The following is a 57,671-nucleotide window of genomic DNA, read 5'->3' on the forward strand; positions in this document are numbered from 1 at the left end:
ATCTTCTAATATTTTCAGCGTTAAAAATAATGGTGATACAGATATTTCATTGCAAAAACTGGCCCTACCGATATAAGCGATAAAAACTTAATTTTCAAAAAACTTATGAAAATAACAAATATATTTTAGTTTATGAAAATTATGAAATAAAATCTTTTTTTGAATTATAATAAATATATTCTTATATCGAAAGGGGAAAAATGATGATAAATTTTTTGCGCAATAATAAAATCGCTACGATTCTTTTAACTATCATCAGAGTCTTTTTAGGAATTGAATGGACAATGGCTGGATTTGAAAAGGTAACTGGCGGTGCATCGATGGCCGTTAAGGGTTTAGTTGCTAATGCTATTAAGAACCCAGTTAAAGGACCTACAGGCAAAGTTCTTTATCCATGGTTCAATAGTATGTTGAGTGCTATCCTGCCTCACTATAAAGGTATGAGTCTTATTGTTTCGTGGGGAGAATTATTAGTTGGTTTAGGATTGATTTTTGGTTGTTTAACAACTGCTGCGGTATTCTTTGGTTTGATGATGAACTTTTCATACTTACTAGCAGGTGCAATCTCCGTCAATCCACAATACATTTTCTTGGAATACTTCATTATTATTGGTGGATTTAATGCTGGTAAAATCGGTTTGGATTATTGGGTTATTCCTTGGATCAGAAAAAACATCTTTAAAAATAAATTACCAGCGTAGAATTTATAATTTAACTGAAAAAGAGATTGGGAAAAATCCAATCTCTTTTTTTTCTTTTTTATGAAAATTGTTGTTTTTGGAAATAAGGAGCAAGTAGGCACTATACTTATTTAAAATAAGGCGTAAAATAACTTATTGGTATAGATATTATAAAATGTGTGCAGATTTCAATAAATATTGTGTCTAATTATTCGCAATTGGACATAAAACAGGTTATAAAAACATAAATTTATTTACTATAATATAAATGTTTTAAAAAAAGTAAGCGCATATCTATTATAATAGAGTAAATTGCATCTACATCTACGGGGGTGGAGTTCTTGGATAGCTTTACTGACTTATTTCTATCAAAATCAGAAATTGAAAAAATTCAATTGTTTAATAAGATAAAATTAATCAGAATGACTACTTTAGCCAGTGCTGATTTAATTGGAACTTATCGTGATCGTAATATCAAAGTTAAGGATATTAACTTGCGTAAGGCCGCTTATCAATTGAATAAGAGTTATGGTAGTGTTTATAATACATTTCTTGGTATTCAGGATGATTTTAAGAAGATCCTGAAAAAAGACAAGTATTCAACTGAAGAAATGTTCAATGTGACTCGTGACGCTTATCATGCTTATTTAACGACTAATTCCGATGGCTATTTATTCTTGGACGCTATCGTTAAGGATAAGGAAAGTTCTTTCAAACATTTCTACGAGACATTAGAAAGTAGCAAGGCAACTGTTCTACGCCATCTAAAGCCTATGAGAGGCTATTTGAAACGTTTTGGTGTCAGAATTGCTTACGAACCTATGCGCTTTGTTGGGGACGAAGAATCGATTCGTCTGGCAATCGCTGCCTTGTATTGGAATGCTACGAGAGGATATGTCTGGCCTTTTGAAGACTTTAAGCAATCAGTTGCTTTTAAAGTCGTTGACATTGCCTTAGATAAATATCGCCTCAAACCAACGAATGATATTACAAAGATGTTTTATGCTTACGTAGTTATGGCGCATTTGTATCGGATCATCGATGGCAATCACGTTCAAAATATGGACGCTTTGAATGTCATCAACTATCCTTTCCCAAACATTTTTGAGAGTGCCGGTCCAATGCTTGAAGGCGACTTCAGCAGTAAAAAAGTCCGTGAGTTGAAACGTGCGATTCAAGAAGATGTTAGTTATGAAGAGCAAATGTTCCAATCAGCTGATTTCTATATCCTCTTAATGTGCGTACCAGCAACTTTTGAAGTATCAGAAGATTATTTACAATCTGTCTCTAAACAATTAGTCAGATATAATCCCTTGTTCGCCAACTTTATTGACGACTTCTTGGAATTGATTCCGATTGACGTCGAACAGACTGTTTCCGATATGGCGATGTCCCATTCGGAATTCTTAAGATATAAATATAATTTGACAACTTGTATCATCGGCGTCTTAGCCTTAGACCGTAATTATATCGAAATTTTGAACTTATATTCTGGCTTCGGCGATGCGATGAGTAAATTGAATGATGAAGACCTACAGAGTAAGATTTATTCAACTGTGCAACATCTGATGCTACGTGACAAGTATCAATCCTTGAATGGCAAGTCAAAACAAATTTCTGAAGCTATTTATGCGATTGCCTATCGTTTCTTCTCACTTTACAACAAGAATATTCAAGTTAAAGTTTATTTAGAATTAGAGTCATTCTTCCTAGTTTATTCAGATCTCTCAGTAACTTTACAATCTTTGCCATATGCTAAGATCGTCAGTGATCCTAAGGAAGCTGATATTGTGGTTACCGCCAACAGTACTACCCCACCGGAAGATTCTATGAAAAAAGACGTCTGCATCTATCGTTGGATGTATAACGGAGTTGATGGCCAAATGGGTGGTTTATTGAACTTGATCTATAAGATTTGGACGGAAGAAAAGGTTACTGAAAATCCTAATCTTTAGTTGAAAATAGTTGCAACTATTTTCAGAATATATTATGATACACATTGTGCGATGAGTCGAGAGCCGTCGAATTTGGACGGCACTTATGAGGTAGGATATCAAGCACTACTCACCGGATTGTGAGGGATATCTTTGAGAAACTGATGTGAACAGGGACTCAATTACTCTTTTGAGTACTACCAACTAAAACCATGGTTGCTTTATGCCATGGTTTTTTTATTGAAAAAAATATAGAAGAGGTGAAAAAGATGCGCGCTCAACGACTTTGGCTGCTGATTTTGAACATTACTTTTAATTTGGTAATGGGATTCATTCTGCCAGTAAATACAATTTTTATTCATAAGAACTTGCATGAGTCTTTGGTGACAGCTGGATTTGCTTTGATGGTCTATTCAGCTTTTATGATGATCGGCAATGCTCTTGGAGGGGTGATGTTTGATCGTTTTTCCAAACGTGGAACGTTATATATCGGTTATGCGATTTCAATCGTCTCGCTATTCGGTATGTCGATCCATCATGTTTGGCCAACGTATGCGATCATGTTATTTATTTTAGGATTCGGTATGGGGTTAGTTTATACTGCGGTTAATGCCTATACAGCCTTTATTGCGGAACAGATGTTAAGCAATAGCCGAGTTATTTTCAATAATATGTATTTGGCGGCCAATATTGGTATTGCGATTGGATCAACAGCTGTAGGTTTTATTTTCAAGTGGAGCATCTTTTTGACTTTCTTTATTCCAATGCTGCTTTTCATAATCAGTGCGATTATTTTGTTATTGAAAGCTAATCTATTAGATCATGTTCAAGAGCATGATGACGAGAGTGAAACAGTTCATAACTACGTTACTAGCGATACAGTCGACCCTAAGATCAAGATTGGAGCCAGTCGTTTTACAGTCAATCTGTTCATTATTTGTGCTTCGATCTTCATTGTTTGGTTAGGATATTCTCAATGGGACAGTAACCTATCAGCCTACATGCTGAATCAAGGTTATACGACCCGTGAATATGGTTTGGTCTTTACGATTAATGCCGGTTCATTATTGATCATTCAACCAGTAATGAATCGTGTCGTTTCAAAGTTCTTCAAATTATTAAAATATCAAATTTTTATAGGAACGATTATTATGGGATTATCATTCCTGTTGTTGCCAGAAGCTAATTCATACTTGTCCTATGTCATCAGTATGTTAGTTCTGACAATTGGGGAATCAATGGTCTTCCCAACTATTCCAGCCTTATTAAGCAAGATGTCGACTAATAAGAATCGCGGAACTTTCCAAAGTTTCTACAGTATTTTTGGCTCATTAGGACGGGCAATCGGTCCTTACGCTGGTAGTTTGATCGTTACAGCATTGTCATTTTCAATGTTGTTCGTGGGAATCACAATTTCGATGATTTTAGTTGCTATAGCAATGCTAGGTGTGAAAGAATTAGGGTAGTAAGTGAGGTAATATCATGATAATTATTTTGTTGGTATTGTTGTTGCTAGCCGTTCTAATTCTGAACGCCTTTTTTTTATACGTTCAAAAACGAGGTTCGAAAGCTTTAGGAACTGAGGCACCTAAAGTGAAATTAGATGCAGGACTGGCAGAGGCAACTGAAAAGTTTGTTCAAAAAAATAAGCAAGAATGGCAAATTCACTCCAGCCAGACTAATAATCGGCTTTTTGGCTGGTTCACCGATAATGGGACGAATGTGACAGTCATTATGGTACATGGTTTTGGCGTCGACCATAATTCCTTGAATGTACACGGGCAGCTGTTCGATAAACTTGGTTGCAATGTGTTGCAAATTGACAATCAAGCGGCTGGTAAAAGTGAAGGAAAATATTTAGGCTGGGGCTACTTGGAAAGTTTGGATGTCTTGGACTGGATCAATGAAACTTTGCAAAGAAGGCCACAAGATAAAATAATCTTATTTGGAGCTTCAATGGGAGGCGCAACAGTTATGTTAACTTCACAGTATGAGCTGCCAAAAAATGTTAAACTGATAATTGAAGATTCTGGATACACGAGTGCCAGCGATATTTTAAGTTATCATTGTCAAAAGCGGTATCATATTAAGGGTAAACTGTTGATCAGTGGGATATCGTTAGTTTCTAAATTACGAGCTGGTTTTTGGTATCGCCAGACCGACTGTAGAAAAGCACTGAATCAAAATCAATTGCCATTATTATTTATGCATGGTAAAAACGATTTTACAGTTCCCTTTGAAATGCAGGCGGAGTTATCCACATGTGGAAAATTCCCTCGAGAGATCTATCAAGGCCTTGGCGTTCATATCAGAAGCTATTACATTGATTCAAAAAAATATCAAATGGCTGTGGAAAACTTTTTAAAAAAGTACCTTTAGGAGAGAAGTATGAAAATTAAAATTGCTGATTTTATTGAAAACATTCAGGAAGGAAAATTCAACCAAACTAGTTTAGAAATTAGTAAGGATGACTTGCTTCAAGAAGATCTCTGGTCGGTTGAGAAGGCCAAAGAACAAATTGAAAAGGATCTAGCCGATAATAAACTTTCTCAAGTTATGATCCATGTGGCTGATGCAGAATTTGAAATAAATTACTATTTAGAAACTGGTGTAATCAATCTGCCTTTTGATGATGCTAAAAAAGTAACACATTTCTTCGATGATGACGCTGAAGTTGAAACTAAGATTTATCTTTCGACAGCTTGCGATTATTTGAACGTCTCTAAATTTCATATCGATTTAATTTCAGAAAAAGCTTTGCAAAAAAATGAAATTAAACAGACAATGGATATAATGAAAAATAACTACGAAACTTCTGTAGAGAATTTTTCTAAAAAAGACGAAGAAGAAAAAGAGGAAAAATAATGAATTCAATGCTACTGCTCATTGTCATGGGTGTTGCAGCTGGAGTTCTAGGAGCAATTTTAGGTATTGGTGGCGGGATGATTATCACGCCGGTGCTAACCATTATGATGGGGTTAGATATTAAGTATGCGATCGGTGCCAGTATCATCTCCGTTATTGCAACTAGTTCTGGTTCAACGATTGCCTATTTGAAGGATGATATGCTGAATCTGCGGGTAGCGATGTTTCTGGAGATTGCCACGACTGTTGGGGCGATTATGGGGGCGTTACTAGTAGGTCTATTTTCAAGTAATTTCTTATATGTATTATTTGGATTTTTCTTACTTTATTCTACATATAACATGATTCGGAAATTGTTCGATAAAAAGGGTGAGGCTGTCTATACACAAATCGGTCCGACAGTCCAAAAGTTCAAATTAGCTAGTACTTATTATGATAAGGCTGAAAATAAACAAATTGACTATTCGATGAAAAATATCCCTGGTGGTTTCATTATGATGTGGGCCGCCGGATTAGCTAGCGGTTTGTTAGGTATCGGTAGTGGAGCCTTTAAGGTCATTGCTATGGACACGATCATGAAGATGCCTTTGAAGCCATCGAGTGCTACGAGTAATTTAATGATGGGTGTTACAGCGGCTGCCAGTGCGACAGTTTACTTTTTCAATGGTTCGATTCGACCAGATATTGCTGCACCATTAGCCATTGGTGTTCTAGCTGGTGCAACGATTGGTGCTCGTTTGATGCAGGTATTAAAGCCTAGAGTTATCAGAATGATTTTCATTCCTATCATCTTGTATATGGGAGTGCAAATGGCTCTGAAGGGATTTGGGGTGAATATTTGATGCAATCACATGAAGAGACACGCAAGGTTGAAGTTATTATCGGTCAAATTTTAAGAATTGGTGTTATTACTTCAGCTATCGTGATTTTGATCGGTATTGGTTTATATTTTATGAATGGATCAGGTTACCCAACTGTTGTTAAGGACGGTCAAACGATAATTGAATTTCCACGTAGATTTTCAGCCATCTTTGCTGGAATAGCGGCAGGAAAGTCATATGCCGTTATCATGTTCGGTGTTTTCTTGTTGATTTTGACACCTGTTTTGCGAGTGATTGTTTCCATTTATGCTTTTTATAAAGAGCATGATACGTTATACGTTGTTATAACTACGGTTGTTTTAGTTATTTTAATGTTTGCAATGTTTTTAGGTTATCGAAGTTAGAAATGGCTGAGAAAATAATATAAATAATTTAAAAAAGCTCTGATTCTTTTAGAATCAGGGCTTTTATAGTGAATCAGATAAGGTCCAATCAATTGTACCTTGGTATGTTCCTGCTGGGGATGGCTTTAGAAGCGATAGGAGAATACCATTGTCAGAAGTCCAAGTTTGAGTGACATCAGTGATTTGTTCTTCATCGCTAGTTTTAGTATTTTGAGCGATCTGCACATTTTTATCAAGCGGAAAAATTGTGTTAGACGAATCCTTAAAAATCATATTACCATTGAGTGTCTCTTTGCTTGACGTATTTATCAGTGATGATCCTTGGGCTTCCAAACGCCAAGAATTTCCAGAACCACGGCTATCGGTTACCTTAACAGCCCAGCCCGGTTTTCTAGAGATGATCTTATTGGCTGTCGAAAAATTAACATCATTAAAAGCGACAGTTGGACTGACGTCTAATGAAACACTACTACCGATTTCAATCACTTTACTTAGTGTATTGGAAACATCACCAGAAGTGTCATTAGCGAAGAAGGATAAGGTATTGATCGATGGATTTTTAAACTGAGTGTGATCTAAGTGAATCTTAAATGAACCAGCTGGATCGTTGTTGTCTAATTTGAATGTTGGTAAAGCTACACCATTTAAAGTGGGATGAACTGTTATATTGGAGTTGATCATAGGATTATTATTTGTGTAGTATAGCTGACCATCAACGTCGACATCTTCACCGGGATTGATTTTTATGTAATTAGGAAAATCACTATCTAGTTTCAACACTCGAGCTTTGATCTTGAAACTTGGTGCTGTGGTGTTGGTGATGAGATTATCACCTTCAAAGATTCCCTGAGCTTGAGGAACGGTTAAGATGGTTGGAGCAGTTTTAGCAGTATTACCGTGTAGTTTGATGACCGCAGTTGGGCTTTTGTCGCTTAACGATTCGGGTAGTAAATATTTAACTAATTTTTGATCAGCGAATGCACTGGCTGGAATTTGATAGGTATTTCCAGTTGTCGGATAATAAACGCTACCACTGGTCAATGAGACGTTTTGAGGAATATCCATCTTAGCATTTATTTTGTCCCAGTCTCTAGTCCAACCGATATAATTTAAATTATAAGTATACGTGATTTCATCATTGGGATCGGCGGTACTAGTGCTAACAATTTCTTTGTTTTGAGTATCATTATGAATAGTAGCACTGGCTTCAGCTGCAACAAATGAAGGCAAAGATTCAAAAACAACTAGGTTATTTTCAAAATATTGACCAGTCGAACCAGTAAAGCCCCAATATAAGCGCTTGGAACCATCTTCGTTATCAAGATTAAATTTTTTTGTATCTACATCAACAATTGATTCTCGTTCATCATCAGGGATAGTCGTCGAACCGTTAGGATCTTTATCGTTGAAATAGTAGGCCATTTTACCGATTGAGCTTGAAGAATCAGTCGGAGGCATCCATTTAACAGTTACATGGTGCCAGCGACTGTCAACTATTTTTAAGTTATCGCCAATATAACCAGTGTGTTTCATTGTAAAGTAATGACGAACTTTGCCGTTTGGACCGTAAGCCGTTTGAAGAACGTAATTAAGGGGATCATTAGGATAGCCTGTGGCTATATGTTGACCACGATTGAAAGTGGCATCAAAAGAAACCCCTTCTCCAGAAAGTTGATCATATTGTGTCAAATTATTGACAAAGGTATCAAATTCCAAAGCCCAACTGTTTTTAATAGCAGTGTCGGCAACAGCTTGAGTCTGAACTTGGTTATAATCCCAATCAGCTCCCCAGACCCCTAAAGACTGTCCATTAACAGGTGTCCCGTCAGCCGAAAGTGCAATTGCATTTTCTCCCAGACGATCATTTTGTAAAACGAAAGCCATTCCATCAGCAGGATAGTCACCGGTATTACCGAAGTAAAGCCACATGGAAGCAACTTGTGGGTGATTGAGATCGAAATAATTTTTTGCAGATAAATTACCCCAAACGGCACCAGTTTGATATGTTCCGTTTGTTAAGGAGATAACACTAGTATCGGGATTGTTTGGATTAGTTGAGTTTACAATAGTTGCATTATTAATATCAGACCCTTTAGAAGAGCTTGGTTTGGATGGGAATTTAGCAACTACGAAATTGTCCGGATCCCAAGCTAGTCCTTTGGGTGTAGTTTGTAAAGCATGATCATAATCTGCGTTGTTGGCTTTGACAGTTAGATAGTTTGCCTGTAAAAGAAAGAATATCGGAAAAACAGCACAAGCGAAGATAAGATGTGGTAGTAGTCTTTGCCAATTAATTTTATTCATAAGAATACCTCTCGAATTGGTATAAACTTTTCTATTATTTTTGTGGTAGTTATTTATATTTTCGGACAAATTGTAACATATGGGATTTCTTTTATTTGAAAAAGCTGCTTATTTTTTGCACAAGTTTCTTTATAAAAAATGAGTAAAAAATCTTTCGGAACAATTTATTTAACTGAACTTATCATTAAATAAATTGTTTCGAAAGATGAAGTAGGGTGGAGCGAATATCTAATTTTGTTTGCATTTTTGGATAACAAAAAAGTTCGATATGAATTTTTTTAAATTCACATCGAACTTTTTCAATTAAAAGATTGTTTTATCAGCTTTTCTTTTGTATTGAATCTACTAAGGTCCAATCAATTACACCTTGGTATGTTCCTGCTAGGGATGGCTTTAGAAGCGATAGAAGAATTCCATTGTCAGAAGTCCAAGTTTGAGTGACGTCAGTGATTTGTTCTTCATCGCTAGTTTTAGTATTTTGAGAGATTTGCACATTCTTGTCGAGCGGAAAAATTTGGTCAAATGAATCCTTAAAAAGCATATTACCATTGAGTGTCTGCGTCTTGTTTGTGATATTGATCAAGGGTGACCCTTTGGCTTCCAAACGCCAAGAATTTCCAGAATTACGGTTATCAGTTACTTTAACGATCCAGCCAGGTTTTCTGGAGATGATCTGATTACCTTTTGAGAATTTAATATCATTAAAAGCAACATTTTTGCTGACATCTAAGGAAACGCTACTACCGATTTCAATCACTTTATTTAGGGGATTAGAGATGTTTCTAGAAGTATCGATAGCGAAGAAAGATAAGGTATTGATCGATGGATTTTTAAACTGACTGTGGTCCAAGTGAATCTTAAACGAACCAGCTGGATCCTTGTCGTCTAATTTGAATGCCGGTAAACTCTTACCATTTAAAGTGGGATGAACCGTTATATTAGAATTAACTATAGTATTGTTATTTGTATAATACAATTGACCATCAACGTCGACATCTTCACCAGGATTGATTTTTTTGTGATTAGGGAAATTACTATCAAGCTTCAATAATCGAGATCTGATCTGGAAACCTGGTGCAGTTGTGTTGGTAATTAAATTATCACCTTCAAAGATTCCTTGAGCTTTGGGAACAGTTAAGAGAGTTGGAGCGGTTTTAGCAGTATTACCGTGTAGTTTAATGACCGCAGTTCGACTTTTGTTGTTTAACGATTCGGGTAGTAAATATTTAACTAATTTTGGATCAGTAAATGCACTAGCTGGAATTTGATAGGTCTTTCCAGTTGTTGGGTAATAAACGCTGCCGCTGGTCAATGAGACATTTTGAGGAATGTCCATTTTAGCATTTATTTTAGTCCATTCTTTAGTCCAACCCTTATAATTCAAATTATAAGTATACGTGATTTCGTCATTGACGTCGGCGGTACTAGTACTAATAATGTCCTTGTTTTGGGTATCATTATGAATAGTAGCACTAGCCTCTGCATCAACGAATGAAGGTAGAGATTCAAAGATAACTAGATTATTTTCAAAAAATTTACCAGTCGAACCAGTAAAGCCCCAATATAAGCGCTTAGGTTCGTCCGGTTTTTGAAAATTAAATTTTTTAATATCTACATCAACGGCTAAGTGTCGTTCATTATTAGGAATATTTGCTGAGCCATTGGGATCTTTATCATTGAAATAGTAGGCTATTTTACCGATTGAACTTGAAGGATCAGTTGGAGGAGTCCATTTGACTGTCACATGATGCCAATGGCTATCAACTATTGTTAAATCGTCACCGATATAACCTGTATGACTCATTGTATAGTAATAACGAACTTGACCGTTGGGACCCTGGGCTATACGAGCAGTATAGTTTTGATAATCGCCAGGATAACCTGTGGCTATGTGTTGACCACGATTGAAATACGCGTCAAAGGAAACACCTTCACCCGAGAGCTTATCGTATTGTGTCAGATCATTGACGAAAGTATCAAACTCTAAGGCCCAACTATTTTGAATAGCAGTTTTGGCAATAACTTTACTATCACCTTGGTTATAATCCCAATCGGCTCCCCAGACTCCTAAGGATTGCCCATTAACAGGTGTCCCGTCAGCCGAAAGTGCGATGGCATTTTCCGAGTCATGTTGTAAAACAAAAGCCATTCCATCGGCAGGATGATCACCAGTATTACCGAAGTAAAGCCACATGGAAGCAACTTGTGGGTGACTGAGGTCAAAGTAATTGTCTTTGCTAAAGTTACTCCAAACAGCACCAGTTTGATAAGTTCCGTTCGTTAGGGAAATAATACTCGTATCTAGGTTATTTGGATTAGTTGACTTGACAATAGACGCATTATTAATGTCAGATCCTTTAGAAGAACTTGGCTTGGATGGGAACTTAGCAATTACGAAATTGTCCGGATCCCATGCTAGTCCTTTGGGTGCGGTCGCTAAAGCATGATCATAATCTGCATTATCGGCCTTAACAATCAGACAATTTGTCTGCAAAAGTAAGAATATCAGTAAAATGGCGCCAACAAAAATAAGTGGTAGACGTGGTAGTAGTCTTTGCCAATTAATTTTATTCATAAGAATACCTCTCAAATTGGTATAATCTTCTCTATTGATTTTGTGGTAGTTATTCATATTTGCAGACAAATTGTAACATATAGGAATTTTTTTGTTCAAATAAAATGATTACTTTTTCTAAAAATATCTTTATAAAAATTGAGCAAAAATTTTTTACAACAATTTATTTCATAACGAAATCAATTAAATTGTGTGAAATAAAATAATTTACAATCGCTTTCAAGAAGCTTAGAATAAGGAAATAATAGCTAATAGGAGGGATATTAATGTCTAAAGTAAATATTGATAGTAGTCAACCAATCCCATTAAATGACCATCTGTGTTTTTCTTTATATGCAACCTCAAGATCAATTCAAAAGTTGTACCATGACGGACTCAAAAAGCATGGTTTGACCTATCCTCAGTATCTCGTTTTAGTAGCGTTATATCAGTATGAAGAAGTAACCGTTAAGCGTTTGGGTGAACTATTGTCACTAGATTCTGGAACGTTGACACCTCTATTAAAACGAATGGAGAACGACGGATTAGTCATTCGCCAACGTAGTAAAGCCGATGAAAGAGTGGTCGATATCCATTTGACTGAAGCGGGAAAGAAAAAACGTGAGTCAGTTAATAAATTACCAGAAATTTTAATCCAAAAGAGTAATTTCACTCAAGAAGAGTGGAGCACGATGGAACAATTATCTAAAAAAATGTTTGAAAATATTAATAGTTAACAGACTAGCAAGCTGTATCATATAGTTTGTCGCAAATAAAAGAGCCTCTGATTCTCATTGGAATCAGAGGCTCTTTGTTTGTACTTGAATATTAGATTAATTTATTTTAGTTTTTTAACTTTATTAAAAAGAGAATCAGAGTCTGGAGTCTTATTGTCACCAGTCCGACCAATGTCGTAATCGGAATCTTTCATAGCTTCAACTTTACCCATCAAGTAGCCATTACCAACTTGTGAGAAGAAGTCATGGTTGCTAGTTCCAGTTGAGATACCGTTCATAACGATAGGGTTAACATCTTCGGCATTGCCATCAGGGAATAGAGGCTCCTGACCCAAGTTCATCAGTGCTTTGTTGGCGTTATAACGAAGGAAGACGAGGACTTCGTCGACCCAACCAACATCTTTGTATAACTCACGTGTATATTTCTCTTCATTATCGTAAAGCGTGTAAAGTAAATCATACATCCAATCTTTTAGTTCAGATTGTTTGTCTTCACTCAATTCGTTGAATCCCAATTGAAATTTATAACCAATATAAGTTCCGTGCACAGATTCATCACGAATAATCAACTTGATGATTTCCGCGACATTGGCCAACTTATTATTACCTAGATAATAAAGCGGAGTGTAGAAACCAGAGTAGAACAAGAAGCTTTCTAGGAAGACACTTGCGACCTTCTTTTGAAGAGGTGCGCCATTTTGGTAAATTTCATTGATGAACTTAGCTTTGTTCTGGAGATATTCGTTATGATCGGTCCAGTCAAAAATCTCTTCGATCTCTTCGGCACTGTTTAAGGTACTGAAAATTGAGGAGTAACTTTTGGCATGGACTGATTCCATGAATTCAATGTTATTGAAAACAGCTGTCTCTGCTTGAGTACGAGTATCTTTGAGCATAGCTTGAATACCGTCTTGCGATTGCAAAGTATCAAGTAATGTTAAGCCACCAAAGACATGACCAACTACGGTCTGTTCAGCGTCGTTTAAAGTACGCCAGTCGTCTAAATCATTTGAAAGAGGGATACGAGTATCGAGCCAAAATTGTGAAGTTAACTTTTCCCAAGTTTCCTTGTCGATCTGGTCTTCCAGTTTATTCCAATTCATTGATTTGTAATATGTATCGACCATTATAAAAATTTCCTCCTAGATTGAGCAGCTTTCACACTCGTTACTGCCGATTTCATCGTTATTTTCTGTAAAGGTTCTGACGTAGTAAAGCGACTTGATTCCCTTGTAGTAAGCATAATTACGTAAAATACTGAGGTCACGAGTTGTTTGCTTAGTATCGTCTGCAGCTTTCCATTCGTATAGTCCGGCTGGAATTTCTGAACGCATAAAGAGTGTCAAACTCATACCTTGATCAATGTGTTCTTGAGCGGAGGCATAAGTGTCGATTACCTTACGCATGTCAGTATCATAAGCTGATTTATAATACTTGATTGTATCATTGCTTAGGAATGGAGCAGGGAAATACAATTTACCATTTTTCTTCTCCTGGCGTTCTTCAACCAAACGAGTGACTGGTTGTAAACTAGCACTGGTATTGTTGATATAAGAAATTGAACCAGTAGGCGCAACTGCCATGCGGTAGGCGTTATAAAGTCCGTCTTGCATAACGGCGTTCTTTAATTCTGCCCAGTCTTTTTCTTCAGGAATGAAGATATTACTAAAGAGTGCTTTGACTGAATCGAGTTTAGGAGCAAAGCTCTGTGCTAGATATTTATCGAAATAAGTACCATCAGCATATTTTGATTTTTCAAAGTTGGCAAATGTTTCATGACGTTCTTTAGCAATTTGGTTGCTTTCGACTAAAGTCCAATAATTCAAGAGCATGAAGTAGACATTGATAAATTCAATCGCTTCAGGTGAGCCGTATTCAAGATGATGGCAAGCTAAAAAGGTATGTAATCCCATAGCGCCTAAGCCGATAGAATGACTCATTTTATTACCGTTAGCAACTGGGGGAACGGCAACGATGTTGGAAGCGTCACTGACAAAAGTCAAGGCACGTGTCATTGAACGGATCGACTTACCAAAGTCAGGACTTTGCATCATATTGAGAATATTAGTTGAACCAAGGTTACAACTGACATCTGTTCCTAATTTAACGTACTCTTGGGCATCGTTTAATTCTGAAGGAACTTGAACTTGTTGAATTTCAGTACACAAGTTACTCATAATGATCTTGCCATCGATTGGGTTATCACGGTTGACGGTATCAATGTTAAGTACGTAAGGATAGCCAGATTCTTGTTGTAACTTACTGATTTCGTCTTCTAATTCACGGGCTTCAATCTTATATTTTTTAATACGATCATCTTTGACCAGATTGTCATATTCTTTCGTAATGTCAATATAGGAGAAAGGAACGCCATAGACTTTTTCAACGGAATAAGGGCTGAATAAATACATGTCTTCGTTGTTACGAACTAATTCGTAATATTTATCTGGCACAATAACGCCTAGTGATAGTGTCTTTACACGGACTTTTTCGTCGGCATTTTCTTTTTTAGCAGATAGAAATTCAATAATATCAGGATGGAAAACATTCAAATAGACCGCACCAGCACCTTGTCGTTGACCGAGCTGATTACTGTAACTGAAACTATCTTCGAGTAGTTTCATAACGGGCAAGACCCCAGAAGATGAGTTGTCAACTCCTTTGATAGGTGAGCCAGATTCACGAAGGTTAGATAGAGTGATACCCACTCCACCACCGATACGGGAAAGTTGTAACGCACTGTTGATTGTACGACCAATACTATTCATATCGTCAGTAACTTGTAGTAAGAAACAAGAGACATATTCGCCACGACGTTTTCGACCAGCGTTTAAGAAAGATGGTGTAGCGGGTTGATAACGTTGGGCAATCATTTCAGTGGCTAAACTTTGAGCTAATTCTTGATCACCATTGGCGTATAAAAGTGCATTGAAAAGAATTCTCATCTCATAATTTTCAAGATAGAAGTTACCATCATTAGTCTTTAGAGCATATTGATTGTAGAACTTGTAAGCTGCCATAAATGATTGAAATTCAAAATGTTGATCCAATAGGTCTTGATATAGTTTTTCAATAAAGTCGATTGAATATTCTGAGATAACTTCTTTTTCAATAAAATCATTCTTGATCAAATAATTAAGATGATCTGAGAAGCTGTCAAATTGCATGGTATTGGGTTTGACGTTCTCTTCAAAAAAAGCTTTGACGGCCTCTTTATCCTTATTCAAAGGAATTTTTCCATCCACGGGGATGTTGATTTCATTGTTCAATTTGAAATAATTGAGCTTAGTTGCATCTAAATTATTTAATCCCAATTTCGTTCACTACTTTCTTAAATTTTTCGACATCTTTTTGAGTACCATTAAATTCAAATTGGAAGACAACTGGCACATTTAGACCAGCGGCAATGTCTTTCGCCGTATGATTGTAAAGTGTATTAAAGTTACGATTGCCACCCCCGGCAACCCCAACACAATTTTTGGCATTATCTTCATATTGAAGAAAGTCGATGACAGGGTCCATCATATCGTCGTCATAAGCTGGCACGATTAGAATAAATGGCCGACCCATCTGATAGAATGGATCGGCATCGTTTATTTCATATCCATCGATTCCAAGCTTATTAACAAAACGCTTTGTTTGACCGGTAATTGAATAATAAGCTATCTCTTTCATTTTATCCCACAAGCTCCTTTAGACTGTCTGGACGAAAGCCCACGATAGGGTCCATATTTGAGTTCATTACAACAGGAACGCTTTGGAAACCTTGTTGTTTGAGAGCATCAAGATATTGTGGTTCTTGATTGATATTTCTTTCTTCAAAAGGCACATTGTGTTCTTTTAAAAATCTTTTAGTCATTTTGCATTGCATGCAGTTATTCTTGCTATATACGATTACGTTGTTCATGTTATTACTTCCTCTCACTTGTTCTTCATCAGTATAATCATTTGATTCTCTAAACACAATATATTGTACCTGATATAACGAACGGCACACGATATAGCGTGGTTATGCTATCATTACAAAAACTCGCCAAACACATGTACCCACACATTTTCTATCGTTTCGCAGTTCATTTTCAAATAATTTTTCGATTCGTGGTAAAATTAGCGTAATGACTATTATAGAGTTATGTAGAATTTAAAACAATTACTTTAGTTGGGAGAAAACTATGAATTCTTGGAATTTTGTAGGGATTATTGCATGGATTATTGTTGTTGCACTGCTGATCTTTGTAGTATTTAATATTAGAAATCGACATTTAAAAATTTTAGTAGTCCAAAAAGGTAAAATAACCTGGGCAACTATTTTAACGGACTTAATAGAGTTTTTAGTCGTTATTTTGGCTGTAAGTGGTTTGTTGTATACAAGCTTGTTTACTAAAGTTGACTTAACGAATGAAAAAGAAGTTGCTGTAACTTATAATTACGATCCGCTAATCGTGCAGACGACTAATGATGGTCAAGGATATTACGTAAAAATAGATAAGAAAGAATCTAATAACGCTACCGATGTTTATCAATATTGGGTAAATGATTCGACATATAATGTTTCGAGTCAAAATGCGGCTATTTCAGATGCGACCTTACCATTCACGGTTTCCGGTCTAAAATTAGATTGGCCAATGAATAAGATCAAGAAGATGGATTCTAAATATCAAGATGCCTATGTAATTACGGTTCAGGCTAAGTATAAGAGTAATTTCATTAATGGCTTAGGATTGAGAGCAGGCCGTTATGCAATGGATTATCGTGTTTTAAGAGTCCCAGCGCGGTCATTTATTAATGTGGTTAAGTAATGATTATTAGAAAGTCATGGAGTCGGAGAATTCGTCGTTGAATTTTCTGGCTTTTTTAATCCTAACAACAAAAAAAAGACAGGACCAATGGCCCTGCCTGAAAAATTATTACTATTTAGCTTTTTTGATTTTTTTGATACTAACAACGATCTTATTGTTTAGTTCCATCTTATTAGAATTATCTTTAGGATCGTTTTTAACAATTTCCATCAAAGCTGAATGTTCGTAGATCTTTTCAACTTTGCCTTGGAAAGGGTAATCCATATCTTCATCAACGGAGCAATCGTAAACTGTACCAACTTTTAAGTCTTCTATTTTCATAGCAAATTCTCCTCGGATTAATTACTTAACAGACTAGTATAATAATATAGTAGAAGAAATATTTCAAATATGGGAGTCCAAGAATGGATAAAAAGATCATCGTCATTACTGGCGCAAGTGGAACCGGAAAAACGACAATTAGTAAATATTTACAAGATACCTATCATATACCGAGTGTCATAACTCACACTACTAGATTACCACGTCTAGGAGAAAAAGACGGAGTCGACTACCATTTTGAGACTAAAGAAAGTTTTTTGAAGAATCATTATCTGGAAAAAGTCGAATATAGTGGTAATTGGTATGGTTCCTCAGAAGAGAGTTTGGAAAAAATGTGGCAGCAATATGATGTTGTCAGTATTGTGGTGGATACCAAAGGAGCTATTTCTTATAAAGAAAGGTATGGAAAAAGGGCAATCGTTATTTTTCTAGAAGTTGATCTAGCGACAGTCACTAAACGATTAGAGGTGCGTGGGGATGATATGCACCGTTTGCAGTCCCGAATTTCGAGCGACGAATTCCAACGAGACTTGCAAATTCCAGCCGAATTGAGAGATAAAAGTTATGAAATTACCAATAATGACTTAAAAACAACACAAGAAAGCGTTAACAAAATACTATATAACGAAAAAATCAATTAATTCTAATTTCACAAAAAGGTCCTAATCACTTCTATGTAAGCGATTAGGACCTTATTTTATTGTGAATAATAAAGTGTAACATTCTTATACAATTGTTGTAACAATTCTGCAATATTCAGAGAGTATTATAGTCATCGTTGAGTGATAAGAAATTAATAATTAAGAAAATTTAAACAATAAAAAAAAACAAACCATTACGGGGGATTTCAATTTTGAATACTAACGTTAAAAAGAGTCTTATTTCATTTACAGCTGCTGCAGCATTGGCAGTTACAGGTTTAGGTCTATCAAATGCTTCTACAACAAAAGCTGCTTCACAAATTTTAGATAATGCACCATCAGTTGTACGTACAAATACAACATCAATGCTTTACACAACACCATCTGCACAAGGCAAGTCTGCTGGACGTGCATTGGCTGCTAACTCATCATGGAGAGTTGGCCAAGCTGTTAAAGATGATCAAGGTAACACATGGTACCAAGTTGCTACAAACGAATGGGTTAACGCCAGCGATGTTACAGATGCAAGTACCGTTACACAAGCAGCTGCTTCAGATACATCATCAGCTGAAAACGTTGTTAACACAGCTAAGAAGTATTTAGGTACACCTTATGTATGGGGTGGTAAGACACCTTCAGGATTTGACTGCTCAGGTTTCACATCATACGTATACCAAGAAGCAACTGGTAAGAGCATCGGTGGTTACACAGTAGCTCAAGAAAGTGCTGGTACACAAGAAGCTGTTTCTCAAGCATCAGCCGGAGATCTATTGTTCTGGGGTAGCAAAGGTTCAACTTACCACGTAGGTATCTACTTAGGTAACAACCAATACATCTCTGCACCACAACCAGGCGAATCAGTTAAGATTTCAACAATCTCAGGTTACTTCATGCCTTCATTCGCTGTTAAAGTTCTATAATTCACATTCAAAATTAAAATCATTCGCAAATACAGAGGACTGTCGAAAGACAGTTCTTTTTTTTGGGCTCTTTGTCAAATCGTATTGATGAATAGTTTTTGTATGAAAGGCATCCTCTCGTAGGATGCCTTTTTTATGCACAAATAAGTCTTATTCTCTTAAGAAAATGGTCAAGATTTTTAAAACCATAACTGATATGTTTGAGCTTTTTTATCTTTCCGATGGTCCCTTCAAGGGGACCATTGGAGTAAGACATTGTACAACTATTTCTCACGTAATTTAAATTCTTACGTAACGTTGAAATAGACGTATCCATAGCGGTGTTGTTCTTTTTATACCCGTAAATAGTTTCTTCGAGTAGTGATATGTCGTGTTCATGTATTGCTTTCTGAACACCTTGATAAACATCATAGGTATTTTTAAAAATCGGTAAGCTATCAATGGCTATATCGATAACGTTTTGTGTTGTAGTATATTCATTGATACCAAAGATATACTTTACTTTCTTGTCGTCTACATCTGCCTCAGGCAGATGGTAGAGACGCCAATTGGATTTAAGAACTTTGTATAGGCGTGAGTGTTTATCATTTATCTTTTTCAGATAATTAATTCTAACCTGATCTAAGGCCCTGCTACACAGCTGAACTATATGAAACCTATCAACTATTATTTGAGCATTAGGAAAGATTCTATGAACGACTGACTGATAATTGGCATTCAGATCAATAGAAACGGTCTTTACTGCTTGTCGTTCCGACAAGCTATAGTTATTTATAAAGTGTTCAGTTACTGTTTTAGACAATCGGTCATGAATAAGTTCAATTAGATGATGCGTTTGCGCATCAATAGCTATAAAAGTGAATATACCGTTAACTGAGCGGAATTCATCAAAGCACAGGTTCTCAGGGAGAACGTTACATCTATTTGGTAATTTAATATTGCCATATAAGATTCTACTTACTGTATTTACTGATACTCCGATAATCTTAGCCATAGATGTTAATGTAAAAGATTCTCTTGCCATAGCGAATATCCTATTTTGAACTTGTTTGGTCATAGTGTGATTTTTGATTAATAGATCGCTGTGGGCACCGCAGGTGCTGCCACAGTTCTTACAAATATAACGCTGTTTATTGAGTACTAAATGATATTCAATACCGTTAAAACTGGCCAATCTGGCATTAGTTTTTCTTTTTCCATTTTTAACTAATGAGTTTAAACCACATTGTGGACATCGATACAGTTTATAAGTTAAATCGGCACTTACGACTTTTATATGTTTTATAACGCCACGATTTTTAATCATAGCGTCTTTAACTGAAACATTACTCATGTTATTGTCTTTTATATCAAGTGCACATAGTATAGAATTGTCTTGGGACATTATTGTTTTCTCCATGTTTGATTAGGTTTCGTCGCTTAAATCTTAACATGAGAACAGTGATGTTCTTTTTTTATTTTCTAGAGACAAAAAAAACTGGCATTGATTATTCATCAATACCAGAAAGTATAGAACCTTTTTTTGTGGCTAGATGGAGGGAAGGGGATTGGTTCACTGCCGTCATCCGCTCCAGTTCTGGGGGATATGGAACGTGGTGGGTCGACTTGGAGCCAAGAAAACCGCTTGTCTTCAAGCTCGACCTTTTACTAAATTGGCAAAAACCGCCAATTAAGTAAAATTTCACCACTGATATCCCCCAGAACTTCCGCTCCTGACTAGGTCTACTGCATATTTTATTTTTTAGTGATATATATAGAAATCCTACATTCTTGATTGTGCTTGGTAGGAGTGGAAGCTGAAAACCTAGGTACTTAAAGGCAAAAGATAAAGGACAAGACAAAAAATGTATTGAATTGACTTATGTTTATATCAATTCAATACATTATTTAATTTCAATTGAAATCATCAGTTCTTTTTGCTTTTAGGATTTTAAGTTCTTGACCTTAATCTTTAGCCTTTGAACTTGCCTTAGCTCTTGAACCTGTTCACTTGAGGGATATCCAAATATGTTTTAACATTCTAGGCTGTAGTGAGAGCTCTGAGGGGTCTCAGCCATGAAATTGTTCTTAGTGGGCGAAGCACACTTAGAACAAGGCTCGACTTTGAAACAATTGTGCACTTCAATTGGTTCAAAGCGATGCCCATGGCGTTCCAGACCCCTCAGAGCCGAACGAAAGCCGGCAGTGAACTCACACCACAACTAAAAAAGTCAAAAATTCTTCACATATTGTTATAAATTAATTCGTATTTTAAAGCTATTATTTAACCATAGTCAAAAGCAAAGAGGTGACAGGATGACGAGATAGATCTCTTAATATGATGAGATAACCCTTTTAACAATGATTATTGAAAACAATGAATAGTAATAAACCCTTTAAAACATATATACAATAAAAAATTAATCCCCTTAAAAAATATAACTTAAACTTTGAATATCTCCCCCCTAAAGATACGAAGTTAAATTAAAGATAACTATTCCCCGTAGTTTATCTAAAAAGAAAGAAGTTGATATTTATCCTACTTTTAAATATCATGGCAGCCTGCTTATTAGCAGGCTTTTTTTATCGAGTTTTTGTGTCAACTTTTGTAAAATATTAAACGTACAAAAATTTGCTTCTGAAAGGTCAATAATGGAGAAATTAATTGCTTCAGCTTTAGATACGTCGAAGATTACAGTCGCTAGTCCGTCAGAACAAACGAGACAACTTTGTTTAGAATTGAATATTCCTACAATTCCTCTGGAGCAAGTTAAGAAGTTTGACTTGGCCTTTGATGGTTGTGATAGCTTAGATCATCAATTGAATGTATTGAAGAGTAACGGCGGGATTCACACTACTGAGCGTCTTTATGCTAATTTAGCTCAGAGATATATCATTATGGCCCCAATTAGTCGCTATACTGAAAAATTAAACTCAGATATTCCTTTAACTTTAGAAGTCCTTGAGTTAGCTATTCCTCAGATTTTAAGCAGTGTCAAAAATTTGGGTGGAACAGCAAGTGTGCGTCAATCTCAAGATATGGCTGGAATGGTGCGGACGCAAAATGGCAATGGCTTGATTGATTGTTATTTCTCTGATTGGGAAAAAATCACCTCGATCAATGAACGATTACTGGGTATGACGGGGGTAGTGGGTACGTCGTATTTCAAAGATGTTGTAACTGATGCTCTTTTAGCTGATGGTGAGACAATCAAACATTTAACAAAATAAAAAAATGGAGCTAAATTGTTACTGATTTGATTCAGTAACCGTTTAGTTCCATTTTTAATTTGGATCTTGATCGTGTTGTTGATGCCATTGCCGAATCGCTGCTAAGCGCTGTTTGAAAAACTTTTCTTTTCCTTGGTCAGTAGGTAAGTAGTACTGACTCTGGCTGAGTTCTTCGGGGATGGTTTTCATATTGGTCAATTTATCTTTATAATCATGAGCCAATTGATAATCTTTACCATAGCCGAGATTTTTCATCAATTTGGTTGGCGCATTGCGAATTTGTAAAGGTACGGGTAAGTTACCATACTTTTTGATGTCTTTTTCAGCCCGTAAGGTAGCTTTATAAACGGCATTAGATTTGGGAGCTACGGATAGGTAGATGACAGTTTCAACTAAGTGAACGTTACATTCAGGCATTCCCAAAAATTGGCAAGCTTGGAAGGTATTGATGGCGACATTGAGAGCGTTAGTATCAGCTAAACCGATATCTTCACTGGCAAAACGGACTAATCTTCGGGCAATGTAGAGTGGATCTTCACCGCCATCAAGCATCCGCATCGTCCAATAGATAGCTGAGTCTGTATCGCTGTTACGCATGGATTTATGAAGGGCAGAAATAATATTGTAGTGCTCTTCGCCAGTCTTATCGTATCTGAGTGACTTAGTGTTGAGTAATTGTCTAACGTCGTCTCCTGAAACTTGCACAGTATTTTGTACCGTTTTAGAGTTGATCACGGCCATTTCTAAAGTGTTCAAAGCTATCCGCGCATCACCGTTAGCATAAGCAGCAATCAACTCTAAGGTATCGGAGTCGATATTTACAGTTAGTTTGGGAAAAGCCTTAGGATTCTTTAAAGTGTTTTGTAGAAGTTGCGTGAGATCTTTAGTGGTCAAGGACTTGAGAACAAAGACCTTACATCTGGATAATAAAGCGGCATTGATCTCAAAGGAAGGATTCTCAGTGGTGGCGCCAATTAGCGTGATACTACCTTTTTCAATGAAAGGAAGAAAAGCATCTTGTTGAGCTTTGTTGAACCGATGGATCTCGTCGATAAAGACAATCGTTTTTTGCCCCATTTCTCGATTCATTTCCGCTTCTTTCATGACTTTCTTGATGTCATTGATACCGCTAGTAACGGCACTAAAAGTTATAAAATTGGCTTGAGTTTTGTTGGCAATTATTTCCGCTAAAGTAGTTTTACCAACCCCAGGAGGTCCCCAAAAAATAAGTGAAGGGATTTTATCCTGGTCAATGATATCACGAAGGACCTTTTTATCACCAATCAGATGTTGTTGACCGACAAAATCCTCTAGTGTCGTCGGACGGACCCGATTGGCTAGAGGAGTATTGTCGTCATTATTTTGATTTGAAAAAAGAGATTCTTGTTGCATATTTAACCTTCTTTAACTTTAACAGCTTGTTGAATCTTCTTTTCATTATAACCTAAGAGGATTAAGAACATAATTACGTACAAGCCTAGTGGAATTAACGCGTAATTTAAGTTGATGGCGGAAATAGTAGTGGCAGTCTGCGACTTGTCGGCTACATAACCTGACATTTGTAAGGATTCGGCAGTGACCAAACCTCCGAGTCCCAGACCTAAATTAACTCCAAAGTCATCAGTTGAAGCCAAAATACCTTCAGCTTGAATACCCATTGCGGTACCATAACGGATCGTATCTGCAATCATGATCGAAACTAGACCGATGATGAAGCCACCACCGATACAGTTGATAAAGATTCCTGTGAAGAGAATTGGCAAATTTTTAGTATAAGTGGCTATAGTGATAATTATTTGTCCGACAAAAGCCATGACGATCCCTAGTAGCATCGTATTCTTTTTACCTAATTTAGCAGAAACAAAGTAAATAGCAACGACTCCAATCAAAGCAGTTAGAGTAAAGCTATTTGCTAATGAAACTAGGTTTTCATTATGAATGATGTACTTGAAATAGTAAATCGTGGTTTGATTCTTGATGGCGGTCGTTAACCAATACAAGAAAATAACAATGGAAATAACGATCCAAGGTTTATTTTGACGTAACATTTTGCCAACTTCAGAAAATGGTTGGTGATTGATTTCTTTATTCGTATAACGTTCACGTACGTGGAAGAATGTATTCAAAATTAGAATTAATGAAATTATTCCAAAGAGAATAATTGTTCCTAAGAAACCTTTCTGTTGATCGCCTTTGCCAAAGAAGTTCACTAAAGGAATAGTGAAGACGGCAACGATAATTTGTACTGAACTACCAAAGAATTGACGAATCACACCAAGAAGAGTTGTTTCTTGCTCATTGTTAGTCATAGTTGGCAGAATCGAAGTGATTGGCAGGTTTACAGACGTATAGAAGAAGCCTAGGCCAAGATAGGTTACATAGGCCCAGATTAATTTCCCAGAATGTGGTAGGAAGTTAGGGGTGACAAAAGTTAAGACAGCGAAGATAACGTAAGGAAATGAATACCATAGAAAGAACGGACTACTTTTGCCCCATTTAGAATGGGTATTATCGATCATCATACCAATAATGAAGCTTTCAAAAACATCAGCAGTTCTAGCCACGACGAATAGAATTGCTACTTCACTGGCACTTAATCCGTAAACATCTGTATAAAAGAATAGAAGATAGGTAGTCATCATTTGGAAAACTAAATTATCCGCTGCATCGCTTAGTCCGTAACTGATTCGCTCAGTTAGAGAGGTTTTCCATCTATCCATTAAAAGCCCCTATTTTTGAGCAGTCAAACGACGATAGAGCTCACGGCCGACGATATCGTTAGTCCACATCCAGGCGATATGACCGAGAGCTTCAGAAATATGTTCTTCAGTAGGTTGATCTTTTGGTGAAGGAACGGTCTTCATCATTGGCATGATTCCAATGTGGAAGGCAACCCAAACGGCCAATCCAAAAATTGCTCCAGAACCCTTGCGAATAAATGGTGAGTATTCCGATAATACTTCATAAATTATGGCAAAAGAAGTTGAGAAGCCAAAATGCATTAGAAAACTTGCCCAAGACATTTGATGTCCTGAATAAGTATAAGTTCCTCTTGTAATCTTTGTTGGAATTCCCATTTGTTCCATCAAAGTTTGAGGAGGATTTACAACATTACGTTCTGGGGTTCTAGGAGGTAAAACATTTTCCCATCCCAATTTTACAAATCCTGAAAAGATACCAGCGGCTGTACCAGCAATAACAGCTGCCTTTAAGTTGACCCTTTGTTCTTTAGTTAATTTCATCATTACAACACCTCTTTAACAAATATTCATCTAAAGTATAATCCAGAAGAATTATTTAATCAGGTAATTAGTCTCCGAGGTCACAGATTCTTCATAGATTGTTATTAATTAATTCGTACTTTAGAAACTGTATATTCATAATTTCCCGTTATTATTTAAGCATAGTCAAATAACAAAAGAACAAAGAGGTGACCGAATGACTGAACAATCGATTTCCAAATTGTATTACATGAATTAATAGAAATACCCTAAAAAATTAAATTAATCCCCTTAATAATAAAAAAATTATATCCTCCCCTAATAGATATAAGAAATTACTTGAAAGAAGTGACCGGATGAAATTGAAGCCCCCCGTATAACATTATTTTCTTAGATAACTCACTTTACACATGAATAGAAATAAACCCCTATATAAAAATACTCTATTTTTTAAAAGTTTAATCCCCTTATAAACACATAGATAAAACTTTAATATCTCCCCCCTAAAGATATAAAGTTAATTTCCTAAATACAATTAGATATTTATCCCCCTAAATAAATATCTTTAAGAAGAAGCCTACCCCGCAGTAGGCTTTTTTGCTGGCAAAAATAAACTATCGATTTTTCTTCACATTTAATTACTATTTCTTTCGTACTTTCCTAATCGTATATTCATATTTACCCGCTATTATATAAGCATAGTCAAGAAACGAAGAGGTGACTCAATTGACTATAGAAGTATTATCCAAACAATGATAAATAAACTTTAAAAACTATAAATTTTTCAAACCTATCTCCTCCCTGAGATATACAAACAAACTCAAATAAGAAAGAAGTAAAATAATATGAAAAAGACAAATACAAAAAGAGTTGGCCAAACGGCCAACTCTTTTCTTTTGATAAAATAATATTTTTTTGATTTTAGTTCTTGAATTTAGCTGCTTCTTCATCATTACAGTAGAGGAAGTGTCCTGGTAAGACTTCTTGAAGTCTTTGGTCATCCTTGAAAGGAGACTTGTGATCAAAGTCAATTCTAGTCCGCTTCTTTTCTACCTCAGGATCAGGAACGGGAATAGCTGACAATAAGCTTTGTGTGTAAGCATGCAAGGGATGATTGTAAATTTCATCAGAAGCGGCTAACTCAACGATCTTACCACGATACATAACAGCGATCCGGTCACTGATGTATTTAACCATTGAAAGGTCATGGGCGATAAAGAGATAAGTTAAACCTTGCTTCTTTTGAATATCTTGCATCAAGTTAACAACTTGAGCTTGAATCGAAACATCCAAAGCAGAGATAGGTTCATCAGCAATAATAAACTGTGGATCAACGGCTAAGGCTCTGGCAATACCGATACGTTGACGTTGACCACCAGAAAATTCATAAGGGTAACGAGTCATATGTTCAGGGTTTAAGTTAACCATGTCGAGTAACTCACGCACTCTTTGGTCACGTTCTTCTTCATTCTTGACAAGACCGTGGACGTCAAGGCCTTCAGCAATGATATCCTTAACTTTCATTCTTGGATTCAATGAAGCGTAGGGATCTTGAAAGATCATCTGCATTTCACGGCGGAATTCCTTCATCTTAGGACCGTGAGCCTTGATCTTACTGATGTCTTGACCATTGAAGTAGATATGACCATCAGTAGGATTGTAGAGACGAATGATACTGCGGCCGGTAGTACTTTTACCGGAACCAGATTCACCAACTAATCCAAAAGTTTCACCTTTGTAGATATCGAAGGAAACGTCATCGACAGCTTTAACTTCGTTAGGTTTACCAATGTTGAAATATTGTTTTAGGTTTTTTACGGATACGATAACTTCGCGTTCATCAGCCATTATTGACATTGCCTCCTAACTTTGTAAATTTTTCATAACGTTTGAGGATACCTGCTGGTGGCGTTACTTTCGGTGCATTTGGATGTAACAGCCAAGTAGCAGCGTAGTGATTCTTGGAAACTTTGAAGAAAGGTGGTTGTTCTTCTTCATCGATTTCCATAGCATAAGCATTTCTTGGTGCAAAAGCATCACCCTTTGGTGGGTCCAACAAGTTTGGTGGTGTACCAGGAATGGAGTTCAAGCGAGCTGATTCGTTAGTGTCCAAAGTAGGCATTGAATCAAGCAAGCCCCAAGTATAAGGATGTTGCGGATTGTAGAAGATATCATCGACTGATCCGTATTCAACGAAACGACCGGCATACATAACGGCTACCCGATCAGCAATACCTGCTACGACACCTAAATCATGGGTGATAAAGATAATTGATGTACCGATTTTTTGTTGCAATTCTTTTAATAGATCAATGATTTGAGCTTGAACAGTAACGTCCAAAGCAGTTGTTGGTTCGTCGGCGATCAGAATTTCTGGATAATCGACGATAGCAATTGCGATAACGATACGTTGACGTTGTCCACCAGAGAATTGGTGAGGGTAGTCATTCATTCTGGCTTTAGGATTAGGAATACCTACTAAACGAAGCACTTCTTCAGCTCTTTGTAGGGCATCCTTTTTGGAAACATTGTTGTGAATCAATAGAGGTTCAGCAACTTGTTTTCCAATAGTCATTGTGGGATCAAGCGAAGTCATTGGATCTTGGAAGATCATGGAGATTTTGTTTCCACGGATCTTGTCCATTTCCTTATCGCTCTTTTGTAAGAGGTCGTCACCATGATAAAGGACTTCACCTTTAGAGATAGTGGCGTTTGAAGCTAATAATTGTAAGATTGAACGTACTGTGATGGACTTACCAGAACCAGATTCACCAACAATAGCTAAGGTTTCACCGGCATTTAAATGGAAGTTAACACCACGGATAGCATGGACGGTACCATTATAGGTATCAAAGTCGACATGTAAATCTTTTACTTCTAGAATTTTATCCATTTCGATTTCTCCTTAGTTAATGATCAGATGATTGTGGGTCAAAGGCATCACGTAGACCATCACCAAGTAGGTTAGTGGCAATCATGATAATACTCAAGATGATAGCCGGAGCCCACATTTGATATGGTAGGAATCTGAAGGCTTTTTGACCATCTGATAAAAGTGTACCTAATGATGCGTTTGGTGCTGGAATACCAATACCAATGAAACTTAAGAAAGCTTCGAAGAAAATGGCATTCGGAATTGTAAACATTGTTTGAATAATAATGGTTGAAGATAGGTTAGGAATCAAATGTTTAGTAGCAATCTTCATGGATGGTTCACCCAAGGTTCTAGCGGCTAAAATATATTCCTGTTCTTTTAACTGGAAGGTCTGCGCACGGACCAGACGAGCCATGGTAACCCAACCAGTAATAGCAATCGCGATAACAATTGATGTTAGACCTGGTTTTAGAACGATCATCATCAAAATAACAACGATCAAGTTAGGGATTGAAGAAACGATTTCAACGATACGTTGCATGAATGTATCAGTTCTGCCGCCTTTCCAACCAGAAACGATACCATAAGGTACCCCGATCAGAAGGTCAACTAAAGTAGCTAAGACGGCAACGATCAATGAAAGTCTTGTACCATAAATGATTCTTGAAAGTAGGTCACGGCCAAGGTAGTCGGTTCCTAAAATAAAGGAAGTTCCTTTTGGGGCACCGGCTTGTTTATAAGCATCGACCATATGACCACCCATGTTTTGGTAACCGTTAAAACCAGGGATATTCAAATTACCTAGTTTAGGAGGGAGATTAGATAGAGTAACTTGTTGAGCATTAGGATCATGTGGAGCAATTACAGGGGCAAAGACAGAGATTAAAACGATGATTGAAAGTAGTGTCAAACAAACGACCGCAACTTTGTTCTTAAATAAACGGCGACGAACATCTTGCATGTAAGTTAATGAAGGCGTGCTGATCTTTTCTTGTTCAGCATTATTTTCATCATGAACTAATCTAAATTTTTCCTTCGGAATTTGAGGAGTTTGTTCCATTATTCTTTACCTCCGTTTCCTAGTCTAATTCTTGGATCAATCAATCCATAAAGGATATCGACGATCAAGTAAACTATGATTAATAAGAATGAATAGAAGATTGTAAGACCCATGATTGTAGGGTAGTCATTTGTTGTAATGGACTTAACGAATTGTTCACCGATACCAGGGATAGAGAAGATATTCTCAACAACCATGGAACCAGTCATAACAGAAACGGCCATTGGACCAATGATAGTAACAACCGGGATCAATGAGTTACGAAGCGCATGTTTTGAAACAACTTTCCAATTTGAATTACCTTTGGATTTGGCTAATTCAATATAGTCACTACTCATAACATCGACCATTTCGGTTCTCATAAACCGGGCGACAGTACCTAATGGTAAAGCGGTCAGAGCCAATGTTGGTAGGATACTTGATTGGAAGTTATCCCAAAGAGCAACTGGGTAGATCTTCCATTTGTAGGCTAGATAGAACTGTAGTAAAACAGCTAAAACGAAAGATGGAATTGAAAGTCCTAAAATTGAAATAAATGTTGCTAAGGTATCAGCCCAAGTATTTTTCTTGATAGCTGCAACAGCTCCAAGCAAAATACCAAGGATAGTACCTAAGATCATAGCTTGAGCACCAATTTGCATTGATGGAGCAAGTCTTTGACCGATTAATGCAGTAACAGGTTCATTGTTGAATTGGAATGAAGTCCCCAAGTTACCATGTAATAAACCGACCATATAACGGACGTATTGAACACCGACTGATTGATCCAATCCATATTGTGCTTTAATGATCTTCAATTGATCTGGTGACATACGGTTCTGATTAGAGAACGGAGTACCAGGAAGCATCTTCATTAAGAAGAATGTGATCGAAGCAATTATGAAAAGGGTCAAAAATAAGTAAAGTATTCTTTTGAGAATATATTTAGTCATTATTTAATCTCCCTCACCTATGATTATTTTTTGTAAACAGTAACTAAGTTATAACTACCATTTGGAGTAATACGGTAATTATGGATATTTGATCTTGTTAAGTTAGCTTGATATGACTGATACAAAGGAATAGCTCCTTGGTCGTCAGTTAAGATCTTCGTTGCTTGTAGGAGATCTTGCCATCTGGCATCTTCATCAGTAGCATCAGTTGTCTTTGATTTATCGATCAAAGCGTCGTAATCCTTGTTAGAGTACTTACCATTGTTTTGTGGATTAGATGTTGTGAAGATATCCAAGAAGGTAACAGGGTCTGGATAATCAGCATTCCAACCAGTAACAACGATATCGAATTGACCTGATGAAGATTTATCAAGACGTGACTTAAATGGAACGTTTGATAGGGTGATCTTTAAGCCAGGAAGGTTCTTTTCAAGTTGACCTTGGATAAACTCATTTTGTTTCTTGGCATTATCAGTATCATCACCTAATATGGTAAAACTGAGATTCTTTTGACCAGTTTCTTTAATACCTTCTTCCCAGAGCTTCTTAGCTTCGGTTGGATTGTATTCAGTGTACTTATTTGAAGATTGTAAAATCTTTTCTTTCGTAAAGTCGGTCTTAGTCGTTGGGTTGAAGGACATACCAACAGGTACTAAAGTATGTTCAATACCACCAGTTTTACCAAGAACGTTGTTAGTCAACTGTTCACGATCGATAGCCATAGAAATTGCTTGTCTGATTTTGGCATTTTGGAAGAACTTGTATTTCTTTTGGTTAAGTTCGAGGTAGAAATTACCAGTTTGCTTATCCAATGAGAAAGTCTTGTAGTTTGAAACTTGACGAGCTGTGTCGCCACCAAGTTTTTCAAGACGGTTGATTCTATTAGTATCATAAAGGTTAAGTCCAGTATTGGCATCCTTTACGACATAGTACTTAACTTTCTTTAATTTAACAGCCTTGGCATTCCAGTAAGAATTATTCTTAACTTCAGTCCAAATGTTATTAGAGACAGTCCAGTTAACAAGTTTGAAAGGTCCATTGAAGACCATTCCAGCACTCTTTAAACCATATTGCTTGCCAGCCTTTTGTACTGCTGGTTTATATTGAGGATAAAATGTTGAACTAGCCATCAATGTGTTGAAGTAAGGGATGGCATCTTCCAAAGTAACTTCAAGTGTGTAATCATCCAAAGCTTTGATACCCAAAGTATTTACAGGCTTCTTACCAGCATTGATTGCGTCAGCGTTTTTGATACCAGTATAGATATAAGCGTATTGTGAAGCTGTTTTAGGATCAACAGTTCTACGCCAGGCATAAACGAAATCATTAGCTGTAACGGGCTTACCATTTGACCATTTAGTATGTCTTAAATGGAAAGTATAAGTTTTACCATTGTTTGTTGGCTTAACGACTTCTTTAGCTATAGCAGGTTCTAGTTTTTTACCATCATAGCGGTAAAGACCTTCCATAGTATTTGTTAAATTTTGAGCACCGATAACATCAGTGTTCATTGATGAATCCATTGTTGCGATAACATCACTGGAACTGATAGATAAAGTATCTTTACTATCCTTTTCAGTACTGGAACCACACCCACTTAAAACTAAAACAAATAGAAATAGCGGTAACAATGCCAGTAAATACTTCTTCTTGAATTTCATCAGTTAACCTCCCTAAAATAATTATTCTTAGAATACACTAATGAATATTAAAAGTGAATACCCTTAATTAAAAAAATTCTAATGTTTAACAAATAATAATACATTCCGTAATAAAATGCAAAAAAAAAACGAAAGCTGACGTAATAAAGTCAACTTTCGTTTCATTTTTAAATTTAGCCAAGATATTGGTTTTAGGGGTTTTTAACCTCAAAGATAGGTACTGAATTAATTATGTTCCAATTTTGTTTGAATATAATTATTAAATTTTTCTAATTCTACAGGACTTAAATTAGCAGTGATCAAGGAACCTTCATTCGTAAACTCTTTTTTGACAACTTGTGAGTTTTTGAGAATTTGTTCGGCAACTTTCTGGTCGCTGTACGGTACTAGTAGTTGCGTCATTTTATAGTGGTTGAAAACTTTTAACTTGATCAAATCTACCAATTTTTCGATTGATTCTTTATCGATGGCTGAATAATAAATATTATCGCCTTCGATAACTGGAAATTGTTGTCCCGGCTTTAGATCGGCTTTGTTGAAAGCATAAATCATCGGCTTATCAACAACTCCAACTTCCTTTAAAGTCTTTTCAGTAACTTCGATCATGTTACGCCAATGTTCATCAGAAACGTCGATAACTTGAATCAAGACGTCGGCATTTTGGGCTTCTTGCAAGGTAGTCTTAAATGATTCGACTAAGTTGTGAGGCAATTTACTGACGAAACCAACTGTATCTGATAGTAAGAAACTAGTGTTGTCGGCTAGATCGATTCTGCGAACACTCGTATCAAGCGTGGCGAAGAGCATGTTTTTTTCAAAAACTTTACGATCGTCAGAATCTTCTTTATTAAAGTTCAAGATACCGTTCATTGTCGTTGATTTACCAGCATTGGTATAACCGACTAATGAAACTAGCGGTAGAGAAGTGTTCGTCCGACGTCGACTTTGAACATCAATTGTTTTATCGACCGTTTTAAGCTCGTTACGTAATGCAGTAATCCGTTTTCTAATAACTCGACGATCCAATTCCAGTTTTGATTCACCAGCACCACGGTTAGCTAAGCCACCCGATGCTGACTGTTGATCCAGTGGATTACCAGAGGGGTGAATTCTTGGTAGCTGATATTGTAATTTAGCGATTTCAACTTGTAATTTAGCTTGTTTAGTTTGGGCCCGATTAGAGAAGACCTGTAGGATCAATTCAGTTCGATCCATGAAACTCAATTTAGTTTCTTTTTCCAAGTTTCTGATTTGTGAAGGTGTCAATTCGTCATTTAAAACGATAATTTGAACATCGTCCGCATTGGCAATTTCTTTGATTTCAGTAACCTTACCAGAACCAAAGTAAGTTGCACCACTGACACTGTTGGCATTTTGGATGACTGTATCAGCCACCTCCATATTGTTAGCCTCAACTAGAGCAGCTAATTCTTGCATCGTGTATTCGAAGTCAGGCTGTAGATGGCTAACTCCAGCGATGATAACACGTGTTTTTTCATAAGTTAATTTTGAATCTGTCATATATCCTCCTGGTGGCACTCATTACCCCGGGGATAAAAAATGCCTATTTATTATTTGTATGCAATGATATTAATCTTTAAGCGCATGATACGAATACCATCCTTTCGATAAACTGTATAAATAATACCATGGAAGCATATTAAACACCATATAATAGGTAGAAAACGATTTCTTAGATTTTTTAGGAACTAAAAATTTCAATTCAGGATATTTTTAAAATAAAACTAACGAACGAAAACACAAGCGTTAATGGAGTTGATCGATCAAACGGCTCAAGATGAGGCGGTGAAAAATGATTCAAATATTTTTGGAAGAATTTATCGTAGCGGTGTTTGGTCTTCTTCTTTTTTAGGCTTAGGTTTACGGAAAAGGCTGAGTAAAAAGAAGACAATCGCTGCGATGATAAAAATGGCATCGATCAAAATCCAAGTTGATTTGGTTGAATGCATGATAAATATAATACCAACGACTAGCATAGCTACGCCATACCAGAAATTGATTGTCTTGTAGAAAAGTTTATTCATAATTATATTAATCTCCAGAATTGTTAAAATGTATACGCATTATTATACACCTTTGGAGTATTTCAAAAATGTTGCCCGCAAGCGTATCTATTATTTTAAAAATCAGTTATATTAATATACGGGTGAGTAGACAAATGGAATATTCTAAACAAAAATTATTGCTTTCTATATTGATCAAATTCGATGAATCATTTAGCGACCAAGTCAATGAATCATCAATTAATCAAGAAATAGGGCAATTCATCAAGCTATCTGTCCAAGAACTCTCGGAAAAACAATATCGTGGTTCATTGTTCGATCAGAAGATCGACTGGATTATTGGAAAAATCAATCAAGCTAGAGCAACCGACAAATTATTTTTTAATGATTATACTGGTTGCTTGTGGGATCAGATCTTACAAATAAAACAAAGAACGACCAGTTTTGAAACAGCTTATTCTTTGATAGATATCCTTGGCAAAAAAGATGCTTCTCTGAAATTATAAGAGAAGCATCTTTTTTTGATTTTTTTAAGCGTTATAACGATACATTTAAAGTGCCACTTGAATGATATTCTTAAATTCCTTAGATTTGTCGCTGATTTTTGAAAGTGGCGACTTATATTTTATTTTAAAAAACAATCAAAATTGATTGCTTTTTTTATTTATCTGTTTTACTGTATTAGTGTACTAGAACAGTGAGAAGGTGAAATGATGGAGTATATAGATAACATACCGATTTACCTCCAAATCAAGGATATCTTGTATCGCAAGATTATTAGCAATGAGTATGAATTGGGGTCCCAACTGCCTTCAGTGAGACAGTTGGCAGTGCAGTTTTCTGCCAATTCTAATACCGTTCAAAAATCGCTTAAGGAGATGACTGACGAATCAGTGATCATTCCCCAAAGAGGTAAGGGTAACTTCGTGACTGAGGACGTGACAATCGTGCAAAAATTGAAAGAAAATATCGTAAATGAAATGTTTGATGCAACTTATGACAAATTGCATTCATTAAATATGAATGATAAAGAAATCATGAATAGTTTCAGTAACTATGTAAAACAACGGGAGGATGGTCATGAGTAAGATTCTAGAAATTAGCGAATTGAAATACAAAAAGAATAATAAGTTAATTTTGAATAATGTAAATCTTAACTTGGATAACGGAAAAATCGTTGGTTTACTTGGGGCTAATGGAGCGGGTAAAACAACACTTATGCGTTTGATAGCTGGAGTAAACGCAAAGACGGCGGGTAAAATCGTGGTTTCAGGAATCGAGAGTAAAGCCGCTATCAAGTCCTGTGTCAGCATGACTTATTCTTTAGACAGTTTCACTAAATCTAGAGGAGCTTTAAATAGTGAGAATAGCATCAAAGTTAAAAACATCGTGAAGTTTTATTTGGATGTCTACCCAGATTTCTTTTTAGAGAAGTATCAAGCGATGGCTAAGTATTTGGGAATCGATAGTGATACTAAGGTCGCTAGGATGTCGACTGGTAGTCGTGAAAAATTAGTCATTGCTTTGACTTTGGCTCGACAAGTACCGTTATATCTATTGGATGAACCTTTGAATGGAATCGATATTATGACTCGGAAGAAGATCATCAAAAGTATTATTCAATGGAAACCTGACGATTCAACGATTATTATCAGTTCACATTACGTGAATGAAATTGCTAGTTTGCTGGATGAAGTAGTTATTATCAAAGACCAAACGATCTATGAAGTCAGTTTGGTTGAGGATATTCAAACTAAGTATCATTTAGGAATCGAAGATTACTACGAAAAAGTTTACGAAGGGAGTCTTCACGATGAGTAGTTTAGGCCGAATCAGTAAAGGATTATTCAAAGATAGATTCACTTTTGTGACGAAGCTTTTCGGGATTCAAATCTTGATTCTAGTAGCTACTCAATTGTGGTCACACTTTTCTACAAGGATGGGAACGACTAGTTTTACCGGAAATATTGTAATGTTTACTGTGGTGATGGTTGCTATAACGGCAGTAATGAATGAAAAAATAATTACTAATGATAAATACCGCTTGATTCCCGTTAGCGATGGCGTCCTTTATGGTAGTAGCTTATTGACAGCTTTTGTGTCGTTATTATATTTCACACTTGGTGAGATCGTTATTTACTTAATGGCTTATTGGATTTTTCCTAATCACTACGACCAAATGATGATCAATGACTTTAATTCAATTCAACAGTATTTCTTCAAATTCGAAGTATTGATAGCTTTTATTCTCGGCATTATTGTCGTTTGGACTGGCGTAACGGCGTTACATTTATTAATCAATTGGGTCAATGATTTCTTGCCGTTCAGAAGTCAAACCATCAGTAAAGTTATCGTGGCAATCGTTATCGTGTGGGCGTTTATGATACCGTTCAATTTCATTACCGGAAATGTGCTTCGCCTTATGGGGATCAATGATATGAACAGCAGCTTCGCGGCGGTCAGTCACGTGATGTATTCCGGTATGGGCATGATGGTAATCTGGATCGTCATTTTCAGTGCCATCAATCTTTATTTATTAAATAAAAAATCTGAAACAACTATTTAAGAGAGGAGTAGATTCATGACTGAAATATTAAAAATCAAAAATTTAAAATATAAAAAGAATAACAAAGTAATTCTGACGGATGTCAATTTATCGATCAACAGTGGCAAGATCATTGGGCTACTTGGTGAGAATGGCGCTGGTAAAACAACTTTGATGCGTTTGATAGCTGGAGTTAATTCTGTACCTGAAGGTGTTATAACGGTTGGCGGTCAGGTGAAAAAAGCTGATATTAAACAAAACGTCAGTTTAAGCGACCAATTAGGCGGTTTTGGTAAGAACACTAAAATCAGCGAGATCTTAAGATTTTATGAGAATGTCTACCATGATTTTTCAAAAGAGAAATACGCACAAATTTCTGACTTCTTAGGCTTAGATGAGACTAAGCGTCTATCAGCTCTCTCAACTGGTACGCGTGGAAAATTGGTTATCGCCTTGGCACTTTCACGTGAAACAATGCTCTACTTGTTAGATGAACCTTTGAGTGGAATCGACAGCATGTCTCGTAAGAAAATCATCAGCAGTATTATTCGTTGGAAGAGTGACAATTCAACAATTATTATCAGTGATCATTATGTGACAGAAATCGCTAGTTTGTTAGACGATGTCATCATTATCAAAGACGAAACTATTTATCAAGTCAGTTCCGTTGAAAACATTCAAGAGAAGTATCACTTAGGTGTTGAAGAGTATTATGAACAGGTTTATGAAGGTGGTGTTACTAATGAGTGATTATATCAATTTGAGTAAGAATCTAATCTATGATAAGTGGAAGACGATGAACTGGGTCGTCATCATTCAATTGATTGCTTTTGTGGTCATGTATTTATGGAGATTGATCACGGGAGGCTTTGACGGCAGCCTTATGCCAAGTTATTTTGTCGCTTTTTTTACTTTTGAAACTGTATTAGCTAGTTTAGTTGGTTTTGTAATGTTGTCACGGCGTAACGAACAAGTTTTCACAAGCAACAATTACCGTTTGATACCAGTGTCTGACACAAAATTATATTTCGGCAATGTTCTAACTACCTTACTAGCCTATATTTATTTACAAATCATTGAAGGTATTTTGGGCAATATAGTTATGTTCATGGCTGGTGGCAACTGGAGTGATATTTCGATCAGTTCTGTCGTTGGACATTCCGAAATTGCTTCCATGGTCTTAATCTTCATCTTGATGATTTTAGGAGCTATTCTGATGTGGACTGGTATCACAGTTATTCACTTCTTGATCGGTTGGATCAGTGGTTTCTTACCTTTTGGTCGGCAAAAATTCGTTACTTTTATTCTTTACTTCGTCGTAACATGTATCGGTTTGATAATCTTCAACTTCACGACCGGTAAGGTGATTAAATTCTTAATTACGCATATAAGTACGCAAGGGATCACTAATTTGAATCAATTAAATAATGTCTTGTGGATCAGCTGCGGTATCACGTTCGTCTGGATTGCCGTATTTACATTATTGAATATTTATCTCTTGAAGAGATGGACCGAAACAATTCGTTAAACACTACAAAAATAACTATGGGATGGTTTGATTATGAGTAGCGTTCTGGGTGTAACAAAGGATTTAATGTGGAGTAAGTTCAAATTAATGAATATGATCTTACTTTTCGATCTCCTAGAGGTTTTAGTTTTAATTTTTATTGGAGTTTTAAAGTTAAATGGTGCGAAACAAGGAAAAGCCGGATTATCTATTTTGCTCAATTACAGTGAGGGTGTCTTGATCTTTAGTGCCTGCGTGGTTTATCTGATTGGCGTTTTGTTGTTGATCAGAAGTAACGAGCAAGTTTTTTCGAATGATCGATATCGCCTGATTCCCTTATCTGAAATGAAACTGTATTTCATCAATTTGGTAACGACTAGTTTGGCATATTGCTATCTAGTGATTTCAGCGACTGGTATCTTTATCCTCGCTTCATATACACAAATGAAGAGTGATATTTTTTTACATTTCATTATATGGAATAGTAATGAGTTGAAACTACTTGTTAAAGACGGTGTCATTACGGTGCTGGGAATCATCTTGATTTGGACTTGCGGCACCTTGATTCACCTTTTGGTCGATTACCTCAGTAATTTTCTCTCAACAAATAAACGCAAATTAACTTTTGTGATTATGAACTTCCTAATTTTGGGGTTGAGTATGGGCATTATCTTTGTAACTTTAACGAGGATGTCTCTAATTGATTTAGATGATTACCGAGGACTTGTGGCCCAAACATTCTTTAAAGTTTGTTTTTTTGATTTAGCCGGTATCGGACTTTCGATTATCGGAAGTTTACATTTATTACAGAATTATTTCGAAACTAGTCGTTAGATTACGTTCATGATAAGAAAATGTACGTTTATGATTAAATTGGCATATAAATAATTTTTTGGAGTATTATCGATACTAATAAAATAGTAAAGAAGGGTTCAACGTGAGGTTCAATAACGATTTTTACAAAGGAAAATACTTTTGGATAGGGATCTTTTGCATCTCCTTTCTAACAGTTTTCCCGTGGAATAATGTCTGTACGATCAACGGCATTTTTTCTTTTTTCATGGTCGTTATCGGTACAGTAATGTTGATCAATTCAATATTTAATTTTTCAAAATACTTTTCCTAAGGATTTTAGTTCCGACTAGACATCGTGAACTAAGATCCTTTTTTTTGTAGCGTAATTGTTGACGTCTTGTCAATCATTGAGACTCTCATTATATGACAATAAATATTATGATGAAGGAGATTGGTATACCTGAAAGAAGGGATCTCTATGTCTGACACACTTGCATTATTAGCACTTATTTTTGGATTTACGCAAATTGCTCTAACCATTAAAGCCATTCGGCAAGTTAGGCACGAATCGAAAAGATTTTATCCTCGTTTTACAGCCTTTATTTTATTGTTTGGTTCGAGCTTTGGTCTGATATTAGTTTTTATTGGTTTAGACATTATTTTCAAATGGATTTGATCCTTTGGTAAAATGTCTTATGATAAAAGAAAAGTGGGATGATTACGTGGGTATTGAGATGATTGGAATCGTTGTTATTTTGATGGGGATCTATCAAATATATGTTGGTCGAAAAATGTATTTTAATATTAAAAAGAATGTCAAAAATCCACAGCCTTATGTTTTCATGGGGGTTTATATGTCACTGATCATTGGAATTATTTGTTTAGTTGTCGGAGCTTTTTTGATTAAGTGACCGTTATATAACGGTATAATTCAGAGAAAATTTAATATGGAAGAAAAATACAAGAGTGAAGCAAATATGCTTGGCTTCCCAGTATTAATGCAAATAGAGCGACAACTCAATTTTGAGTTGTCGCTCTATTTGCATTAAGCAGACGTTGTGCCTTGGTTCAGTTAGATTTTATTTAAATTGTCCATGTCTTCAATCAATTCATAAACTTGTTCCATACTGCCGACATAAACGCCACTGGCCAGAGGATGACCACCGCCGCCGAATTTTTCGGCAATTTGGTTAATAGGCATTTTTTTAGAACGCAAGTTGACACGGAAATGATCAGTTACTTTTTCACTAACGACGATCCAATTGTTGACCTTATTGATGCGACCAATCAAGGGAACAGCATTGTCAATCTCACCGTCTTGTAAGTGAAAGCCTTCTAAATCAGGCTTACGGATAATAATATAGCCAAATCCAGACTCGGTTAGTTTGAAGTTGTTTAGTATATAAGCTTCCAAGCGTGCTAAACGTTCGGACATCTCATCTTCGTGCAGAGCAATTTGGGAAATGTCGATACCTGTTTTAGCAAGATTGGTTGCTACTTGTAAAGTTTGGTAACTAGTCTCGCCATATAAGAAGCGATTAGTATCGCCAACGATACCTGCATATAGTTTAAAGGCACTTTCTTGAGACAAGTTGAGCGGTTCTAGTTGAACTGTCAAATCGTAAATCATTTCGGAACAACTAGAAATTCTATCTTCGACCCAATTAATATCGCCAAACGAATCGACATCTGGGTGATGATCAATCTTAATTATCTTGTCAGCCAGCCGATATTCGCCAGCATTATCGATTCTTTTAGCATTAGCAGTGTCAACAGCAATGACCAGTGCATCTTGATAAACTTCTTGAGAAACTTGGTCCATGGACCCGATCCAATCTAATACGGGTAAGTCAATTCCCGTCGCATAAACTTCCTTATTAGGATAGGCTTCTTGGAGCATCAATTTGAGACCAACTTGGGACCCGATCGCATCAGGGTCAGGGTTTTGATGTCTCACAATAATAATTTTGTCGTATTCTTCGATACTTTTTAAAATATCAGCAATCATAGAAAGTACTCCTCAGCGTTTATCAATTTAGTTATATTCTATCATCAATACTGGTTATTTTACCCATTAGATTACTCAACACTCATCGTAAGCTGAACTTACAAAACTGTAAGTAGATGTAAGAGAAAACCCACGACTCATCACCCCATACCCTTTATGATAGATATATCAAATGGAGGGAAGTAAACATGCAAAAAATAGTCGATGTACAAAATATTGAAAAAATATACGGAAAAGTGGGCGAGAAACAATTTAAAGCCTTATCTGATGTTAATTTTGAAGTAAAACCTGGGGAATTTGTTGGAATCATGGGTGCCTCAGGTTCGGGTAAAACTACTTTACTGAATATTTTGTCTACATTAGACACACCCACTAGTGGCCAAGTAGAAATTGCTGGTCAAGACATAACTAAATTAAATAACAATCAAATGGCCGACTTTCGGGCTAATAAAATTGGCTTCATTTTTCAAGACTTTAATTTATTGGAAAATTTAACAGCTTATGAAAATATCGCATTGCCATTAGCTTTGCAGAATAAAGCTACCAAGGAGATTAAACCAGCAGTAATGAGTATTGCTGAAAAACTTGGTCTTACGGAAATCTTGAATCATTATCCAACTGAATTGTCAGGTGGACAAAAACAACGTGTTGCGGCCGCTCGTGCTTTAGTACACAATCCTTCAATCGTCTTTGGTGATGAACCTACTGGTGCCTTAGATTCCAAGAGTGCTAGAGCTCTGTTAGATACGTTAACGAAAATCAATCGTGAAGATAATGTATCAATTTTACTGGTGACTCATGATCCGTTTTCAGCAAGTTTCTGTGACCGAATCCTCTTTATCAAAGATGGTGAAATCGGCCAGGAATTGAAAAAGGAAAAACGCAATCGAGCTGAATATTATCAAGAAATCCTAGATTCACTCGGAACATTTGCAGAATAGGGGGGTAAACATGTTAAACAAATTAGCTTTAAACGGTATCAAGCATCGGGCGCGTGATTACAGTGTGCTTTTTTCAGGACTGATGATTGCGGCAGCGATATTTTATATGTTCATGGCACTAGCCACGAATCAATCTTTCTTAAAATCTAATTCACCAGCCAGTGCAACAGTCTTTATTTTTGGTTTTGGAATCGTCTTGTTGGCAATCATCACGATCGTTTACATCAATTATGCCAATACCTTTCTCTTGAGTATGCGCCAAAAAGAGTACGGGATGTTCATGATGTTAGGTGCTAAAAGTAGTAAGATTTCGCAAATGATTTTCATTGAAACTTTATCAATTGGCGCCATTGCTACTTTGATCGGGTCAGCCATTGGAATTTTCTTGACCGGATTCGTTGGTAAATGGCTGATCAGTGCATTGGACATGCAGATCAAGCACTTCGATAGTTTTTATTTACCAGCTTTTCTTTGGACATTGGCTTTCTTCGTGATTATTTTTGCCTTTTCCGCTATCAGAAATGCAATCTCATTACGTCGCAGTAAAGTATTAACTTTATTGAATCGTGATAGCCAACCAGTAAAAATCAAACGTAACGGCGTTGTAAAAGCTGTTCAAGCAGTTTTAGGACTCATTCTCTTGGCTGTGGGATATTTAACCATGTATTTTGTTGGTCAACAGCCAGGTTTTATTTATTTAGGTATTCCCTTGGCTTTAATCACCATTGTTGGTGGAACTTACTTTACGATCAATTCACTTGTAACATTCGTCATCGTCGCTTTGAAACGTAATATTAAGTATTCTCAAAAAGGTTTGAATAATTTTACACTTTCACAATTGAGTTTTCGAATCAATGACTACACCAAGATTCTCTCAATGGTTTCGATTATGTTTGCCTTAGCTTTAGGCGCTATAACGGTCGGCTTAGGTTTCAACAATCAAATTGACAATGTGGTAAATGGACAAAGCTACTATGATGTCCAAGTTACCAATCCGGATGCTGCACAGCAGAAACGCATCCGTGGTTTACAAATTGACAAAGAGAATGTTTATACCTACAAAACAGACGCTAAAAATGTCTATTATCAAGCCAGTGAATTCAAGAAACAACCATTGGGTTATTCCAAAATCAATACTGAGACAATGGTCTCAAAGCACGCCACTTCAAGTGATCCTAGTAAAAATGACAATGCAAATTTTGCGTTGATGAATACAAGGTTGCCAGCACAAAGAACTAAAAATACTAAATTATTGAGTGATCAAGAGTATGCAGCAATCAAATCGCCAGAGACTAAGACAGTCTTAGTTAAGACGAATTCATTTAAGGGTAACTTGAATCAGATCAAAGCAATTTCAAAAGCTGAAAATCAACGTTATCCTGAATTAAAGACCGCCGGTGGCGATAAGTACAGTTCTTATACAATGATCAATGGTTTCTTCTCTGGATTAGAATTTATGGGCTTATTCTTGGGAATTGCCTTTCTAGCTATGCTTGCTAGTTGCTTGATGTTTAAGATTTTGTCTGGAGCTAGTGGTGACGTTAAGCGTTATAACATGCTTTATAAAGTTGGTACTCGTCAAAAGATGCTTCGTCAAACAATCAATAAGGAAATTGCCGTTTTGTTCTCTGTTCCTGCAATTCTAGGTTTGATTCATGTACTGGTTGGTTTACAGCTATTTAGTAAGATCCTTTACCAACCATACAGTCATATTGAGATTCCATTCATGATTTTCATCGTATTGTATTTGATTTATTACTTCGTTACTAGATACTTATACAAAAAAATCGTCCTTAAAAATTAAGATTAAATTATGTCAGATTGTTTCTAATAATCTGGCTTTTTTGTTTGTTCGTAAAAAAAATTTATTTTTGGAATTGTTGAAATGAATATTTAGATAAGATTGGTGTTATAGTTTGCGTGTAATCCTAGCCAGCTGAAAAAAGTCGAACATTTTATTCACAAAGAAGTTTTTTGTTGCTAAAAGTTCGGTTTAACATTAAAATTTTCTTAATATAAGTTTTAGAAAAATCTTTTATGAAGTAAGAAGGGAGATTTTATTATGTCTTCAATGATTGAATTCCGCAAGGTTCAAAAGTACTACGGAGATTTCCATGCCTTAAAGGACATCAACTTGGAAATCGATAAGGGTGAAACAGTTGTCTTAATTGGACCATCAGGTTCAGGAAAGAGTACTTTATCTAGAACTGTTAATGGTTTGGAAACGATCCAAGAGGGGCAATTGATCGTAAATGGTCGTGATATTGCAGACAAATCGACTGATATCAATCGTATTAGACGAGATGTCGGCATGGTTTTCCAACACTTTAATCTATATGCAAATAAAGACGTTTTGGAAAACATCATGTTAGCTCCAAGAATTGTCTTAAAAATGAATGAAGATGAGAATAAGAAACAAGCAATGGCCTTGTTAGATCGGGTCGGTCTGGCTGACAAAGCTCACAGTATGCCAGCACAGATCTCTGGTGGACAGCAACAACGTGTCGCTATCGCTAGATCTTTAGCTATGAAGCCTCGTTGCATGTTATTCGATGAACCAACTAGTGCGCTTGATCCAGAAATGATCGATGATGTTTTGGGAGTAATCAAGTATGTTACAAGCCAAAGCGATATGACTTCTTTGATCGTGACCCACGAAATGGGCTTTGCTCAAGAAGTTGCTAACCGGGTTATCTTCATGGCTGATGGACAAATCTTGGAAGATGATGACAAAGATACTTTCTTCAATCATCCAACTAATGAACGTGCACGTCAGTTCCTCAGCAAAATTATTAAACACTAGGGGGATAAGGATATGAAACGCTGGAAATATTTAGTATTAGTTATCACTTCTTTACTTCTAGCCGTTACATTATCAGCCTGTGGCTCCAAACCTCTGTCAGCACAAAATGTTTATGAAAATGATAAAAAATCAAAGACAGTGACATGGGGCGTCAAAGCCGATACAAAGTTGATAGGTTTGATTGATGTTAAAGACGGAAAAGAAAAAGGGTTTGAAATTGACTTGGCTAAAGCTATAACGAAGAAAATGTACGGCAAGAATGCTACAGCTAAGTTTGTTACCGTTACGTCACAGTCACGTATCCCCTTGCTAAAGAATGGTAATATCGATGCAATCATCGCTACAATGACCATAACGCCAGAACGTGAAAAAATTCTGGACTTCTCTAATTCATATTTTGACGCTGGTCAATCGATTTTGGTTAAAAATAACTCTTCAGTCAAGAAGGTTCAAGACCTAGATGGTAAGACCGTTATTGGTGTTGTCGGTTCTAACTCTGTTCAAAATGTGAAAAAATTCGCTCCAAAAGCGCAGGTTTTACAGTTGCCAGATTATGCTCAAGCCTTGACAGCTTTGAAATCAGGTCAAGGTGATGCTTTGACGACTGATAATGTCATCTTAGCTGGTATGGCAGTTAATAATCCAGGCTATAAATTGCAAGGTAAAGCCTTTACGACTGAACCATATGGTATCGGAATCAATAAAGGCCAAACTGAATTTAAGTCAGCTATCAATAAGGCTTTAAAAGAAGTTGAAGCTGATGGAACATACAATAAGTTAGTTATCAAATGGTTCGGTAATGTCCCAGGATTCAACTACAAGGAGGTGCTACGCAAATGATACATCTACTTACAGATAATTGGAGTGCGTTTATTAGTGGCTTCGGCTGGACCCTTTTATCAAGTGTCTTAGCACTATTCTTTAGTTTGATTATCGGTTCACTGTTCGCTATTTTGGAAGTTGTACCAAATAAGTTTTTAAGGGTAGTCGGGAGAGTCTACGTTGAAGTCTTCAGAAATATCCCCTTGTTGGTTATAACGATGTTCTTCTATTTAGTAATTCCGCTTTATGTCGTTAAGATCAATGGATTTACTGCCGGAACGATTGGACTGACGATTTATACATCAGCTTTTATCGCTGAAACAGTCCGTGCGGGAATCAATTCTGTTAACATCGGACAGATGGAAGCAGCACGTGGTCAAGGGATGACTTTCTGGCAAGCGATGCGTTATATCGTTTTACCACAGGCCTTCAAGTACGTAATCCCACCACTAGGTAACCAGTTCGTTAACTTAGTCAAAAATTCTTCAGTTCTAGCCTTTGTGGCTGGTTTTGATTTAATGTATCAAGGTAATGCCATTGCTTCAACGACCTTTGACACAGTCAATACCTACATCATTGTTGGTATTTTCTACTTGATCATTACTTTACCAATCAGTTATTACATGCAACATCTAGAAAGAAAATTAGCTTAGGAGGGGTATTATGCAAACTTGGATTGACGCTTACTCATGGATCAATATCAGATTCCTTCTCCAAGGCTTATGGATCACGATTTTGATCTCCGTTATATCGGTGGTTTTAAGTTTCATTTTTGGATCGATCTTAGGAATTATCCGTTATGCTAAGATTCCTTATTTCTCAAGAATTATCGGTCTGATCATTGATGTTATCCGAAATTTACCATTGCTGTTGATCATCTTCTTCGTTTACTTTGGATTGCCAGCATTTGGTTTCAAGCCGGATACGATTCCAGCCGCAATTTTGGCGATGACAGTCTTTGAATCGATGATGATTGCTGAAATTATCCGTTCAGGTATCTTGGCGGTTGATATCGGTCAGATGGAAGCTGCCCGTGCAATGGGGATGAAGATGTCGCAAGCTATGTGGCATATAATTCTTCCACAAGCTTATAAAAAAATGATTCCAGCCTTGGTTAGTCAATTTATTTCATTGATCAAGGATACATCTTTGGCCACAATCATTGTGGTTCCGGAATTAATGCAACATGGACAAGTCGTTTACGGACAAGATCCAAATTATATTATTCCAGTCTTCGTAGCGATGGCATTGATGTACTTTGTCGTTTGTTACGCATTGTCCATTTTGTCGAGAATTATCGATCGTCGGATGGCCTAAAATTAAAATAATGTTGACAGATCAAAATAAGCCTGTTATTGTTTAAGGCAATCGAATAAACACATATAAGTGTCTGAATCAATTAGTAATGTATCTGGGCGTAAGAAAGCCGGTGGTTGATGCGAACCGGTCAGGGTGCAGTTATGAAATACCAGACACGACTTGGTTTTCCAAGCGGAATAAGAGAGCCGTTATTCTCAAGAGTGGAGTAATAGTTTATTTAACTATTCTCAAGCTGGGTGGTACCACGGTAAATCGTCCCTGTTGCATATGTTTGCAGCAGGGACTTTTTTTATACAAGGGGTATTGAAAATGATGATTAATACATGCGGTGGTAATCCTCGATATTGATTTTTCAGTTGAATGTAAAAACAATTTTGGAGGAAAGATAATGAACAAGAGTAAAAAAGCGATTAGTTTTAGAGAAGCCGTTACAATTTTGGTTGTGATGTTAATAGTTTTAGGTTTTGGTGTTATCAAGTTTGGTTTATCACCACAGACACCGGTTTTAGTTGTCATTGGCCTATTGATTCTGTGGAGTAAAGTCCGTGGCAACAGTTGGGACGACATTTTTGATGGAATAACTGAAGGCGTAAAGAATGGTATCATTCCCATTTTCATTTTTATTTTAATTGGGGCTTTGATCGGTACATGGATTGCTGCCGGAATCATTCCTTCGATGATGGTTGCAGGTTTTCATCTGATCTCAGTACAATGGTTCGTACCTTCTGTCTTTCTTGTCTGTGCTTTGATAGGAACGTCAATTGGGAGTGCTTTTACTATCATTTCAACTATTGGGATTGCTTTGTTTGGAATGGGACAAACCCTCGGTATGAGTCCAGCTTTAGTTGCTGGAGCCATCATTTCCGGAGCTATCTTTGGTGATAAGACATCACCATTGTCCGACTCAACTAACTTAGCTTCAGCCATTGCTGAAGATGATTTATTTGATCATATTAAGAACCTGATGTGGACTACGATTCCTGCCTTTATCATTTCTTTGATTCTTTACGCAATTTTAGGCAATGCCGGTTCAAATGCTAGTTTGAGTAAAATTGATACGACATTAAATATTTTGAACAGCCACTTTGTCATTACTTGGTGGGCTCTTTTACCAATCGCACTATTGTTCTGTTGCGCCATATTAAAAGTGCCAGCCATCGCTACTTTGATTTTGAATATCACCGTTACAGTTGGAATGATTTTTGTAGAAAAGCCTAATACACCAATTAAAGATATCGCTGGTTTCATCGAGAATGGCTTTGTCTCAAAAACTGGTAATGCTAGTGTCGATGCTTTACTGACTAGAGGTGGGATCACCTCAATGATGGGTACTGTTTCCTTGATTTTCCTTACTTTGTCATTAGGTGGATTATTGATGAAATTCGATGTGATTCAGACCGCTATGACGCCACTAGCTAAGAAGTTGAAGACACCAGGATCAGTCGTTACAGCCACGATTTTATCCGGAATCGGTGTTAATATCTTCGTTGGTGAACAATACTTGTCAGTTATCTTACCAGGTAAAGCTTTCAAACAAACTTTCAACGAACGTGGTTTGGACAACTTAGCTCTAAGTCGGGTGCTTGAAGATGGAGGGACCGTAATTAACTACTTGATTCCTTGGGGTGTTGCCGGTGCCTTTGCTGCCAATACCTTAGGAGTTCCAACCTTAGCCTTCTTGCCATTTTGTTTCTTTAGTTTGTTATCACCAATCCTCTCAATCATCAGTGGATTTACCGGTATCGGATTGAAACGTTTAACTAAGACAGTTAAAACTGATAAGAAAGTTGCGACTGTCTAACAATTGATCAGTAAATAAGATATTCTAAGAGCAGAGATGCTCTTTTTTATTTACAAAAGTATGAGGTATTTGAGGGGGAAGTTGCGATGAGTCCATATGAACAAGTGAAGGCAGAATTAGATAAGTTAAAAATAAACTATGAAATTGTTGAACATCCGGCCGTCTACACTGCACAAAAAGCAGACGAGTATATTGAGGGTAAAGATTGTATTCGAACCAAATCACTCTTTTTGACCAATAATAAGAAAAAAGCCTTTTACTTAGTTTTTATGGCTGATGATAAACGTCTTGATATGAAACATTTTGGTGAGTTGATTGGCGAAAAACATCTAAAGTTTGCTTCAGAGCAATTATTGCTGGAAAAATTAGGTTTAAAGCCAGGTTTTGTTTCAATCTTCGGACTGCTGAATAACCGGGAAAAGGACGTTCAAGTTTATTTTGAAAAAGATATTGTTGGCCAGAAGCCATTGACCTTTCATCCGAATGATAATACTAAGACGTTGTTTCTTGGGATGGAGGACTTGGAAAGATTCTTGGTTGATTTGGGGTATGATTACAAGATAATTTAAGTGATATTTGTTATCAGCTACAGTAAGTTTCATGATTATAGAATAATGGTCTAGAAGTCATTTTGATTTCTAGACCATTATTTTTTAATCTATAAATTGTAATCTAGCTTTTATCCTTAGAAATGCAATTGGGGTAATAAGGTCTTAACCAGAGCGATCAAGTTTTGAATTTCGGTAGAATTAGCTAATTTTGGATTGATTAAATAAAATTGATTACAAAAATCACTTGTTAGCTGTTCATATGGTAATAACGTATCAGTAATGGAGCGTTTAGCCACAATAGCTTTTCCAATTCGTCTAGAGACCAATTTAATTATTAAGTTATTGTCGTTTACTTTGATAATTTTGGTTGGACGAATATGATGTTCGTTGAAGTATTTATCAGTATATTCACGTTGGGTAGAACCAGTTTTTCCAATTATCCATTCCGGGCTATCAATATCGCCTGCTAAGACTAATTCATCAGTGGCAAAAGATACTTGTTCAATGTCATGAGTCACAATAGGTTTTTCAATAATACCGAAGTCTATTTCTCGTTTAGTGATTTCTTCAAGAATCTTTTCAGAATCAGCTGTGATTAATTCGAAGTCAAAACGATCGAAATATTTCTTTAAACTATCCATTAATGGCGGAATAACATGATTAGCGGTGGTTTGAGAGGCTCCAATAACGCATTTGATACGGTTACTACGATGTTTTTTTACTAAGTGATTTAGGGAATTTTCCCAATTGTTCAGTACTATTTGTGAATCACGATAAAATCGGTTTGCATTTTCAGTAGGTACTAGTCCCTTATTACCATTACGTTTGAATAATTGAACACCTAGCTCTTCCTCTAGTTTTTTTATTTGAATCGAAACACTTGGTTGAGTGACGTATAATTCCTTAGCTGCACGTGTGATGCTTCGCGTTTCATATACTTTTTGAAAGGCAACAATGTCTCTAAACATAAGTTTTTACCTCGATATAAATATTATTTATGTAGCGATATATAAATATAATAACGGCTTAATATTGTGATTAAATTATAATATAAAAATATCGGTACGAGTGTGGTAAGACTGATAGATGGTAACTAATGAATAAAGTAAAAGATTTTTTTCACAAGGATGTATTGGAATATCAACCGTGAATACGATTACATATTAATATAATTTATGATAAATTAACACCATAAACACGCGTGTACTAAGAATGGAAGGTGCTGAGGCTGATGATTGGAAAAAATATGAAGAAATATGGCTTAAATGCTAAACAACCAATTATTGGATTGATGGTCTTTGTTTTAGTAATTATTTGGGCAATATTTTTAAACTCAGAGGCAAGTAAATTGCCAATGGCTCTGTTTGCGGGTTTGATGTTAGGTTATGTTTTGACAAGATCTAGATTTGGGTTTGCAGGTGGAATTAAAAGGGTATTTTATCGTGGAGAAGCTAGTTTAACCAATGCACTCCTTGTTATGTTTGCAATTACAGCAGTTGTTAATATTGGAATTCAATGGGCTGCTGCCAGTAAAGGTGCTCTACCCGCATGGCAAGTTACAAGTGAAACGCAGTCCATTATTCCAGGAACTCAAAATGTTAGAATGGGAAATATTTCAACGGCATTGGGAGGCTTCCTATTTGGAATTGGAATGATGCTAGCTGGTGGATGTGCTAGTGGAACCCTATCAGATTTTGGTGAAGGTGAAGGACATTCTTGGATAGCATTGCCATTTTTTGTTTTAGCTGCTGCGCCAGGACAAAAATTAGGATATGATTTGGACCAGTCTGCTATTGGACAAATAGGTATCAAAGCGTGGATGCCACAGTATATCGGTTATGGTGGTTCAATAGCCGTGACCTTATTAATATTCCTTGGACTATATTATTTGACCAAGAAATATGAAAATCATAAAAAGGAAATGGGAATGTATTCAGATCCAAAGTCTGACTATTTAGACTTTGAAAAGCCTATAAACGATAATGCAAAGGTTATTAAATTTTTCTCATGGGAAACATATCATAAATTCTTTGTTGAAAGATGGAGTTTTATAACTGGAGCCATAGGTATCTCAATTGCTGCAATTTTTATTTTAATAACAACTGGTAAAGCATGGGGAGTTACCACACCATTTGTCTCACTAGATCAAAAATTTTTAGGACTATTCGGAGTAACATTTACTTCACCTGCTTTTGATGAAACGGCGGAAGCAATGAAGGGCAGCTTATTAGTAGATGGTGGAACGATTAGAAATATTGGATTAGTCTTAGGAGCATTTTTAGCATTTTTGATGGCTGGTAGATTCTCTATGAAGTTTAATTTTACAAAAAAAGATATTTTTATTTATGCTACAGGGGGATTACTAATGGGTTTAGGTAGTCGTTGTGCACGTGGATGTAATATTGGTGCTCTTTACTCATCCATTTGTAATTTCTCAGTTCATGGATACGTGTTCATGTTTTTCCTAATATTAGGAGGCATGGTTGGTATTAAGTTGTTTGAAGGTAAAGTTGATTTGTTACCAAAATATTTAGTTTCAGATGGTGTTGAATAATTATATTAAAAGGAGTGGCTTTATAATGGATAACAAAAAAATTGTTGTAGTAGGTGGAGTTGCAGGAGGTGCATCAGCAGCAGCTCGTGCACGTAGATTAGATGAATTTGCAGAGATTACAATGTTCGAAAAAGGACCAGATGTATCGTTCTCTAATTGTTCATTGCCATATCACTTAAGTGGATTGGTTCCAGACGCCGACAGCATAGTCATGATGACTCCAAAACAGTTTAAGGATCAATATGCTATTGATGCTGAGGTTAACTCTGAGGTTATTAATGTTGATCCTGAGAAAAAAGATGTTGAGGTCAAAAATACACAGACAGGTGAAATAAAACATGTTACCTATGATGAATTAATTTTGTCACCAGGCGCTAATCCAATCATGCCAAGCAGTATCAAAGGAATTGATCATGATAATGTCTTCTCGGTCAGAAATGTTGTTGATATAAAAAAGATCAAAACTTACTTGGATGTCAATAAAGTGACTGATGTTGCGATTATTGGCGGTGGATTTATTGGTTTGGAAGTATGTGAAAACTTAGCTCAAACGGGGACAAAAGTTTCCCTAATTGAAGCAGCTAGTCATGTTATGGGAACAATCGATGATGACTTTGCTCAATTAGTTCATAAAGAACTTTATGATCATGGTGTTAACGTTATTTTAGATGATGGTTTAGCCGAAATTAATGATGATAGTATCAAATTAGGTTCAGGCCGTGTCATCAAGTCTCAAGCAGTTATAGTAGCTATTGGTGTAAAACCAGATACAACTTTGGCAAGTAAGATCGGCTGTAAGTTAGGGTTAACAGGTGGCATTGCTGTTGATCAACACTATCAAACATCAATCCCTAACATTTATGCAGTTGGTGATGCAATTGAAGTTAGTCACATGTTAACACGTAAAAAGACTCGTTTAGCATTGGCTTTCCCAGCTCAAATGGAAGCAAGAGACGCGATTGACCATATTTATGGTAGAACTGTGGAAACAAGAGGCTTTATTGGCTCACAAGCCATTCATATTTTTGATATCAATGTTGCTTCAACCGGATTAACGGAAAGTGAATGTCAAAAAGATGGTATCGACTATCGTACTGCGGTAGTTATTCCTAAGAGTAGAGTTGGTTTAATGCCTGATGCAACGCCGTTATACTTGAAACTTATTTTTGGCTATCCAAGTGGCGAAGTTCTTGGGGCTCAAGCCATTGGCAAATCAGATGTTGATAAACAAATTGATATTATTGCAACAATGATTTCTATGCATGGACATATTTCAGATTTAACACATCTAGAAGTTTGTTACTCACCTTGGTTCAGTACCGCTAAGAATGCCGTTAATATGGCCGCTTTAGTTGCTGAAAATGTTTTGAACGGAGAATTCAAACAAGTACAAGTTAGCGATATTCGTAAATTAGTAGAAAATGGAGCCTTTATCCTTGATGCACGTGAACCGAAGGAATATGAAGAAGGACATATTATTGGTGCTGTAAATATTCCATTAAGTCAATTCCGTCAAAGATTAGATGAAATTCCAACAGATTGTCCAGTTTATGCTCATTGTTTAGTAGGACAACGTAGTTATAATCTGGTTCGAGCTTTGAATAACCGCGGTTATAAAAATGTTATCAATATTGCAGGATCATATTTGGACCTTTGTGAATATGAATATTTCAAAGATCAAACTACAGATCGTAAACCAATTGTGACAAACTATCGTTTTGATTTATTGTAATTAAGTAGGGGGTGATGAAATGAAGAAAAAATCATTACTAATAACGACTTGTGTTTGGGTCGTCTTATTAGCAATCTGGTTCTTGGTCACCAACTTAAAATTGGTCTCACCAATCCTCTTTCCATCACCACAAGATGTTTGGTTCACGTTTACTAGTATTTTGGTACACGGCTATAACAATATTTCCTTCTGGCAACATTTAGGTATCACCTTGTTTCGACTTTTCTCAGCTTTGATCTTGGCAATCATCACAGCAGTTCCATTAGGACTAGCTTCAGGGATGTCAGAATGGGTCCATGCAATCGTTGATTCTCTGATCCAGTTTTATCGTCCAATCCCACCTTTGGCCTACTATACGATTTTGATTTTATGGTTAGGTATCGGCGAGGGTTCAAAAATAATCTTGCTGTATTTAGCAGCTTTTGCACCGATATATATCGCTTGCGTTGAAGGTGTTCATCACTTAAATCAAGACTATGTTTTGAGCGCTAAGTCACTAGGAGCAGACAAGTGGTCGATCTTCAAATGGGTCATTTTCCCAGGTTCATTACCGGATATTTTTACCGGCATCAGAACAGCTATGGGTGTATCATTTTCAACTTTAGTTGCTGCGGAAATGGTTGCTTCAACATCTGGTATCGGCTGGATGGTGATCGATGCTTCGAAATATTTGAAGAGTAGCGTTATGTTCATGGGTATCTTTATTCTTGGTGGATTAGGTTTATTGCTAGATTGGCTACTACAGTTGCTGGAAAGAAAATGGATCTTCTGGAAGGGTAAAGACTGATGAAACGGTTAGTTAAATTTGTTCTTGTAGGAATGATTTTGTTACTGACTGTCAATCTGAGTAGTTGCTCTACCAAGAATAAAACGAAACCCAATGAAGTCAGAATTGGCATTCTCAATACACCTAATGATGTGGCTGTGGCTAGAAATAAGGGCTATTTTCAAAAAGCCTTTCCGAATAAAAAAGTCAGTTTCATCACCTTCGATTCAGGAGTCGATGCTAACAAAGCATTGATGTCTGGCGGCGTTGATTTCGCTACAATGGGTGATACTAACGGCATCGTAGCACTGACTGCTGGGATTCCTGTGAAGTTACTGTGGATCAATGAAATGTGTGGCAGTAACGAGTCTTTGATCGTCAAAAAGAACTCTGGAATCAAGTCGGTTGCTGATTTAAAGGGTAAAAAGATTGCGACGCCGTTTGCCTCGACTTCGCATTACAGTTTGATGATCACTTTAAAAAGAGCTGGTTTAGAACATAAAGTGAAGCTATTAGATATGGATACGCAAAATATTGTTGCAGCTTGGAAGCGTGGCAATATCGATGCTGCATATACGTGGCAACCGACTTTATCACAATTACAAGCTGACGGACGCGTGTTAGTGGACAGTTCTGATTTATCAAAAGCTGGTTATTCAACGGCTAATATTACTTTAGTCAGCAAGGCTTTCTTGAAGCAGCACCCAGCTGATGTTAAAAAGTTTGTTGGCGTTTTATCAAAAGCACACCAATTACGAAAAAACGATTACGAAACAACCGTCAAGTCGGCGGCTAAACAAACTGGTATCAGTAACGGGGATGCTGATAAACAGATGTGTGGTACCACTTGGCCATCACTCAATGAAGAATATTCAGCTAAGTATTTAGGTCAAAAAAATCAGTTAGGACAATTTGTCGTCGAAATGCAACGGGCTGGAAAATTCATGTCTGGACAACAAACTATCAGCTATGCGCCGACATTGACACAGTTCAGAAAATTCGTTTATCAGGAGGGGGAATAAGATGGAATTAGTTAAAGCATTAGATCTATCGATCAAGTACCCTCACTCTGATGAACCAGTGATCGAGAAAACTAATTTTACGATTGCTCAAAATGAGATCTTCGTTTTAGTTGGACCATCTGGCTGTGGCAAAAGCACTATCTTGCAAGCTTTAGCTGGTTTTATCAAAGCCCAGGGAACTTTAACGATGAACGGAGAACCAATCACTAGCCCTGACTGGCAACGAGGTGTCGTTTTTCAAAACTCTTCGTTATATCCTTGGTTTACAGTTAAGGACAATGTCGGTTTTGGCTTGAAAGCTAGAAAATTTTCTCAGACGGAAATCAATCAACGAGTAGCTTACTTGTTGGATCTGATTGGACTGAGTGATCAAAGCAATACCAAAACTTTTGAATTGTCTGGGGGGATGAGGCAGCGAGTTGCTATTGCCAGAGTTCTAGCTAATAAATCACCATTGTTGTTGATGGATGAACCATTTGGTGCTTTGGATGCCTTTACTAGAGCGAAGATGCAACAATTGATCTTGGATATTTGGCAAAAAGAAAATACGAGTATTTTCATGATCACCCACGACTTAAATGAAGCGATTCGTTGTGGCAATCGGATTGCTATTATGAATGCTCATGATAAAAAAATCGTTCAGATCAAAGATAATCCATTTCAAAATACTGATCTGTCACAATTAGATGATTTTGAATTGGAAAGAAAGATAGATGTTTATCGTAAAAGCATTTTAGAAATTATTAATCAATAAAAAATTTCCTATCAAGACAAAATTTAATCGTCCTTGATAGGAATTTTTTTGTTATAGAACAGATACAATTAATTACATGAAACATATAAAATAATCGCGGTACAACAACTTTCTGTCACGTGCGATAATGGCACAAAGGAGGCTTGCAATGAAAAAAACACTAATGATCGTTGTAGCTTTATTAGTATTTACCTTACCGCTATCCGCTTACAGTGTTAATTCTTTAAAAAGTATTGATAAGAAATCTTTACGGTCCGAAATGGTCGCTCAGTCAGCAACGGTTATTCAAAAAAATCAACGTCAGTGGCACAAAGAAATTTTCGATTCGAAAGTTAAGGTCGTGCATAGCGCCGGATTCACGGATGAATTTAATACAACTAGTTTGACCTTAGATCAGCTACAGAACCATAATCAGTCAGTCATCAAAGGTACCGTCTATAACTTACAAAAAATGAATAGTCCCAAGAATATGGCTTATACGAAAGCTAAGATTCATGTCGACAAAGTCATCAGTGGCGATAAAACCATGCAAGGTAAGAATATTTATTTAGTCTTTGACGGTGGCTTAGTATCGTTTAATCATTGGTACACTAAGGAACAATCTAAGAATGCGGAACGGGAATTGTTTGTTAAAAATGATGAATTTCCGTTACCTGCGATCGGTTCAAAAATTATTACTGGCCTTATTCCCAATCATTTAGATGAACCATCAGATCATAACGCCGTTTTGAAGCAGAGCGGCTTTACGATTCACAATTCATATACGATTAGCAATCCGAAATACAACTTATGGATCAAAAATACTTCCGCAAAAGAGTTTCAATTGAATAATCCTAAGTTGAAAGAGAAGACTAACAATCCGTTGATCCGAAAATTGCAGAGTTTAACTAAGCAGCTCAATCAGAAATACAATAAATAGCGGTTTTCCATACCTAAAAGGTATACTTGCTAATGAATAATAGGTATTATACATTTCAATAAATTGGCGCCATACTAAAGATGTTCTCTTGTGAGAATGTCTATTTTTTTACGAAAGGTGACGTTAGAATGGATTATCAAAAATTAGGTAATACGGGTTTAGATGTTTCTCGAATTTGTCTAGGGACGATGGAATTTGGTCGACCAGAGTCAGGGATGTTTCCTTGGGCAGTTGATTATGATCAGAGTGAAAAAGTAATTAAAGAAGCGTTGAATTTAGGTATTAATTTTTTTGATACAGCTAATATATATTCACATGGCGACAGTGAAGAATATGTCGGTAAAGCTTTGAAGAAAAACGCCAACCGTGATGAAGTCGTCGTGGCTACCAAAGTGTTCTTCAGTCCTTCCGATAAGCCTAATCAAGCTGGACTATCTCGCAAAGCAATTATGTCGCAAATTGATCAAAGTCTAGAACGTCTGGATATGGATTACGTTGATCTATACATCATTCATCGTTGGGATTACAATACACCAATCGAAGAAACAATGGAGGCTTTGCATGATGTGGTTAAAGCTGGCAAGGCTAGATATATCGGAGCTTCAGCTATGTATTCATGGCAATTTGAAAAAGCCCAAGCCATTGCTAAAGCACACAACTGGACCCCATTTGTTTCGATGCAGAATCATTTGAATTTGTTGTATCGGGAAGAAGAGCGTGAGATGATGCCATTGTGTGAAGATCAAAATATCGCTGTCACGCCATACAGTCCATTGGCTTCAGGCCATTTAACTCGTACAACATGGAATGCAGCTACCAAACGTTCGCAAACTGATAAAGTAGCTGTCAGCAAGTACGATCAAGCTGA

56 protein-coding genes (1 of these 56 running past the window's edge) are annotated in these 57,671 nt (G+C 36.5%); 36 read left to right on the plus strand and 20 right to left on the minus strand.

Annotated elements, in window-relative coordinates; translation table 11 throughout:
- The first annotated feature begins 200 nt into the window (after nucleotides 1-200).
- From ACYT32_RS06475 to ACYT32_RS06505, 7 genes are all read left to right on the plus strand, one after another.
- Nucleotides 201-701: a Crp/Fnr family transcriptional regulator gene (locus ACYT32_RS06475; protein ID WP_461793378.1), complete on the plus strand. Its 501-nt coding sequence runs from the start codon at nucleotides 201-203 to the stop codon at nucleotides 699-701.
- A 311-nt stretch (nucleotides 702-1,012) separates the two neighbouring features.
- On the plus strand, nucleotides 1,013-2,635 hold the full coding sequence (locus ACYT32_RS06480; RefSeq protein WP_461793379.1) for a helix-turn-helix domain-containing protein: 1,623 nt from the start codon (nucleotides 1,013-1,015) through the stop codon (nucleotides 2,633-2,635).
- 248 nt (nucleotides 2,636-2,883) lie between these two features.
- Nucleotides 2,884-4,080 carry an MFS transporter gene (locus tag ACYT32_RS06485; protein WP_395265426.1) on the plus strand — a complete coding sequence of 399 codons (1,197 nt, stop codon included), beginning with the start codon at nucleotides 2,884-2,886 and terminating at the stop codon, nucleotides 4,078-4,080.
- A gap of 16 nt (nucleotides 4,081-4,096) precedes the next feature.
- Nucleotides 4,097-4,993, plus strand: coding sequence for an alpha/beta hydrolase (locus ACYT32_RS06490; RefSeq protein ID WP_395265424.1), 897 nt, complete (start codon nucleotides 4,097-4,099; stop codon nucleotides 4,991-4,993).
- Between the two features lie 9 nt (nucleotides 4,994-5,002).
- Nucleotides 5,003-5,479 (plus strand): hypothetical protein, encoded by a 477-nt coding sequence (locus ACYT32_RS06495; RefSeq protein WP_395265423.1) that lies wholly within the window; start codon nucleotides 5,003-5,005, stop codon nucleotides 5,477-5,479.
- Nucleotides 5,476-6,321, plus strand: coding sequence for a sulfite exporter TauE/SafE family protein (locus ACYT32_RS06500; RefSeq protein ID WP_395265434.1), 846 nt, complete (start codon nucleotides 5,476-5,478; stop codon nucleotides 6,319-6,321). The genes ACYT32_RS06495 and ACYT32_RS06500 overlap by 4 nt, the downstream gene beginning before the upstream one ends.
- Nucleotides 6,321-6,704 (plus strand): DUF1634 domain-containing protein, encoded by a 384-nt coding sequence (locus ACYT32_RS06505; protein ID WP_395265422.1) that lies wholly within the window; start codon nucleotides 6,321-6,323, stop codon nucleotides 6,702-6,704. The genes ACYT32_RS06500 and ACYT32_RS06505 overlap by 1 nt, the downstream gene beginning before the upstream one ends.
- A 63-nt stretch (nucleotides 6,705-6,767) precedes the next feature.
- On the opposite strand, the gene ACYT32_RS06510 is transcribed toward ACYT32_RS06505, so the two are convergent.
- Together ACYT32_RS06510 and ACYT32_RS06515 are read right to left on the minus strand one after the other, a co-directional pair.
- Entirely contained in the window at nucleotides 6,768-9,008 is a 2,241-nt protein-coding gene (locus ACYT32_RS06510) for a lectin-like domain-containing protein (RefSeq protein WP_395265421.1), read from the minus strand.
- 319 nt (nucleotides 9,009-9,327) lie between these two features.
- Nucleotides 9,328-11,583 (minus strand): L-type lectin family protein, encoded by a 2,256-nt coding sequence (locus ACYT32_RS06515; RefSeq protein WP_395265420.1) that lies wholly within the window; start codon nucleotides 11,581-11,583, stop codon nucleotides 9,328-9,330.
- 266 nt (nucleotides 11,584-11,849) lie between these two features.
- Here ACYT32_RS06515 and ACYT32_RS06520 point away from each other — a divergent pair, with 266 nt between their 5' ends.
- Nucleotides 11,850-12,299, plus strand: a complete 450-nt coding sequence (locus ACYT32_RS06520) for a MarR family winged helix-turn-helix transcriptional regulator (protein WP_395265419.1) — start codon at nucleotides 11,850-11,852, stop codon at nucleotides 12,297-12,299.
- Nucleotides 12,300-12,400: 101 nt separating this feature from the next.
- Here ACYT32_RS06520 and nrdF read toward each other — a convergent pair whose 3' ends face one another.
- The 4 genes from nrdF to nrdH are packed head-to-tail and all read right to left on the minus strand — an operon-like array spanning nucleotide 12,401 to nucleotide 16,206.
- Nucleotides 12,401-13,426 (minus strand): class 1b ribonucleoside-diphosphate reductase subunit beta, encoded by a 1,026-nt coding sequence (gene nrdF, locus ACYT32_RS06525; protein WP_395265418.1) that lies wholly within the window; start codon nucleotides 13,424-13,426, stop codon nucleotides 12,401-12,403.
- 15 nt (nucleotides 13,427-13,441) lie between these two features.
- On the minus strand, nucleotides 13,442-15,613 hold the full coding sequence (gene nrdE / locus ACYT32_RS06530) for a class 1b ribonucleoside-diphosphate reductase subunit alpha (protein ID WP_395265417.1): 2,172 nt from the start codon (nucleotides 15,611-15,613) through the stop codon (nucleotides 13,442-13,444).
- Nucleotides 15,600-15,974: a class Ib ribonucleoside-diphosphate reductase assembly flavoprotein NrdI gene (gene nrdI / locus ACYT32_RS06535; RefSeq protein WP_395265416.1), complete on the minus strand. Its 375-nt coding sequence runs from the start codon at nucleotides 15,972-15,974 to the stop codon at nucleotides 15,600-15,602. Before nrdI ends, nrdE begins: the two co-directional genes overlap by 14 nt.
- 1 nt (nucleotide 15,975) lies before the next feature.
- On the minus strand, nucleotides 15,976-16,206 hold the full coding sequence (nrdH, locus tag ACYT32_RS06540; RefSeq protein ID WP_395265414.1) for a glutaredoxin-like protein NrdH: 231 nt from the start codon (nucleotides 16,204-16,206) through the stop codon (nucleotides 15,976-15,978).
- A gap of 265 nt (nucleotides 16,207-16,471) precedes the next feature.
- On the opposite strand from nrdH, the gene ACYT32_RS06545 reads away from it, so the two are divergent.
- Nucleotides 16,472-17,098 (plus strand): LVIS_2131 family protein, encoded by a 627-nt coding sequence (locus tag ACYT32_RS06545; RefSeq protein WP_395265412.1) that lies wholly within the window; start codon nucleotides 16,472-16,474, stop codon nucleotides 17,096-17,098.
- A 111-nt stretch (nucleotides 17,099-17,209) separates the two neighbouring features.
- On the opposite strand, the gene ACYT32_RS06550 is transcribed toward ACYT32_RS06545, so the two are convergent.
- Nucleotides 17,210-17,419 carry a DUF2187 domain-containing protein gene (locus ACYT32_RS06550; protein ID WP_102195489.1) on the minus strand — a complete coding sequence of 70 codons (210 nt, stop codon included), beginning with the start codon at nucleotides 17,417-17,419 and terminating at the stop codon, nucleotides 17,210-17,212.
- Between the two features lie 83 nt (nucleotides 17,420-17,502).
- On the opposite strand from ACYT32_RS06550, the gene ACYT32_RS06555 reads away from it, so the two are divergent.
- Nucleotides 17,503-18,060: a guanylate kinase gene (locus ACYT32_RS06555; protein ID WP_395265410.1), complete on the plus strand. Its 558-nt coding sequence runs from the start codon at nucleotides 17,503-17,505 to the stop codon at nucleotides 18,058-18,060.
- Nucleotides 18,061-18,272: 212 nt separating this feature from the next.
- On the plus strand, nucleotides 18,273-18,980 hold the full coding sequence (locus ACYT32_RS06560; RefSeq protein WP_395265409.1) for a C40 family peptidase: 708 nt from the start codon (nucleotides 18,273-18,275) through the stop codon (nucleotides 18,978-18,980).
- Between the two features lie 133 nt (nucleotides 18,981-19,113).
- Here the strand turns inward: ACYT32_RS06560 and ACYT32_RS06565 are convergent, their stop codons facing one another.
- The gene (locus tag ACYT32_RS06565; protein WP_395265408.1) at nucleotides 19,114-20,364 is read right to left on the minus strand and encodes an ISL3 family transposase; all 1,251 of its coding nucleotides are present in this window, start codon (nucleotides 20,362-20,364) and stop codon (nucleotides 19,114-19,116) included.
- A gap of 1,247 nt (nucleotides 20,365-21,611) precedes the next feature.
- On the opposite strand from ACYT32_RS06565, the gene ACYT32_RS06570 reads away from it, so the two are divergent.
- On the plus strand, nucleotides 21,612-22,190 hold the full coding sequence (locus ACYT32_RS06570; protein WP_395265407.1) for a ribose-5-phosphate isomerase A: 579 nt from the start codon (nucleotides 21,612-21,614) through the stop codon (nucleotides 22,188-22,190).
- 54 nt (nucleotides 22,191-22,244) lie between these two features.
- On the opposite strand, the gene ACYT32_RS06575 is transcribed toward ACYT32_RS06570, so the two are convergent.
- The 10 genes from ACYT32_RS06575 to ACYT32_RS06620 all read right to left on the minus strand — a co-directional run bounded on the left by ACYT32_RS06575 (nucleotide 22,245) and on the right by ACYT32_RS06620 (nucleotide 33,984).
- On the minus strand, nucleotides 22,245-23,582 hold the full coding sequence (locus ACYT32_RS06575; RefSeq protein ID WP_395265406.1) for a replication-associated recombination protein A: 1,338 nt from the start codon (nucleotides 23,580-23,582) through the stop codon (nucleotides 22,245-22,247).
- Between the two features lie 2 nt (nucleotides 23,583-23,584).
- Nucleotides 23,585-24,910, minus strand: coding sequence for an MFS transporter (locus tag ACYT32_RS06580; RefSeq protein ID WP_395265405.1), 1,326 nt, complete (start codon nucleotides 24,908-24,910; stop codon nucleotides 23,585-23,587).
- 9 nt (nucleotides 24,911-24,919) lie between these two features.
- Nucleotides 24,920-25,432, minus strand: coding sequence for a YagU family protein (locus ACYT32_RS06585; RefSeq protein ID WP_395265433.1), 513 nt, complete (start codon nucleotides 25,430-25,432; stop codon nucleotides 24,920-24,922).
- Between the two features lie 900 nt (nucleotides 25,433-26,332).
- Entirely contained in the window at nucleotides 26,333-27,259 is a 927-nt protein-coding gene (locus ACYT32_RS06590) for an ABC transporter ATP-binding protein (RefSeq protein WP_395265404.1), read from the minus strand.
- Nucleotides 27,252-28,304, minus strand: coding sequence for an ABC transporter ATP-binding protein (locus tag ACYT32_RS06595; RefSeq protein ID WP_395265403.1), 1,053 nt, complete (start codon nucleotides 28,302-28,304; stop codon nucleotides 27,252-27,254). The genes ACYT32_RS06590 and ACYT32_RS06595 overlap by 8 nt, the downstream gene beginning before the upstream one ends.
- 16 nt (nucleotides 28,305-28,320) lie before the next feature.
- A complete protein-coding gene (locus ACYT32_RS06600) occupies nucleotides 28,321-29,346 on the minus strand; it encodes an ABC transporter permease (protein ID WP_395265402.1) in 1,026 nt (341 codons plus the stop codon).
- On the minus strand, nucleotides 29,346-30,278 hold the full coding sequence (gene opp3b / locus ACYT32_RS06605) for an oligopeptide ABC transporter permease (protein WP_395265401.1): 933 nt from the start codon (nucleotides 30,276-30,278) through the stop codon (nucleotides 29,346-29,348). Before opp3b ends, ACYT32_RS06600 begins: the two co-directional genes overlap by 1 nt.
- 23 nt (nucleotides 30,279-30,301) lie before the next feature.
- The gene (locus tag ACYT32_RS06610) at nucleotides 30,302-31,939 is read right to left on the minus strand and encodes a peptide ABC transporter substrate-binding protein (protein WP_395265400.1); all 1,638 of its coding nucleotides are present in this window, start codon (nucleotides 31,937-31,939) and stop codon (nucleotides 30,302-30,304) included.
- Nucleotides 31,940-32,164: 225 nt separating this feature from the next.
- Entirely contained in the window at nucleotides 32,165-33,460 is a 1,296-nt protein-coding gene (hflX, locus tag ACYT32_RS06615; protein WP_395265399.1) for a GTPase HflX, read from the minus strand.
- A gap of 317 nt (nucleotides 33,461-33,777) precedes the next feature.
- Nucleotides 33,778-33,984, minus strand: a complete 207-nt coding sequence (locus ACYT32_RS06620; protein ID WP_395265398.1) for a hypothetical protein — start codon at nucleotides 33,982-33,984, stop codon at nucleotides 33,778-33,780.
- 134 nt (nucleotides 33,985-34,118) lie between these two features.
- Here ACYT32_RS06620 and ACYT32_RS06625 point away from each other — a divergent pair, with 134 nt between their 5' ends.
- The 9 genes from ACYT32_RS06625 (at nucleotide 34,119) to ACYT32_RS06665 (ending at nucleotide 39,721) form a co-directional block, all read left to right on the plus strand.
- Nucleotides 34,119-34,469, plus strand: a complete 351-nt coding sequence (locus ACYT32_RS06625; protein ID WP_395265397.1) for a hypothetical protein — start codon at nucleotides 34,119-34,121, stop codon at nucleotides 34,467-34,469.
- A gap of 207 nt (nucleotides 34,470-34,676) precedes the next feature.
- The gene (locus ACYT32_RS06630; protein WP_461793380.1) at nucleotides 34,677-35,051 is read left to right on the plus strand and encodes a GntR family transcriptional regulator; all 375 of its coding nucleotides are present in this window, start codon (nucleotides 34,677-34,679) and stop codon (nucleotides 35,049-35,051) included.
- Complete coding sequence (locus tag ACYT32_RS06635; RefSeq protein WP_395265394.1) at nucleotides 35,044-35,784, plus strand: ATP-binding cassette domain-containing protein; 741 nt, start codon at nucleotides 35,044-35,046, stop codon at nucleotides 35,782-35,784. The genes ACYT32_RS06630 and ACYT32_RS06635 overlap by 8 nt, the downstream gene beginning before the upstream one ends.
- A complete protein-coding gene (locus ACYT32_RS06640; protein ID WP_395265393.1) occupies nucleotides 35,777-36,529 on the plus strand; it encodes a hypothetical protein in 753 nt (250 codons plus the stop codon). Before ACYT32_RS06635 ends, ACYT32_RS06640 begins: the two co-directional genes overlap by 8 nt.
- Nucleotides 36,530-36,544: 15 nt before the next feature.
- Nucleotides 36,545-37,258, plus strand: a complete 714-nt coding sequence (locus tag ACYT32_RS06645) for an ATP-binding cassette domain-containing protein (RefSeq protein ID WP_395265392.1) — start codon at nucleotides 36,545-36,547, stop codon at nucleotides 37,256-37,258.
- Nucleotides 37,251-38,036 carry a hypothetical protein gene (locus tag ACYT32_RS06650; RefSeq protein ID WP_395265391.1) on the plus strand — a complete coding sequence of 262 codons (786 nt, stop codon included), beginning with the start codon at nucleotides 37,251-37,253 and terminating at the stop codon, nucleotides 38,034-38,036. The genes ACYT32_RS06645 and ACYT32_RS06650 overlap by 8 nt, the downstream gene beginning before the upstream one ends.
- Nucleotides 38,037-38,069: 33 nt before the next feature.
- Entirely contained in the window at nucleotides 38,070-38,849 is a 780-nt protein-coding gene (locus tag ACYT32_RS06655) for a hypothetical protein (RefSeq protein ID WP_395265390.1), read from the plus strand.
- 439 nt (nucleotides 38,850-39,288) lie between these two features.
- Nucleotides 39,289-39,486 carry a hypothetical protein gene (locus tag ACYT32_RS06660; protein ID WP_395265389.1) on the plus strand — a complete coding sequence of 66 codons (198 nt, stop codon included), beginning with the start codon at nucleotides 39,289-39,291 and terminating at the stop codon, nucleotides 39,484-39,486.
- A 19-nt stretch (nucleotides 39,487-39,505) separates the two neighbouring features.
- A complete protein-coding gene (locus tag ACYT32_RS06665; RefSeq protein ID WP_395265388.1) occupies nucleotides 39,506-39,721 on the plus strand; it encodes a hypothetical protein in 216 nt (71 codons plus the stop codon).
- A gap of 161 nt (nucleotides 39,722-39,882) precedes the next feature.
- On the opposite strand, the gene ACYT32_RS06670 is transcribed toward ACYT32_RS06665, so the two are convergent.
- Nucleotides 39,883-40,818, minus strand: coding sequence for a DHH family phosphoesterase (locus ACYT32_RS06670; RefSeq protein WP_395265387.1), 936 nt, complete (start codon nucleotides 40,816-40,818; stop codon nucleotides 39,883-39,885).
- Nucleotides 40,819-41,006: 188 nt separating this feature from the next.
- Here ACYT32_RS06670 and ACYT32_RS06675 point away from each other — a divergent pair, with 188 nt between their 5' ends.
- The 8 genes from ACYT32_RS06675 (at nucleotide 41,007) to ACYT32_RS06710 (ending at nucleotide 49,074) form a co-directional block, all read left to right on the plus strand.
- On the plus strand, nucleotides 41,007-41,759 hold the full coding sequence (locus ACYT32_RS06675; RefSeq protein WP_395265386.1) for an ABC transporter ATP-binding protein: 753 nt from the start codon (nucleotides 41,007-41,009) through the stop codon (nucleotides 41,757-41,759).
- 10 nt (nucleotides 41,760-41,769) lie between these two features.
- Nucleotides 41,770-43,563 carry an FtsX-like permease family protein gene (locus ACYT32_RS06680; RefSeq protein WP_395265385.1) on the plus strand — a complete coding sequence of 598 codons (1,794 nt, stop codon included), beginning with the start codon at nucleotides 41,770-41,772 and terminating at the stop codon, nucleotides 43,561-43,563.
- A 267-nt stretch (nucleotides 43,564-43,830) separates the two neighbouring features.
- Nucleotides 43,831-44,562: an amino acid ABC transporter ATP-binding protein gene (locus ACYT32_RS06685; RefSeq protein ID WP_395265432.1), complete on the plus strand. Its 732-nt coding sequence runs from the start codon at nucleotides 43,831-43,833 to the stop codon at nucleotides 44,560-44,562.
- Between the two features lie 12 nt (nucleotides 44,563-44,574).
- A complete protein-coding gene (locus tag ACYT32_RS06690) occupies nucleotides 44,575-45,402 on the plus strand; it encodes a glutamate ABC transporter substrate-binding protein (protein WP_395265384.1) in 828 nt (275 codons plus the stop codon).
- A complete protein-coding gene (locus ACYT32_RS06695) occupies nucleotides 45,399-46,037 on the plus strand; it encodes an amino acid ABC transporter permease (protein WP_395265383.1) in 639 nt (212 codons plus the stop codon). Before ACYT32_RS06690 ends, ACYT32_RS06695 begins: the two co-directional genes overlap by 4 nt.
- Nucleotides 46,038-46,047: 10 nt before the next feature.
- Complete coding sequence (locus ACYT32_RS06700; RefSeq protein ID WP_395265382.1) at nucleotides 46,048-46,701, plus strand: amino acid ABC transporter permease; 654 nt, start codon at nucleotides 46,048-46,050, stop codon at nucleotides 46,699-46,701.
- 391 nt (nucleotides 46,702-47,092) lie between these two features.
- Nucleotides 47,093-48,505 (plus strand): Na+/H+ antiporter NhaC, encoded by a 1,413-nt coding sequence (nhaC, locus tag ACYT32_RS06705; RefSeq protein ID WP_395265381.1) that lies wholly within the window; start codon nucleotides 47,093-47,095, stop codon nucleotides 48,503-48,505.
- Between the two features lie 86 nt (nucleotides 48,506-48,591).
- A complete protein-coding gene (locus ACYT32_RS06710; RefSeq protein ID WP_395265380.1) occupies nucleotides 48,592-49,074 on the plus strand; it encodes a prolyl-tRNA synthetase associated domain-containing protein in 483 nt (160 codons plus the stop codon).
- Between the two features lie 116 nt (nucleotides 49,075-49,190).
- On the opposite strand, the gene ACYT32_RS06715 is transcribed toward ACYT32_RS06710, so the two are convergent.
- Entirely contained in the window at nucleotides 49,191-50,024 is an 834-nt protein-coding gene (locus ACYT32_RS06715; protein WP_395265379.1) for a LysR family transcriptional regulator, read from the minus strand.
- Nucleotides 50,025-50,287: 263 nt separating this feature from the next.
- Between ACYT32_RS06715 and ACYT32_RS06720 the strand changes: the two genes are divergently transcribed.
- From ACYT32_RS06720 to ACYT32_RS06750, 7 genes are all read left to right on the plus strand, one after another.
- Nucleotides 50,288-51,610 (plus strand): YeeE/YedE family protein, encoded by a 1,323-nt coding sequence (locus tag ACYT32_RS06720; RefSeq protein WP_461793381.1) that lies wholly within the window; start codon nucleotides 50,288-50,290, stop codon nucleotides 51,608-51,610.
- A 25-nt stretch (nucleotides 51,611-51,635) separates the two neighbouring features.
- Entirely contained in the window at nucleotides 51,636-53,342 is a 1,707-nt protein-coding gene (locus tag ACYT32_RS06725) for an FAD-dependent oxidoreductase (protein ID WP_395265377.1), read from the plus strand.
- A 19-nt stretch (nucleotides 53,343-53,361) separates the two neighbouring features.
- Nucleotides 53,362-54,129, plus strand: a complete 768-nt coding sequence (locus ACYT32_RS06730) for an ABC transporter permease (RefSeq protein WP_395265376.1) — start codon at nucleotides 53,362-53,364, stop codon at nucleotides 54,127-54,129.
- Entirely contained in the window at nucleotides 54,129-55,130 is a 1,002-nt protein-coding gene (locus ACYT32_RS06735) for a taurine ABC transporter substrate-binding protein (protein ID WP_395265375.1), read from the plus strand. Before ACYT32_RS06730 ends, ACYT32_RS06735 begins: the two co-directional genes overlap by 1 nt.
- 1 nt (nucleotide 55,131) lies before the next feature.
- Entirely contained in the window at nucleotides 55,132-55,884 is a 753-nt protein-coding gene (locus ACYT32_RS06740; RefSeq protein WP_395265373.1) for an ABC transporter ATP-binding protein, read from the plus strand.
- 148 nt (nucleotides 55,885-56,032) lie between these two features.
- Nucleotides 56,033-56,803: a hypothetical protein gene (locus ACYT32_RS06745; protein WP_395265372.1), complete on the plus strand. Its 771-nt coding sequence runs from the start codon at nucleotides 56,033-56,035 to the stop codon at nucleotides 56,801-56,803.
- Nucleotides 56,804-56,931: 128 nt separating this feature from the next.
- Nucleotides 56,932-57,671 carry the 5' portion of an aldo/keto reductase gene (locus ACYT32_RS06750; RefSeq protein ID WP_395265371.1) on the plus strand. The gene runs 271 nt beyond the window's last position, so only the first 740 of its 1,011 coding nucleotides appear in the window; it begins with the start codon at nucleotides 56,932-56,934; its stop codon lies off the right edge, out of view.

Source organism: Companilactobacillus sp. FL22-3, from assembly GCF_054881455.1.

Excerpts from the sequence above, each read along its gene's own strand:
- ACYT32_RS06475 (WP_461793378.1), top strand. The coding sequence starts at position 201 with ATGATGATAAATTTTTTGCGCAATAATAAAATCGCTACGATTCTTTTA.
- ACYT32_RS06485 (WP_395265426.1), top strand. The coding sequence starts at position 2,884 with ATGCGCGCTCAACGACTTTGGCTGCTGATTTTGAACATTACTTTTAAT.
- ACYT32_RS06490 (WP_395265424.1), top strand. The coding sequence starts at position 4,097 with ATGATAATTATTTTGTTGGTATTGTTGTTGCTAGCCGTTCTAATTCTG.
- ACYT32_RS06495 (WP_395265423.1), top strand. The coding sequence starts at position 5,003 with ATGAAAATTAAAATTGCTGATTTTATTGAAAACATTCAGGAAGGAAAA.
- ACYT32_RS06505 (WP_395265422.1), top strand. The coding sequence starts at position 6,321 with ATGCAATCACATGAAGAGACACGCAAGGTTGAAGTTATTATCGGTCAA.
- ACYT32_RS06510 (WP_395265421.1), bottom strand. The coding sequence starts at position 9,008 with ATGAATAAAATTAATTGGCAAAGACTACTACCACATCTTATCTTCGCT.
- ACYT32_RS06515 (WP_395265420.1), bottom strand. The coding sequence starts at position 11,583 with ATGAATAAAATTAATTGGCAAAGACTACTACCACGTCTACCACTTATT.
- ACYT32_RS06520 (WP_395265419.1), top strand. The coding sequence starts at position 11,850 with ATGTCTAAAGTAAATATTGATAGTAGTCAACCAATCCCATTAAATGAC.
- nrdF (WP_395265418.1), bottom strand. The coding sequence starts at position 13,426 with ATGGTCGATACATATTACAAATCAATGAATTGGAATAAACTGGAAGAC.
- nrdI (WP_395265416.1), bottom strand. The coding sequence starts at position 15,974 with ATGAAAGAGATAGCTTATTATTCAATTACCGGTCAAACAAAGCGTTTT.
- nrdH (WP_395265414.1), bottom strand. The coding sequence starts at position 16,206 with ATGAACAACGTAATCGTATATAGCAAGAATAACTGCATGCAATGCAAA.
- ACYT32_RS06545 (WP_395265412.1), top strand. The coding sequence starts at position 16,472 with ATGAATTCTTGGAATTTTGTAGGGATTATTGCATGGATTATTGTTGTT.
- ACYT32_RS06550 (WP_102195489.1), bottom strand. The coding sequence starts at position 17,419 with ATGAAAATAGAAGACTTAAAAGTTGGTACAGTTTACGATTGCTCCGTT.
- ACYT32_RS06555 (WP_395265410.1), top strand. The coding sequence starts at position 17,503 with ATGGATAAAAAGATCATCGTCATTACTGGCGCAAGTGGAACCGGAAAA.
- ACYT32_RS06565 (WP_395265408.1), bottom strand. The coding sequence starts at position 20,364 with ATGTCCCAAGACAATTCTATACTATGTGCACTTGATATAAAAGACAAT.
- ACYT32_RS06570 (WP_395265407.1), top strand. The coding sequence starts at position 21,612 with ATGGAGAAATTAATTGCTTCAGCTTTAGATACGTCGAAGATTACAGTC.
- ACYT32_RS06575 (WP_395265406.1), bottom strand. The coding sequence starts at position 23,582 with ATGCAACAAGAATCTCTTTTTTCAAATCAAAATAATGACGACAATACT.
- ACYT32_RS06580 (WP_395265405.1), bottom strand. The coding sequence starts at position 24,910 with ATGGATAGATGGAAAACCTCTCTAACTGAGCGAATCAGTTACGGACTA.
- ACYT32_RS06585 (WP_395265433.1), bottom strand. The coding sequence starts at position 25,432 with ATGAAATTAACTAAAGAACAAAGGGTCAACTTAAAGGCAGCTGTTATT.
- ACYT32_RS06590 (WP_395265404.1), bottom strand. The coding sequence starts at position 27,259 with ATGGCTGATGAACGCGAAGTTATCGTATCCGTAAAAAACCTAAAACAA.
- ACYT32_RS06595 (WP_395265403.1), bottom strand. The coding sequence starts at position 28,304 with ATGGATAAAATTCTAGAAGTAAAAGATTTACATGTCGACTTTGATACC.
- ACYT32_RS06600 (WP_395265402.1), bottom strand. The coding sequence starts at position 29,346 with ATGGAACAAACTCCTCAAATTCCGAAGGAAAAATTTAGATTAGTTCAT.
- opp3b (WP_395265401.1), bottom strand. The coding sequence starts at position 30,278 with ATGACTAAATATATTCTCAAAAGAATACTTTACTTATTTTTGACCCTT.
- ACYT32_RS06610 (WP_395265400.1), bottom strand. The coding sequence starts at position 31,939 with ATGAAATTCAAGAAGAAGTATTTACTGGCATTGTTACCGCTATTTCTA.
- hflX (WP_395265399.1), bottom strand. The coding sequence starts at position 33,460 with ATGACAGATTCAAAATTAACTTATGAAAAAACACGTGTTATCATCGCT.
- ACYT32_RS06620 (WP_395265398.1), bottom strand. The coding sequence starts at position 33,984 with ATGAATAAACTTTTCTACAAGACAATCAATTTCTGGTATGGCGTAGCT.
- ACYT32_RS06625 (WP_395265397.1), top strand. The coding sequence starts at position 34,119 with ATGGAATATTCTAAACAAAAATTATTGCTTTCTATATTGATCAAATTC.
- ACYT32_RS06630 (WP_461793380.1), top strand. The coding sequence starts at position 34,677 with ATGGAGTATATAGATAACATACCGATTTACCTCCAAATCAAGGATATC.
- ACYT32_RS06635 (WP_395265394.1), top strand. The coding sequence starts at position 35,044 with ATGAGTAAGATTCTAGAAATTAGCGAATTGAAATACAAAAAGAATAAT.
- ACYT32_RS06640 (WP_395265393.1), top strand. The coding sequence starts at position 35,777 with ATGAGTAGTTTAGGCCGAATCAGTAAAGGATTATTCAAAGATAGATTC.
- ACYT32_RS06645 (WP_395265392.1), top strand. The coding sequence starts at position 36,545 with ATGACTGAAATATTAAAAATCAAAAATTTAAAATATAAAAAGAATAAC.
- ACYT32_RS06650 (WP_395265391.1), top strand. The coding sequence starts at position 37,251 with ATGAGTGATTATATCAATTTGAGTAAGAATCTAATCTATGATAAGTGG.
- ACYT32_RS06655 (WP_395265390.1), top strand. The coding sequence starts at position 38,070 with ATGAGTAGCGTTCTGGGTGTAACAAAGGATTTAATGTGGAGTAAGTTC.
- ACYT32_RS06660 (WP_395265389.1), top strand. The coding sequence starts at position 39,289 with ATGTCTGACACACTTGCATTATTAGCACTTATTTTTGGATTTACGCAA.
- ACYT32_RS06665 (WP_395265388.1), top strand. The coding sequence starts at position 39,506 with ATGATAAAAGAAAAGTGGGATGATTACGTGGGTATTGAGATGATTGGA.
- ACYT32_RS06670 (WP_395265387.1), bottom strand. The coding sequence starts at position 40,818 with ATGATTGCTGATATTTTAAAAAGTATCGAAGAATACGACAAAATTATT.
- ACYT32_RS06675 (WP_395265386.1), top strand. The coding sequence starts at position 41,007 with ATGCAAAAAATAGTCGATGTACAAAATATTGAAAAAATATACGGAAAA.
- ACYT32_RS06680 (WP_395265385.1), top strand. The coding sequence starts at position 41,770 with ATGTTAAACAAATTAGCTTTAAACGGTATCAAGCATCGGGCGCGTGAT.
- ACYT32_RS06685 (WP_395265432.1), top strand. The coding sequence starts at position 43,831 with ATGATTGAATTCCGCAAGGTTCAAAAGTACTACGGAGATTTCCATGCC.
- ACYT32_RS06690 (WP_395265384.1), top strand. The coding sequence starts at position 44,575 with ATGAAACGCTGGAAATATTTAGTATTAGTTATCACTTCTTTACTTCTA.
- ACYT32_RS06695 (WP_395265383.1), top strand. The coding sequence starts at position 45,399 with ATGATACATCTACTTACAGATAATTGGAGTGCGTTTATTAGTGGCTTC.
- ACYT32_RS06700 (WP_395265382.1), top strand. The coding sequence starts at position 46,048 with ATGCAAACTTGGATTGACGCTTACTCATGGATCAATATCAGATTCCTT.
- nhaC (WP_395265381.1), top strand. The coding sequence starts at position 47,093 with ATGAACAAGAGTAAAAAAGCGATTAGTTTTAGAGAAGCCGTTACAATT.
- ACYT32_RS06710 (WP_395265380.1), top strand. The coding sequence starts at position 48,592 with ATGAGTCCATATGAACAAGTGAAGGCAGAATTAGATAAGTTAAAAATA.
- ACYT32_RS06715 (WP_395265379.1), bottom strand. The coding sequence starts at position 50,024 with ATGTTTAGAGACATTGTTGCCTTTCAAAAAGTATATGAAACGCGAAGC.
- ACYT32_RS06720 (WP_461793381.1), top strand. The coding sequence starts at position 50,288 with ATGATTGGAAAAAATATGAAGAAATATGGCTTAAATGCTAAACAACCA.
- ACYT32_RS06725 (WP_395265377.1), top strand. The coding sequence starts at position 51,636 with ATGGATAACAAAAAAATTGTTGTAGTAGGTGGAGTTGCAGGAGGTGCA.
- ACYT32_RS06730 (WP_395265376.1), top strand. The coding sequence starts at position 53,362 with ATGAAGAAAAAATCATTACTAATAACGACTTGTGTTTGGGTCGTCTTA.
- ACYT32_RS06735 (WP_395265375.1), top strand. The coding sequence starts at position 54,129 with ATGAAACGGTTAGTTAAATTTGTTCTTGTAGGAATGATTTTGTTACTG.
- ACYT32_RS06740 (WP_395265373.1), top strand. The coding sequence starts at position 55,132 with ATGGAATTAGTTAAAGCATTAGATCTATCGATCAAGTACCCTCACTCT.
- ACYT32_RS06745 (WP_395265372.1), top strand. The coding sequence starts at position 56,033 with ATGAAAAAAACACTAATGATCGTTGTAGCTTTATTAGTATTTACCTTA.